General features: G+C 48.7%; 52 protein-coding genes (1 of these 52 running past the window's edge). 23 read left to right on the top strand and 29 right to left on the bottom strand.

Annotated features, from left to right (window positions below):
- The 5 genes from hypB to mtnK form a co-directional block, all read right to left on the bottom strand.
- On the bottom strand, positions 1-100 hold the 5' end (the start) of the coding sequence (hypB, locus tag BLW33_RS08710; protein WP_090307710.1) for a hydrogenase nickel incorporation protein HypB. The gene continues 575 nt to the left of window position 1, outside the view; 100 of the gene's 675 nt are visible here — the first part of the coding sequence; it begins with the start codon at positions 98-100; its stop codon lies off the left edge, out of view.
- Positions 101-270: 170 nt separating this feature from the next.
- Positions 271-825 carry a TetR/AcrR family transcriptional regulator gene (locus BLW33_RS08705; RefSeq protein ID WP_090307708.1) on the bottom strand — a complete coding sequence of 185 codons (555 nt, stop codon included), beginning with the start codon at positions 823-825 and terminating at the stop codon, positions 271-273.
- Between the two features lie 96 nt (positions 826-921).
- A complete protein-coding gene (locus BLW33_RS08700) occupies positions 922-1,716 on the bottom strand; it encodes an ABC transporter permease (protein ID WP_090307705.1) in 795 nt (264 codons plus the stop codon).
- Positions 1,706-2,344, bottom strand: coding sequence for an ABC transporter ATP-binding protein (locus BLW33_RS08695; protein ID WP_090307704.1), 639 nt, complete (start codon positions 2,342-2,344; stop codon positions 1,706-1,708). Before BLW33_RS08695 ends, BLW33_RS08700 begins: the two co-directional genes overlap by 11 nt.
- Before the next feature lie 102 nt (positions 2,345-2,446).
- Positions 2,447-3,721: an S-methyl-5-thioribose kinase gene (gene mtnK / locus BLW33_RS08690; protein WP_090307701.1), complete on the bottom strand. Its 1,275-nt coding sequence runs from the start codon at positions 3,719-3,721 to the stop codon at positions 2,447-2,449.
- A gap of 182 nt (positions 3,722-3,903) precedes the next feature.
- Here mtnK and BLW33_RS08685 point away from each other — a divergent pair, with 182 nt between their 5' ends.
- Positions 3,904-5,364, top strand: coding sequence for a DUF6056 family protein (locus BLW33_RS08685; protein ID WP_090307698.1), 1,461 nt, complete (start codon positions 3,904-3,906; stop codon positions 5,362-5,364).
- A 63-nt stretch (positions 5,365-5,427) separates the two neighbouring features.
- Here BLW33_RS08685 and BLW33_RS08680 read toward each other — a convergent pair whose 3' ends face one another.
- Entirely contained in the window at positions 5,428-5,811 is a 384-nt protein-coding gene (locus tag BLW33_RS08680; protein ID WP_090307695.1) for a hypothetical protein, read from the bottom strand.
- 161 nt (positions 5,812-5,972) lie between these two features.
- Here BLW33_RS08680 and BLW33_RS08675 point away from each other — a divergent pair, with 161 nt between their 5' ends.
- Complete coding sequence (locus BLW33_RS08675) at positions 5,973-6,773, top strand: HAD-IIA family hydrolase (RefSeq protein WP_090307693.1); 801 nt, start codon at positions 5,973-5,975, stop codon at positions 6,771-6,773.
- Between the two features lie 68 nt (positions 6,774-6,841).
- Here the strand turns inward: BLW33_RS08675 and BLW33_RS08670 are convergent, their stop codons facing one another.
- On the bottom strand, positions 6,842-8,920 hold the full coding sequence (locus BLW33_RS08670) for a hypothetical protein (RefSeq protein WP_090307690.1): 2,079 nt from the start codon (positions 8,918-8,920) through the stop codon (positions 6,842-6,844).
- Positions 8,921-9,261: 341 nt separating this feature from the next.
- On the opposite strand from BLW33_RS08670, the gene BLW33_RS08665 reads away from it, so the two are divergent.
- Positions 9,262-10,023 (top strand): tRNA1(Val) (adenine(37)-N6)-methyltransferase, encoded by a 762-nt coding sequence (locus BLW33_RS08665; protein ID WP_090307689.1) that lies wholly within the window; start codon positions 9,262-9,264, stop codon positions 10,021-10,023.
- 124 nt (positions 10,024-10,147) lie between these two features.
- On the opposite strand, the gene BLW33_RS08660 is transcribed toward BLW33_RS08665, so the two are convergent.
- The 6 genes from BLW33_RS08660 to BLW33_RS08635 form a co-directional block, all read right to left on the bottom strand.
- Complete coding sequence (locus tag BLW33_RS08660; RefSeq protein WP_090307686.1) at positions 10,148-10,396, bottom strand: TIGR03905 family TSCPD domain-containing protein; 249 nt, start codon at positions 10,394-10,396, stop codon at positions 10,148-10,150.
- 18 nt (positions 10,397-10,414) lie between these two features.
- A complete protein-coding gene (locus BLW33_RS08655; RefSeq protein ID WP_090307681.1) occupies positions 10,415-12,577 on the bottom strand; it encodes a YhgE/Pip domain-containing protein in 2,163 nt (720 codons plus the stop codon).
- Between the two features lie 89 nt (positions 12,578-12,666).
- Positions 12,667-13,812 (bottom strand): PSP1 domain-containing protein, encoded by a 1,146-nt coding sequence (locus BLW33_RS08650; protein WP_090307678.1) that lies wholly within the window; start codon positions 13,810-13,812, stop codon positions 12,667-12,669.
- The gene (gene holB, locus BLW33_RS08645) at positions 13,809-14,801 is read right to left on the bottom strand and encodes a DNA polymerase III subunit delta' (protein ID WP_176966681.1); all 993 of its coding nucleotides are present in this window, start codon (positions 14,799-14,801) and stop codon (positions 13,809-13,811) included. Before holB ends, BLW33_RS08650 begins: the two co-directional genes overlap by 4 nt.
- Complete coding sequence (locus BLW33_RS08640; protein ID WP_090307672.1) at positions 14,794-15,492, bottom strand: dTMP kinase; 699 nt, start codon at positions 15,490-15,492, stop codon at positions 14,794-14,796. Before BLW33_RS08640 ends, holB begins: the two co-directional genes overlap by 8 nt.
- Before the next feature lie 3 nt (positions 15,493-15,495).
- Positions 15,496-16,923: an aminotransferase class I/II-fold pyridoxal phosphate-dependent enzyme gene (locus tag BLW33_RS08635; protein ID WP_090307670.1), complete on the bottom strand. Its 1,428-nt coding sequence runs from the start codon at positions 16,921-16,923 to the stop codon at positions 15,496-15,498.
- A gap of 158 nt (positions 16,924-17,081) precedes the next feature.
- Between BLW33_RS08635 and trxA the strand changes: the two genes are divergently transcribed.
- A complete protein-coding gene (gene trxA, locus BLW33_RS08630; protein WP_090307667.1) occupies positions 17,082-17,408 on the top strand; it encodes a thioredoxin in 327 nt (108 codons plus the stop codon).
- Between the two features lie 109 nt (positions 17,409-17,517).
- Here trxA and BLW33_RS08625 read toward each other — a convergent pair whose 3' ends face one another.
- The 3 genes from BLW33_RS08625 to BLW33_RS08615 are packed head-to-tail and all read right to left on the bottom strand — an operon-like array spanning position 17,518 to position 21,150.
- Positions 17,518-18,486, bottom strand: coding sequence for a uroporphyrinogen decarboxylase family protein (locus BLW33_RS08625; protein WP_176966680.1), 969 nt, complete (start codon positions 18,484-18,486; stop codon positions 17,518-17,520).
- 13 nt (positions 18,487-18,499) lie between these two features.
- On the bottom strand, positions 18,500-19,696 hold the full coding sequence (locus tag BLW33_RS08620) for an MFS transporter (RefSeq protein ID WP_090307662.1): 1,197 nt from the start codon (positions 19,694-19,696) through the stop codon (positions 18,500-18,502).
- Between the two features lie 20 nt (positions 19,697-19,716).
- Entirely contained in the window at positions 19,717-21,150 is a 1,434-nt protein-coding gene (locus BLW33_RS08615; RefSeq protein WP_090307659.1) for an SLC13 family permease, read from the bottom strand.
- A gap of 209 nt (positions 21,151-21,359) precedes the next feature.
- Between BLW33_RS08615 and BLW33_RS08610 the strand changes: the two genes are divergently transcribed.
- Positions 21,360-22,874, top strand: coding sequence for a PucR family transcriptional regulator (locus BLW33_RS08610; RefSeq protein ID WP_090307657.1), 1,515 nt, complete (start codon positions 21,360-21,362; stop codon positions 22,872-22,874).
- Positions 22,875-22,968: 94 nt separating this feature from the next.
- On the opposite strand, the gene BLW33_RS08605 is transcribed toward BLW33_RS08610, so the two are convergent.
- Positions 22,969-23,283: a YbjQ family protein gene (locus BLW33_RS08605; RefSeq protein WP_090307655.1), complete on the bottom strand. Its 315-nt coding sequence runs from the start codon at positions 23,281-23,283 to the stop codon at positions 22,969-22,971.
- 125 nt (positions 23,284-23,408) lie between these two features.
- Here BLW33_RS08605 and ybaK point away from each other — a divergent pair, with 125 nt between their 5' ends.
- The 13 genes from ybaK (at position 23,409) to BLW33_RS08545 (ending at position 36,308) form a co-directional block, all read left to right on the top strand.
- Positions 23,409-23,900: a Cys-tRNA(Pro) deacylase gene (gene ybaK / locus BLW33_RS08600; protein ID WP_090307653.1), complete on the top strand. Its 492-nt coding sequence runs from the start codon at positions 23,409-23,411 to the stop codon at positions 23,898-23,900.
- A gap of 142 nt (positions 23,901-24,042) precedes the next feature.
- Complete coding sequence (locus tag BLW33_RS08595) at positions 24,043-25,200, top strand: ligand-gated ion channel (RefSeq protein WP_090307651.1); 1,158 nt, start codon at positions 24,043-24,045, stop codon at positions 25,198-25,200.
- A gap of 1 nt (position 25,201) precedes the next feature.
- Positions 25,202-25,444, top strand: coding sequence for a hypothetical protein (locus BLW33_RS14330; protein ID WP_242911633.1), 243 nt, complete (start codon positions 25,202-25,204; stop codon positions 25,442-25,444).
- Complete coding sequence (locus BLW33_RS08590) at positions 25,402-25,944, top strand: potassium channel family protein (protein WP_242911632.1); 543 nt, start codon at positions 25,402-25,404, stop codon at positions 25,942-25,944. The genes BLW33_RS14330 and BLW33_RS08590 overlap by 43 nt, the downstream gene beginning before the upstream one ends.
- On the top strand, positions 25,937-26,530 hold the full coding sequence (locus tag BLW33_RS08585) for a hypothetical protein (protein ID WP_090307648.1): 594 nt from the start codon (positions 25,937-25,939) through the stop codon (positions 26,528-26,530). Before BLW33_RS08590 ends, BLW33_RS08585 begins: the two co-directional genes overlap by 8 nt.
- A 343-nt stretch (positions 26,531-26,873) precedes the next feature.
- Positions 26,874-28,361 (top strand): glycerol kinase GlpK, encoded by a 1,488-nt coding sequence (gene glpK / locus BLW33_RS08580; RefSeq protein WP_090307646.1) that lies wholly within the window; start codon positions 26,874-26,876, stop codon positions 28,359-28,361.
- A gap of 252 nt (positions 28,362-28,613) precedes the next feature.
- Positions 28,614-29,180, top strand: coding sequence for a glycerol-3-phosphate responsive antiterminator (locus tag BLW33_RS08575; protein WP_090307644.1), 567 nt, complete (start codon positions 28,614-28,616; stop codon positions 29,178-29,180).
- Positions 29,181-29,568: 388 nt separating this feature from the next.
- A complete protein-coding gene (locus tag BLW33_RS08570; protein ID WP_090307642.1) occupies positions 29,569-31,074 on the top strand; it encodes an FGGY-family carbohydrate kinase in 1,506 nt (501 codons plus the stop codon).
- Positions 31,075-31,373: 299 nt separating this feature from the next.
- Complete coding sequence (locus BLW33_RS08565; protein WP_090307640.1) at positions 31,374-32,129, top strand: SDR family NAD(P)-dependent oxidoreductase; 756 nt, start codon at positions 31,374-31,376, stop codon at positions 32,127-32,129.
- Between the two features lie 192 nt (positions 32,130-32,321).
- Entirely contained in the window at positions 32,322-33,773 is a 1,452-nt protein-coding gene (locus BLW33_RS08560) for an NAD(P)/FAD-dependent oxidoreductase (protein WP_090307637.1), read from the top strand.
- A 22-nt stretch (positions 33,774-33,795) separates the two neighbouring features.
- A complete protein-coding gene (locus BLW33_RS08555) occupies positions 33,796-35,049 on the top strand; it encodes an NAD(P)/FAD-dependent oxidoreductase (protein WP_090307635.1) in 1,254 nt (417 codons plus the stop codon).
- An 18-nt stretch (positions 35,050-35,067) separates the two neighbouring features.
- The gene (locus BLW33_RS08550; RefSeq protein ID WP_090307632.1) at positions 35,068-35,430 is read left to right on the top strand and encodes a DUF1667 domain-containing protein; all 363 of its coding nucleotides are present in this window, start codon (positions 35,068-35,070) and stop codon (positions 35,428-35,430) included.
- 8 nt (positions 35,431-35,438) lie between these two features.
- Positions 35,439-36,308, top strand: a complete 870-nt coding sequence (locus BLW33_RS08545) for a class II fructose-bisphosphate aldolase (RefSeq protein ID WP_090307629.1) — start codon at positions 35,439-35,441, stop codon at positions 36,306-36,308.
- Positions 36,309-36,351: 43 nt separating this feature from the next.
- Here BLW33_RS08545 and BLW33_RS08540 read toward each other — a convergent pair whose 3' ends face one another.
- Positions 36,352-37,350 (bottom strand): YdcF family protein, encoded by a 999-nt coding sequence (locus BLW33_RS08540; protein ID WP_090307627.1) that lies wholly within the window; start codon positions 37,348-37,350, stop codon positions 36,352-36,354.
- A gap of 130 nt (positions 37,351-37,480) precedes the next feature.
- On the opposite strand from BLW33_RS08540, the gene BLW33_RS14125 reads away from it, so the two are divergent.
- From BLW33_RS14125 to BLW33_RS08530, 3 genes are all read left to right on the top strand, one after another.
- Complete coding sequence (locus tag BLW33_RS14125) at positions 37,481-37,642, top strand: hypothetical protein (RefSeq protein ID WP_176966677.1); 162 nt, start codon at positions 37,481-37,483, stop codon at positions 37,640-37,642.
- Positions 37,643-37,756: 114 nt separating this feature from the next.
- Positions 37,757-38,560, top strand: a complete 804-nt coding sequence (locus BLW33_RS08535; protein WP_090307624.1) for a DUF4405 domain-containing protein — start codon at positions 37,757-37,759, stop codon at positions 38,558-38,560.
- A gap of 78 nt (positions 38,561-38,638) precedes the next feature.
- Positions 38,639-39,547, top strand: a complete 909-nt coding sequence (locus BLW33_RS08530) for an ROK family protein (RefSeq protein WP_090307622.1) — start codon at positions 38,639-38,641, stop codon at positions 39,545-39,547.
- A gap of 37 nt (positions 39,548-39,584) precedes the next feature.
- On the opposite strand, the gene BLW33_RS08525 is transcribed toward BLW33_RS08530, so the two are convergent.
- Both BLW33_RS08525 and BLW33_RS08520 read right to left on the bottom strand, forming a co-directional pair.
- Positions 39,585-40,904 carry a M18 family aminopeptidase gene (locus tag BLW33_RS08525; RefSeq protein ID WP_090307619.1) on the bottom strand — a complete coding sequence of 440 codons (1,320 nt, stop codon included), beginning with the start codon at positions 40,902-40,904 and terminating at the stop codon, positions 39,585-39,587.
- Complete coding sequence (locus BLW33_RS08520; RefSeq protein WP_090307618.1) at positions 40,905-42,332, bottom strand: APC family permease; 1,428 nt, start codon at positions 42,330-42,332, stop codon at positions 40,905-40,907. It lies immediately after the preceding gene.
- A gap of 263 nt (positions 42,333-42,595) precedes the next feature.
- On the opposite strand from BLW33_RS08520, the gene BLW33_RS08515 reads away from it, so the two are divergent.
- Positions 42,596-43,297: a metallophosphoesterase gene (locus BLW33_RS08515; RefSeq protein ID WP_423230243.1), complete on the top strand. Its 702-nt coding sequence runs from the start codon at positions 42,596-42,598 to the stop codon at positions 43,295-43,297.
- On the opposite strand, the gene BLW33_RS08510 is transcribed toward BLW33_RS08515, so the two are convergent.
- The 9 genes from BLW33_RS08510 to BLW33_RS08470 form a co-directional block, all read right to left on the bottom strand.
- Entirely contained in the window at positions 43,249-43,809 is a 561-nt protein-coding gene (locus BLW33_RS08510; RefSeq protein ID WP_242911631.1) for an N-acetyltransferase, read from the bottom strand. The genes BLW33_RS08515 and BLW33_RS08510 overlap by 49 nt on opposite strands.
- A 95-nt stretch (positions 43,810-43,904) precedes the next feature.
- Positions 43,905-46,310 (bottom strand): LuxR C-terminal-related transcriptional regulator, encoded by a 2,406-nt coding sequence (locus BLW33_RS08505; RefSeq protein WP_090307613.1) that lies wholly within the window; start codon positions 46,308-46,310, stop codon positions 43,905-43,907.
- A 141-nt stretch (positions 46,311-46,451) separates the two neighbouring features.
- Positions 46,452-46,754, bottom strand: coding sequence for a hypothetical protein (locus BLW33_RS08500; protein WP_090307610.1), 303 nt, complete (start codon positions 46,752-46,754; stop codon positions 46,452-46,454).
- On the bottom strand, positions 46,744-47,337 hold the full coding sequence (locus BLW33_RS08495; RefSeq protein ID WP_090307607.1) for a hypothetical protein: 594 nt from the start codon (positions 47,335-47,337) through the stop codon (positions 46,744-46,746). Before BLW33_RS08495 ends, BLW33_RS08500 begins: the two co-directional genes overlap by 11 nt.
- 23 nt (positions 47,338-47,360) lie before the next feature.
- Positions 47,361-47,852, bottom strand: a complete 492-nt coding sequence (locus tag BLW33_RS08490) for a hypothetical protein (RefSeq protein WP_090307605.1) — start codon at positions 47,850-47,852, stop codon at positions 47,361-47,363.
- Positions 47,833-48,654 carry a hypothetical protein gene (locus BLW33_RS08485; RefSeq protein ID WP_143032613.1) on the bottom strand — a complete coding sequence of 274 codons (822 nt, stop codon included), beginning with the start codon at positions 48,652-48,654 and terminating at the stop codon, positions 47,833-47,835. Before BLW33_RS08485 ends, BLW33_RS08490 begins: the two co-directional genes overlap by 20 nt.
- On the bottom strand, positions 48,615-51,245 hold the full coding sequence (locus BLW33_RS08480; protein ID WP_090307601.1) for an InlB B-repeat-containing protein: 2,631 nt from the start codon (positions 51,243-51,245) through the stop codon (positions 48,615-48,617). Before BLW33_RS08480 ends, BLW33_RS08485 begins: the two co-directional genes overlap by 40 nt.
- The gene (locus BLW33_RS08475; RefSeq protein WP_341456153.1) at positions 51,214-51,549 is read right to left on the bottom strand and encodes a helicase-related protein; all 336 of its coding nucleotides are present in this window, start codon (positions 51,547-51,549) and stop codon (positions 51,214-51,216) included. Before BLW33_RS08475 ends, BLW33_RS08480 begins: the two co-directional genes overlap by 32 nt.
- Positions 51,550-51,729: 180 nt before the next feature.
- Positions 51,730-56,973, bottom strand: coding sequence for a Spy0128 family protein (locus BLW33_RS08470; RefSeq protein WP_176966675.1), 5,244 nt, complete (start codon positions 56,971-56,973; stop codon positions 51,730-51,732).
- A gap of 439 nt (positions 56,974-57,412) precedes the next feature.
- Between BLW33_RS08470 and BLW33_RS08465 the strand changes: the two genes are divergently transcribed.
- The coding region (locus tag BLW33_RS08465; protein ID WP_143032612.1) for a transposase at positions 57,413-57,671 on the top strand (259 nt) is incomplete at its 3' end.

Below are 57,671 nucleotides of genomic sequence, written 5' to 3'. Positions count from 1 at the left end.
AGATCCCCCGATCCTTTAAATCCTGTCGCAGTGCCTCTGCCTGCTTGTCATTGTTATCAAAGACGCTGCGTTTGACTTCGATCACGCGAAATGCATCCATATCCCTCACCTCGATATTGTTTATTCTTTAACGAAATAATACACCCCCCAGGCCGGTTCTGCCACGGTCAAAGGTTTCCAACTGTAACGTTTTACCCCATATGCGTTAAACTGGGTAAATGTATACAAAAAAACGACAGCATCTCAATGCTATCGTTTAATACTTGGGTGTCACCCCTCAAAACCATCTAAGGCCCGGGCGATATTTCCATGGATGGTAATCCACAGCTTATCAATGATTTTTTCCGGGTCAGCCTGCATACCGGTTTTTATCCAGTCCAGAATCAAGCCGACAAAGGCAAACTTGTAAAAATCCGCAACGAATTCCTGGTCCTCCCGGGGAATATTTCGCCCGGCAGATTGCTCCTCAACCACCCCCATAACCAGCTTATAATTCAGCTTATACAAATAATCAATAAGCTGATCGCGATTGATGGAATGGTAGGCGTTAATCACCAGCTGTCGATTTTCCGCTGCGTATTTTAACACCTGAAGGGCCCCCTGGCGCCAGGTTTCATAGGAACGCTTGCCATCTAAGGCTTCCTGAACTTCCCCCAGAAAGATCCAATCGATGAGATCGTAAATATCTTTAAAATGGTAGTAGAAGGTTTTCCGGTTGACCCCGCAGCACTCTGCCAAATCCACCACTGTGATTTTATCCAGGGGTTTCTCTGATAAAAGCTCCTTTAGAGCGGTGGCCATGGCTTTCTTTGTAATCTGGGACATCGCTTCACCCGGGGCTGCACCCCTTTCCTTCCATGTGAAATCTTGTCTTTATTATAGCATATTTTGGTGTGAAGCTCTAGGGATGCCCTGAATGCTTCAGCAATCCTTAGACTTTACCGAGATGCACCCCTTATCATCCCACAACGTCCGACTCCCCCAATACAATGCCCCAAATACCGACAAACATACCACGGTACAAATGGCAATGATCACCGCAATCTGATAGAGGATGGCCGTGGTGGGTAAAGTTCCGGAAAGAATTTGGCCCGTCATCATTCCAGGCAGAGAGATAATCCCCATCCCCACCATATTATTCAGGGTTGGCAGCAGGGCCGTTTCCAAGGCATTATTCACAAAGGGCATCAATATTTTTTTCGGGGCAACCCCTAGATTGGTTAAGACACGGATTCTCAGCGCATTATCCTCCAGGCCATCAAAAAAGGCCTTGAGCCCTAAATTCATCCCCGTCATGGCATTGCCAAAAATCATGCCTGAGATGGGAATGGCATATTGGGGATTAAAGAAATTCTCTCCAATCACTCCACAGAGAAAAAAGGCCAGAACCGAAATTCCCGATACCGCCATGGACAATAGAATAATCCCCTTAAACGCCCGGTTGAGAACGGGGCATTTTTTATAAACCCGTAGGGTTGCAAAAAGAATCATGGCCAGAATATAAGCCACGGTAAACAGTGGATGGGGATTTTTAAGCACATAGGTTAGAATCAGCCCCGCCAGCACCAGCTGGACCGTCATTCGCATACTCCCAATTAAAAGCAGCTTCGTCTGGTCGATGTGACTGCCCTTCATAACCGCCAGGACAACAAGGAGCAGCAGGTAAATCAGCAAAAATTGGAGGATATTAATCTGAACGATGCCACTATTTGCCATGGTGTCCCTCCGACTTGTCCCCCAGGGTAATGCACCCATCAGCGTAGGCCTCCGCCACTTTACGGTTATGGCTGACCACCAAAAGGGTCGTCCCCCGTTTCCGGCAATCGGTGGTAATGGCATCCATCAAAGCCATGGCGGTCTCTTCATCCAAGGCCGCAGTGGGTTCATCCAGCATCAAAACCTCCGGCTCAAAGGACAGAAAAATGGCCAGGAACACCCGATGCCGTTCGCCCCCGGACAGAGGCTCCGTATTCCAATCCAGGGTGTAGGGTGCCTGACACAGGGCCAAGTACCTCACCATAGCCTCCGGCGATGGTGGCTGCAAGCCACGATAACTGTAATACGTTGCCACATTTTCTGCAATGCTTCCCCCAAAGAGATAGGGCGTCTGATCCACCAGCAGTACCCGGCGACGCAGCGCCACCCCATCCATCTGGGCGATGTCCGCCCCCTCCAGGCGGATGACCCCCTTGGTTGGCTGGGCCGTTCCATTGATGAGACGCAGCAGCGTACTCTTCCCGCTGCCGCTTTTCCCCAGGATAAAGGTTGCCCTTCCCTTTGGAATTTGAATCAGGGGGTACTCAACGATTCCTCTAAATCCCACACCCTCCATTTCGATCATCATCCGTTCCTCCTCCCGCAACCGCGATGCCTCCCAGTCTGCTTCAAATGCCTATCTTCTTGCACAAAAAAGGGAATCCACCGATTCCCATCCTCTGTACTCCAATTAAGGTCGTGCAGCCTGGAAGACTGCCCGGGACTGCTTGGTCATTTTAACGATACGCGCCATAAAATCATCGATATCGGCCACTTCTTCCCGATTCATAATAAAATAATTGGCCAAAATCAGGGCAATGCGACAGGCTTCATACTGATCCTGTTTGTCCGCAATGGTATCAAAATCAGGCAAGGGCACCAGTCCTCCCACACGGCTGATAACCTGACAGCCCGTAAAGCCAACCATTTCGTGGAACCAATTAGCCAGGACAAATTCCCGATAATCATCGTAGCCTTTGTAGGTCACCCGGGCATCGGCATCCCAGCAGGCCCTATACACCTCAATATAGCTATTGAGAATTCCCCGCATCAGATCAAGGACATATTCCCGCATGGCCTCGCACTGGGCTGCGGGCCGATCCGGCATATAGAACCAGCGGATATATTCATACAATACACTCCCCATGAGATAGCCCATATCCGCAGATAATGGCCCCATATAGGTGTATTCCATATCGATAACCTTCATCTCATCTCCGCCTACCATAATATTGGAGGTATGGAGATCGCCGTGGACCAGACACTCACTTTTCTTCATATGGATATGGCGGAGTTTCAGCATCTCCGTACGAAAGGCCATGCTTTCCCAGGGTGCATCTCCCATGGCCAGGCGAATGGGGTCAGCATCGGGATTGTGATGAGGGTCCCGGTTCTCAAAGGCACTTTCGTCCTTTAAAAATAAGCCTGTTTCAAAAATCTTGCGCATATGGGGATTGATGAATTTGGCCTCCAACTCCTTATGGGTCTGGGGGTCCAGATAAACCTCTGATGTATAGAAATTATTCCGGGCGATGAAAGCCCCAATGTGCTCTGCCAATCCCGGAAAGGATTTCCCCTTCATCAGTTCAAAGCGCAGAATATTCAGATGTCCACAATCCTCACAAATATAGATATGGTTCACCAGATCGATATGATAAATCTGGGGGATGTACTCTGGTGTAATGGCATATTTTAGCCGCAGAATATCTGCCTCCAGGGCATTGCGGTCCGGCACAAAGGGACCTTCCCCCTCACCAAAAGCTTTATAGTAGGTCTTTGCCTGCTTAACGATGACCGAACGTCCCCCGGTTTGCCACACCCGATATAAAAAATTAATGAAGCCGTCGCCGTCCTCTTCCCCCTCACCAATTTCATACACCTTTAATTCCGCCTGTTCCGGAAAGAGGGTGGTTTGGGTTTTGATATAGTCGATGACGCTTTCTTTATTTAAGTCCTTAAACATCATTCACCTCTCGGTGGACATAGTTGTCCTCATTTAGTATAGCACCCTCATGTAACGGGTTAAAGGGAATTATTTTTACTTTATAGGGGATTTTTCGTGGTTATCCCTTTGATTTAAGCTATTTTTTTCCTTATTATGCTAAAGTAACGCATTACCATTAATCCAACCATAAGAGGAGATTCCCATTGAATACTAAAAAATTCTGGAAAATCATCATCGGCACTCTAATCCTGATGATGATTCCACTACTGGTTATTGCAAAATACGACCAGCCCTCAGCAGATGATTATATGTATGGCGCCGCCACCAACCAAGTCTGGCAATCCAGCCACTCTTTGCTGATGGTCCTAGCCACTGCCTGGAACACTATGGTGGATAAATGGTGGTCCTGGGATGGTAATTTTACCTCGACCTTTTTAGGGGCCCTTCAACCCCATATTTTCGGGCTTTATGGTATGGTAGCCGCCATGATTATCCTCAGCCTCGTCCTTTGCCTTATCATCCTGTCTTGGGAAATTATCGTCCATTATTTAGGGGGACCCCGCCATGTTGCCATCGTCGTTGCACTTCTTCTTTCCCTTCTTATGACACAATTCATGCCTTCTCCGGTTCAGGGCATGTACTGGTTTGATGGTGCCATTTCTTACACCTTTATCTACAGCCTTTGTCTGCTGGATTTAGCCCTGATCCTGAAGGCCTACCGCAGCCATGGCCTGGAAAAGGGAATTCTTACCTTTTCCGCCTTGCTTTTAAGCTTTTTCTGTGGCGGTGCCAATTTCGCCCTGGCCGTTACCTTCCTCCTACTTTTAGCCACAGCAACCTTTGTGCTATGGCGCTGGCCGGCCAGTCATTTCCAAGAAGTGCTTTTGGTTTTTCTGAGCAGTTTGGGCGGCTTTCTATTGGCTGCCGTTGCTCCTGGAAATAGTGTTCGACAGGCCGATGTTGCAAAGACACTCATCCAACAGGATACGGTCTTTTCTGCCATCGCCAAGTCTTTGGGCGCCGGTGGTTCCTATCTTATTGGCTTTTGGTCACTCCCTGTCCTCATCTGCTCTGGACTGATTGCCCTGGCCTTAGTGCCCCTTATCCGTCAAAAAAACTGGGCCTGCCCCCATCCCCTATGCCTGACTGGCCTTGGATTTTCCCTTTATTGTGCGGGTTATTCACCGGTTATTTACGGCTTAGGTCTCTCATCCCTCCACTGGGAGGGGCGTGTGCTGGACATTCAGTTTTTTAATGCGGTTTTCCTCGCTGCCGGTTTGCTGACCTACTGGGGTGGTTATGCCGTCCATCGTCTCGCCCGTTCAAAAAAGCCACGTTCTTTCAGCCTGGCTCTCCCCCATAAAAAAAAGGCCGCAGTGCTTTTAGGCGGTTTCGCCATAATCGTCACACTAATGGCCCACCCCAATGCGGCCAGTCTTTCTGCTGCCCAGTCCCTACTGGATGGTTCCGCCCGAGCCTACGCCTGGGAATCGGAAGACCGAATGGCCCTCTACACAAACAAAACATTGAGCGAGGTCTCTGTTTCAAAATTAACGGTAAAGCCTCACCTTCTTTACTATGACGATATTAAGGAGAATCAATGGGATTGGCGTAATATCGCCACAGCCCAATACTATGGTAAACGGTCCGTACGTCTTCAATAAAATACCCACTAAAAAACCAGCAGAAGATCTTCTCCTCCGCTGGTTTTTTAGTGGATTTCTCAGTTAATTCGTGCTTTCGGCCTGGCGGGTATACGTCTGTACCTCCCCAGTCACGCCATTGGTCAATGTCAGTTTAGCCTCTGTCACTGCGTAGGTCATGGTTGTTTCCTGACCGCCATAGGCTTGGGCATATTTTAGGGTAATGGTACTGTTTTCCTTATCCAGGGTGTAGGTTGCTGCATCTCCCTCCATAATCTTAAAAACACCATCAGACGTAAAGGTGACGGCAACACCGGTAGAGTCTTCCGTCCACTGACCGACAATACTGACTGCAGATCCGGAATCTCCCCCCTTTAGGCTATTCCCCAGCGCTGTAAAGCCAAATGCCCCACCGATGCAGACCACAATTAGGATCATGGCGGCAATGATTAGTTCCTTTTTCTTCACGCTTTTGTTACTCCTCTTAAATTTTATGATTTTTTTCCATTATAGCATACTCCTGTGACGGACGTGTGTTTTTTAACAGAAACTTGATGGGTTTTCCCTTGTTCTTTAAAGGGGTTGTGAGTATAATGGACTTATATTCCTTAATGGAGGTAAAATCAAACATGAATGAAAATCTAAAAGAGACCCTGCATGAAATTGAGGGCTTCATCTGTGATATGGACGGTGTCATCTACCATGGTAACCGACTGCTGCCAGGGGTCCCGGAATTTGTGGATTGGCTGTATCGGGAAGATAAGAATTTCCTCTTTCTGACCAATTCCAGTGACCGTTCCCCTGTTGAATTAAAGGAAAAATTGGCACGTTTGGGGCTGGATATTGATGAGAGCCATTTTTATACCAGTGCCCTGGCTACTGCCAAATTTTTAGCCAGCCAAGCCCCGGGATGTTCTGCTTATGTCATTGGACAACCTGGCCTCATTAATGCTCTATACGACGTGGGCATTACCATGAATGATGTTAACCCGGATTACGTAGTGGTTGGTGAAGGCCATAATTACAATTACGAAACGATTTTAAAGGCGGTAAACCTGGTGATGAAGGGAGCCAAACTCATCGGGACGAATCCCGATCTCACCGGTCCCATTGAGGATGGTATCGCACCGGCCTGTAAAGCCTTTACCGCCCCCATCGAGATTGCCACTGGGGTAGAGGCTTATTTCGTCGGTAAACCCAATCCTCTGATGGTGCGCACGGGAATTCGCCTTCTGGGCACCCACTCCGAAAAAGCGGCCATCATCGGAGACCGCATGGACACCGATATTATTTCTGGAATCGAATCCGGGATGCATACAATCTTAGTCCTTTCCGGAGTGACCAATATGGATAATATCAATCTCTATCCCTACCGACCTCAATTTATTTTAGAGGGTGTGGGAGATATCCCCCTTACACATAACAATTAGTGCCAATAAAAAAACTCCCTGGGGAGTTTTTTTATTGCATCTTCATCTTTCTCCGGAATGGCCCTTTGCTATTCCCGACGATTTTTGGGGCAATAGGCCGCCATCAGCATCTGCACAAAGAAGGAGCTGGAGACTAACAGCACAGGAATAAAAATGACCATAAAAATATTGCTGGTGCTAAAGGCCAGACCCTGAGTTCCTGCCCAATAAATTTCCATAACAAAATAGGCTGCCATAATCGCCACGGTAGTGGCCATGGTGGCAATGGTGGACATATCAAAGGTCAGGATCATAAAGATGGCGACAATCCCGATGGTCAGGTAGTCCACCCGATTAAACAGTGAGTAGCAAAAGAAACAAAAGATGATAAACCCAAGGATCGCAATTCCGGCAATGGCACCTGCCAGGATTATCCGACCCCGGGGTATTGTCGATTCTTTCTCCGCCTCAGGCATTACCCCCATCATGGTTCCAATGGCGCCATTCTGTCCATTGATGGGTTGGGACTCCCCCAAGCCGGTACCCGCATTTTTTTCTTCTTCCAGGATTTCTTCACTTTCAAAGAGGCTATCTTCGGATTTCTCAGACTCCGCCGATATATCCTCCGTTTCAAAAAGATCTTCCTCTGTGTCTGCCATCACTTCCTCTTCAAAGAGAGAATCGACAGACTCTATCGCTTCAATTGGGGAATCCACCGCATCAAAGAAGGGCTCTTCTTCGAACAGCACATCTTCTTCAAATTGATCATCCTCAAAAAGAATTTCTTCCTCAAATTTGACATCCTCTTCAAAAAGGGCCTCTTCTTCGAAAAGGGGTTCATCCTCCAGGGTTTCTGGCTCTTCTTCAAATAAAGAAGCCTCGGTAGTGGGAAGTACAACCGCTTCCTCAGTTTCGACAACCCCCAAACTTTCCATCTGTGCCCCAACCACTGGCTCTTCAACCGAATCTACCAGGGCTTCGGTGGCGGAGAGGTCTTCTTCCTCCCACAAGGCGGGGGCATCTTCCTCCGGTGCCGCCATCTCAATACTTTCCTGGGCAAGGGTTACCGAAGGCATCTTTTTATCCAAAATAGATGGAATATCCTCCTCTTCCTGGGAAATCCGGAAGAATTCATCCATGGCCGCAGCAGGGTCCATGGGAACGGGGATTTCAGCCGGGACCGTTTCCTGAACCGAAAGGACAGCTTCCTCTGGAATGTCCACCGCTGCAGGAGCTATTTCCAGAGGCGCCGATTCTGGCACCTCGGTCAGGGTTTCAATGCCCCAATCGATTGCCTCAGAAGGCGCACTTCCCTCAGCCGCTTCTTCAATGGCCGCTTCTTCCTCAATAACCGCTTCTTCTTCCCAGAGGAAATCAGGCTCTGGCTCGGTCTGTTCTTCCAGTACTTCTTCCTCTAGATCAGGCAGTGCCTCTTCTTCAAAAAGAGGGGCTGCCTGCAACGGCTCTTCCACAGAGGTTTCGGTCAGGGTTTCTTCCTCCCAGAAAAGCGCCTGGGGGACCTCGGGTTCCAACTCTTGGAGTGGTTTTTCCTCAAGAAATGCTTCGCTTTCTATTTCCGGTTCAACTTCGGTTTCCACCGCTTCCATTACGGTTTGCGCCTGAATTTCCGATGGATGCTTTAAATCCGTGATGGGAAAGTCTTCTGCGGGAGACGCTGAAGGCGTTATGGGAGCTTCCTCAATAAAGGAAGGCATTTCTGCTTCAGCAGATTCTGCTTCCTCAACCTGAATTTCGGTTTGGCTCTCTGGTTCTGTGGAGACATCGGCGGATTCCTCCCCGGGCACCTCGGACTGCGTTGTGATGCCCAAGCGTTCCTTCGCCGCTTCCAAAACACTTAAATCCAAGACTTCGGCTTTCGCATCAAGCTCTTCCGCTGATGGCACCACGATCCCCTTGCTCCGGCCCACAGCCTGTTCAAACAGAGCATCAATACGATCCATCTGGTTTTTATCCACCATACGGTGCTTGGGTGGCAGATGGCTTTTACGCCGGGATTTCTCCAGCCGTTCTTCCAAAGCGCCGACCCGCTGTTCTAACTTCGTTTCGTTGTTTTTGAGCAACGCCATCAGGTCCTCTTTTTTTTGGAGGATTTCTTCGACCTCATGATGGTTGTTCAGATTGTTTTCGTTGTCCATGGTCTCACCCATCTTTCTTTGAACATGATAATCCCCGTAATCGTTGCATAATTATTTGTATTATAGCAAAGAAAGCTTTAATAGAAAAGAAAAAAACCAAAATGTACTCATATTGTGGATAACTTATGGTATATTAAATACTCCAACTTGGCTTTTTCGCGACAATCTTTAAATTTATCCACATTTTTTGTTGAAATGTGGATAACTCGGTGGATATTATGCACAATCCCTTAAAGGCCCCTCCCATCGGGGTTGCGTCTTTTTGATCCCACATCTATCCCCTGAATAAGCCATTTTTACTTATCCACAGATTGTGGATAAATCTTTGATAACACGAGCTTGAAAGGAAAACCATGGAACATCTTATCAAAATTGGAGAACGGCTGGAGGATTTAGATCTCAATGGGCTCAAAATCATACAAAATCCTGATTTTTTTTGCTTTGGAATTGATGCGGTCCTTTTGGCCTGGTTTGCCTCTAGTGCCATTACCCGTAAAACCAAAACCATTGATTTGGGAACCGGAACAGGCATTCTCCCCCTACTCCTCTACGGACGAACTGGAACGAAGCAGATCGATGCCCTGGAAATCCAGGAAAACATGGTGGACCTGGCCAGACGTAATGTCGAACTCAATGGCCTTTCGGACATCATCCATATCCACCACGGGGACCTTCGAAATCCTGGTCCAGCCTTCCATTCTTCAAACACCGATGTGGTGGTTTGTAATCCACCCTATATGCGCATGGATCGGGGGATGAAGAACCCCAGTGAGACCATGGCTATTTCCCGCCACGAGCTGTGCTGTACCATTAGCGATGTCACCCATTTTGCCCGGGTGATGCTCAAGGATCGGGGAAAGCTCTTCCTGGTCCAGCGGGCAGACCGACTGGGGGATGTGCTCTGCGCCCTCCGGGCCGATGGACTTGAGGCCAAACGCCTTGTGACCGTCCATCCCTATGCCCACCGGCCGGCAAATCTGATTCTGGTGGAGGCTATGAAAAAAGGGAAGCCCAACCTTAAGGTAGAGCCTCCCCTTGTCGTCTACAATGCCGATGGTTCCTACAGCGATGCCATTAATGCCATTTATGGGACGGATGGTCCGACACCGCGGTAAGTGAAGTGGTGCTGTCCGTCCGCTGAATTTGCTGGGACGAAGCGGGAATACGCATTATTGCCGCAGCGGTATCCACAACCAAAGGGCAGGTGGACATATCCTTTGCGGAAGTCCACCTGCCTACTTACGCTTCCTGGGCCTTTCGCAAAGCCCTGGCCAGCTGATCCCCACAGCTGGTTGCCCGGGAGCCACAGGTGATTCCCTGGCATTTCCCAATGATTTCCTCGGCACTGCAGCCATCCACCAGGCTGGCAATAACCTGGAGGTTCCCGCTACATCCCCCGGTAAATTCAATATTGTGGACGATGTCGTCCTCCATTTCAAAGGTGATGGTCTTCGAACACGTTCCCGTGGTTTGATAGGTATGTTTCATTAATATTCTCCTCACTTTTTATCCAAATAATCCAGTATCTTCTAATTTACGTTTAAAAAAGGCATTTAACCTCAGAAGTGGCTTGTGGAGCACCAGCCCAATAAGGAGCGATACCCCCACATAACCTAAAAGTGCCAGCATATCGTGGAGGAAGTAGTGGTCGTACAAGCCCGCCACAGCCTCCCGCATGGCCCCGATGCTGTAGGTAAAGGCCATGTAGGGATTGAGGGCCTGGAAAAATCCTGGCAGCACCTGGATGGGGAAGGTCCCGCCGGACCCCGCCACCTGGATGACCATAATCAGCACCGCGATGGCCTTTCCCACTTCATCGAAGGCCGCCGTCAGGGTGTAAATGAAGAAGCTGTACACCACCGAGGTCCAAAGGCCAATGACGATAAACAGAGCTGGACTGACCATCTCCACCCTTAGGATGAAGATATCCCCCAGGCAGGCCACCAGCCCCTGGAGCAGGGCTGCCGCCAGGAAAATCAGATAGCGCCCAAAGAAAATCTGCCAGGGCTGAAGGTTCTCAAAGTCCTCGGGATGCTTCACATCCGTCTTAATAAGCGCCACCAACACCAGCCCCCCAACCCAGAGGCAAAGGGTGGTATAAAAGGGTGTCATCGCGGCGCCATAATTAGCCACGGGGTAAAAGCTGGTGGTTTTCAGATCCACCGGCGAAGCGATGAAGCTGGCCCCGGTTTCCGGATCGATGCGCATGATATTCATGAGCTGGCCCCAGCGGGAATCGCTTTTCACACTTTTTAGGTTGTTGACAATATCGGTGATCTTACCCTGGGTGCGGTCCAGGATGACGATGACATTATCCATGGCCAAATTACCGGAATCCAGGGCACTGCCCATGCTTCCCAGGGCATCATTGATCCCGGAGATGCTTCCCGATGCGGCGCTTAAAAAGCTGGATAAATCCCCCAGACTATTGTACACATCGCCGGCTGCGGTGTCCAGAGCTGGGGCAATTTGGGTTTGATAGGTGGTGGTCAGCTCCGAAAGCTTCGTATCCACTGCTGCGTTTTCATCTGCCAGCCCACCCAGGGTCTCCTGGGAGATCTGTCCGCTTTGACGGATCTGTCCCGCTGCGGTGTTCAGATTCGTGGCCAGCTTTTGTTGGTCCGCAATGATTTCCCGGAGGGTGGCAATGGCACTCTCGATGGTATCCTTCTGACTGGGCATGACGTTTTCCAGGCTGGTTAAGACCCCAATGGTTTTATTGCAAATTTCAATCATATTGCCGCTGTTGTCCGCCAGGGCCTCCAGCTGTGTGGCCACAGTCTGGCTATCCGCCCCTGTCTGGGAGGCCAGATTTCGCAGGGCCTTGGTGGTGGCCGTGCTGGTTTGATGAAGGATTTCCAAAATCGATGCCATGGAAGCATTCATCCGGGCTGACAGTGTCCGGCCACTATCGATCAGGCCTCGGCTATCGCTGCTAAGGACCTGTCCATCGGCGAGAAGCTGCTGGGCCCCGGGAAATAAATTTTGGGCTGCCCCCAACATACTCCGGGCCGATGCACTGGCATTTTTAATGGCGGCGATGGTGACCTTGAAATCCGAAATGGAGGTGCTGACTTCCTCCATATTTTTAACCAGGGTATCAATGGGGTCCGACTGGTTGATGGCGTTGGCTGAAACATTCATCAGCTGACCGGCCACCAGAGTGACGGTTTCCACAAAGGCCTGGTTGACCTTGGTCTGTACTGTATCCACCCCCACATTTGTCATTTTATTGGCAATAGCGTTGGTTTTCTCATTGAGGTAGTATTCCAGCACCGGCTTTTCAATGGAGCCGCTTAAGATACTGGTCATATCCTTACTAAAGGCTTTAGGGATGATGACGGCTGCGTAAAACTCACCGCTGCGCACCCCCTCCAGGGCCTCATCCCGGTCTACAAAGGTCCAGTCCATGGCGTCGTTGGCCTTAAGCTCTCCCACGACCTTTTCACCGGCATTAATGGTAGCTCCGGCAACTGTTGTCCCCGCATCCTCATTGGATACCGCAATGGCGATATTGCCCGTGTTGGAATAGGGGTCCCAGTTGGCCGCAATATTGAACCAGGCATAAAGGGACGGGATGATAATGAGTCCGACCATGATGATCATGGCCACGGGACTGGCCAGGAGCCGTCGCAAATCCCGCTTGAAAATTGCAATGATATTCTTCATACTTCTCCTTTTCAATTCAAGTGAACCCACCTATTATAGCATGCAGAAAAGGGCCATCACAATTTTTTTCTTTGCGATGGCCCTTACAATTATTCTTTTTTGTCTGACCCTTCCGGGGTTTTCCCGCCGGGCTTTTCGCTATTATTTCGATTTTTCCGCCGCCGATTATTGTTGTTATTTTTCCCGCCGGTGTTGTTCTTGTTTTTGCCGGAATTTCCAGAATTTCCCCGTTTGTTTCCCTGGGGTCTGGGCTTTCGGTTATTGCCGCCACCGGCATTCCCATTACCACTTCCGGATTCCTTGCGGCTTCCTTCGCCCTGGTTTTTTTCCTTATCCTCACCGGGTTTTTCTTCCCGGGAACGATCCGGCTTTGATGGGCGATCCCCCTTACGGGAATTCTGATGATAGGTGGGTCTTGGGGCGTCGGATTTTGTCACATCATCCATGGCGTAGGTTCGAATTTCTGTGTCATCGTTCCCCACCTGCATCCGGACTAAGACGCTCTCCTGGAGGACCCCCAGGCGAAAGACCTGGCCGACACCATCAGGGGTCTCCACCATCTGCCCCACCTTGGGCATTTTCTTGGTGACATTCTTATAAAAATCATGCTCGTAGGTCAAACAGCATAACAACCGGCCACAGATTCCCGAAATCTTGGTAGAGTTCAGGGACATATTCTGTTCCTTGGCCATCTTAATGGATACCGGGGTAAAATCCCCCAGCCATTGGGAGCAGCAGGTGTTACGCCCACAGACTCCAAGGGTATTGAAGATCTTTGCTTCGTCCCGTACCCCGATTTGGCGCAGCTCGATGCGCACCCGGAATACCGCCGCCAAATCCTTGACCAGGCTTCTGAAATCCACCCGGCCTTCTGCGGTAAAGTAAAAAATCGCCTTCTTTTTATCAAAGGTGTACTCCACGTTAATCAGCTTCATATCCAGCTTATGGAATTTAACCTTTTCCTCAAAAACAGACCTGGCCTGTTTTTCTTTGTCCTTTAACATGGCATAATCCTCGTCATCCCGGGGAGTCGCTTTCCGAACCACGGGTTTGACTGGATTTGAGAACATGGCCTCATCAATTTCTCTGGGAGGCAGGGCCACCTCGCCATATTCCACCCCCTGGACCGTCTCCACCACCACATGGTCGTATTGGGACAATTTCAAATCCAGGGGATCGAAATAGTATATCTTTCCGGCCCTTTTAAACCGGATTCCGACAACCTTTTTCGTCATCTGTTTTTCTCCTGTAACTCATATATTTTCAGCAGGGTGCTCTCCCATTGGAGGCGAAGGTTAATATTGTACTGCAGGTTTTTGGCCAGTTCAAATAAAATCGCCAATATTCCTTGGGCTGCCCCTGGTTTTAACAAAGGGGTGGTCTGGCTAAGCCATGGTCCCCCACCGGCACTCCCCACACCGCCCATCTCTGCCCGGAGCGATGTACTAAAGGCGAGAATGAGCTCATCCAGCACGATGGCACTGTCTGACTTGCTTTTACCCAGCTTTTCGGAAAAGCCAAACAGGGGCATGGGATTTCCCTTTAGTATATCACAAATCACAGAAAACGCTTCTTTTTTTATGGCTTCTTCATCGGCATTTTCCACATGGGCCAGGGCCTTCCCTGGAATTCCCCCACACTCCGCTAATAACCGGCTCATCTCCCCATTGCCCAGGGGGTATCCCCGGGATTTAAGGAGGGTCTGAATTTCCCCATCACTGAGGGGCTCAAGGGGTAAAACCTGGCACCGGGAACGCAGGGTCGGCAGAATCCGCTCCCCGTTTTCCGCGGTGATAAGAAACACATTTCCGGGCTCCGGCTCTTCTAAAGACTTCAGCAGGGCATTCTGGGCCTCGGTGGTCATGGTTTCCGCATGGGTAATGAGGCAGATCCGAAGACTGCCATCAAAGGTCTTGGCGGAAATAGCGGCGATGAGATCCCGCACCTGCCTGATTTTAATGCTCCGCTGGCCCTCCTCCGGAGCAATGCGGATAAAATCCCCCATGTTGCCATGGGCCATCTCCCGACAAGCCAAACAGGTCCCACAGGGCCTATTTTCCAGGGGTGCCGTACATTTTAAGGCTGCGGCAAAGGCCAGGGCCAGGGTTTGCTTGCCCATACCCTTGGGTCCGGTAAAGAGGTAGGCGTGGCTGACCTGGTCCTTGCGAATGGTATTTCCCAGAATTTCTTTGATTCGCTCTTCCCCGATAATTTGATCAAACACGGTCATCCTCCGCCAACAGAGCCTTTACCTGTCCGTAGATTTCTTGATGAATATCCTCAATGCTGCGCAGCTTATCCCCTTCAATACAGTTGATCATCCGCCAGCCGTAGTCCACCGCCAGCTCCCGGGCATTGGCGTAGGACTGTCTGAGGTACTCCGGATGGGCCTCATGGATATCCTTCTTAGCCTCCCCGGTTATTTTATTGGCCCGCCCGGCCATGAGCATTGCGGAAACCTCCGGTGGAATATCCAGAAAGAAAATGGCGTCCGGCACCGGCAGTCCCAGGAGACCAAATTCATAATCCGTCAGCCACTTTAAAAAAGCCCGACGCTCTTTAGGGTCTGATAGCTTCCCCGCCTGATGGACCATGTTGGAGGTGGTGTAGCGATCCGCCAGTACAATTCCCCCGGCCCCGAGGAAATCTTCCAGATCCTCTTTATAAGAGGCATAGCGGTCTGCCGCGTAAAAGGTGGAGGCTACATAGGGGCTAACATCCCCGGGATCCGTCCCGAATTCACCCGCCAGATACTTTCGCACCATAGCTGAGGAATCCCTGTGATACCGTGGATAGGAAACCTGCATGGGCCGCCTTCCATCGGACCACAGATGGGCATACAATTCCCCGGTCTGGGTCTCCTTCCCGCTGCCATCCACACCTTCAATTACAATAAGTTTTCCTTTTGTATCCATGGTCTAATCCGTTTCCTTTTCACATAATACTGCGACCCGGTCTTTCAGGCCAATCCCCATCATCTCTTCCCCCTGGTCTAGGGCTTTCTGAATTTTCCCCACCATTTCCGGGGTCATTCTTTCCCCGGGCAAAACCACTGGAATTCCCGGTGGATAGGGGGTAATAAAATCCCCGGATATCCGGTGTGCTCCCTGTTCTAAAGGGACCCACTCCGTCTGTCCCAGCATGGCCTGCCATAAGGGCACCACCAGGGGGTGATCCACCGCCCACAGCCCCGACGCTTCGGATGAGGGCCTTGCACTATGGTCCTGAGGGTCCTGGGATACTTTCCGATTCATCGCCCCAATGGCTTCTAAGAGGGCGCCTAAATCCTCCCGAGTGGTCCCCATCCCCGTGTAGGCCAACAGGGTATGGGCCGTGGCAAATTCCAGCCAGATGCCATATTTCTCCCGAAGGTCTTTTTCCAGGGCATGGCCACTGCCGTCGACAACCGTAAAGAGCCACTTGCTCTTGTCGTAAGGATACCCATTATCGGGGGTGTACAGCCGAATATTATCCTCGGCATCAAAGGTAAGGACCGCCCGATCCCAGGCCGCGGCAATGTCTTCCATCATCCTTCCGCCGGATATCTGGGCCTGACCCAGCGCCCCTTCAATGCTTAACATCAAGGGGTAGCTGGGGCTTGAGGTCTCTAGTATCCCCAAAATCCGCTGTACCCGCTCTGGGTCCACACGATCCGTTCCCAGATGGAGCATTCCCGTTTGGGTATAGGCGGCCAGGGTTTTATGGGCACTTTGCACCACCATATCCGCACCGGCAGACAGGGCATCCTCGGGTAAGGTACGGCAATACGCCAGATGGGCACCGTGGGCCTCATCCACCAGCAGCCACTTCCCCTTCTGATGAAGGCGTTCGGCAATGGCCGCCACATCACTGGTGGTTCCGTAGTAAGTGGGATTGGTCAGAACCATGCCCACCGCTTCAGGATGCCGTGCCAGGGCCTGATCCAGAATCTCAAGGGACACATGGGTGGCCAAACCCCAGGAGCGATCCATCGCCGGCGGCAGATAAATGCCCTCCGCCCGGGCTAGGGCCAGCCCACCGTAGACGGACCGATGGGCATTGGTGGGGACCAGAATCTTATCGCCTTCCTGGGCCAGGGCCAAGAGCGCGGCCTGAATCCCCAGGGTCGATCCCCCCACCAGAGGCCAGGATGCCCGGGTTTTGTAGTCCGCCACCATTCTTTCCTGAAGGGCCGCAATCACTCCCTGGGGGTGATGGAGGTTATCCGCTCCCTCTACCTCTGTGATATCCATCTTCGGAAGTACAATTTCAGACAACCCCCGACCTTTGTGCCCGGGCATATAAAAACGCCGGATTGACGGTCCGGTCATGGTGTCAATCTGGTTTAAAAATGTCAATTTATCCATTTTTTAATTATAGCATACTTCTTTTTCTTCCTAAAGAGCATGATTCCTTTTCCTAAAGTCCTAAAGCCTTCTCAATTAGAATTTGGCCTGACCCTCTCTTTTTTTATTTCTGAAATCATGGTATACTATGGGATATCCAAATCGAAAGGAAGTTTGAAATGACAAATATCATAACACTCAATCAGAACAATTTTGAAACAGAGGCCATGGGCTACACAGACGGTCCGGTCATGATCGACTTTTGGGCAGAATGGTGTGGTCCCTGTAAGGCGCTGCTCCCCATTATCGATGAAATTGCCACAGAAGTGGATGCTTCTGTACGGATTTGTAAATTAAATGTGGATGAAAATACCCAGCTGGCCCAGCAGTTCCGGGTAATGAGTATTCCGACCTGCATTTTCTTAAAGAATGGCGAAGAGGTCCAGCGTTTCGTGGGGACCCGGGATAAACAGGCCTATCTGGATCAGCTGAACGAGCTGGCATAAAGCCCTTGTTTTTAATTCACACACATTTAAAAAGGACGTCTTCCCTTTTGAGGAGACGTCCTTTTTCTTTTATTTTAAAACATTAATATCAGGCGAATACTCTGCTTACCTAAAATATGGTATCCTTACATTTTTCATACTCATCTAAGATGATTGGCTGCCATTCTGGTCGAACCAAAAGCATTGACGGAATATAACCGCCCCCCTGACCAAGGGTTTTAAACTCTTCACGAATATTTTCCCTGAGCAATTCTTCCGTCAATTTTCCACTGGCATCTAAAACATCTAAAGTCGGCGTATCGATAAAGACATTATAAACAACTCGATTGCCTGTTATCTTCTTTAAGTTTGGAATATTATTGAGTTTCATAATATTCAGGCTGTCCACACCAAGGTCTTCAACAATTTCAGGAATCAGCGTGTGTATATCGCCATCACTGTGTAATTCAAATAATATCCCCTTACTATGCACATGATCGATAATGCGCTTTGTCGGCTCTTTAATTAAATCCCGCCATGTATCAGGGGAAAAGAAAAGACCCCTTTGTGTTCCCCAGTCATCATGGTAGCAAATGATATCCGGCCTATAATACTCGGCTATTTTATCAATGAGGGCACATTTATATTCAACCATCGCATCAGCGTAAGCCCTGACCTCATCAGGATCAGTCAAAAGAGAACATAGCGCATCTTCAAAGCCCATGAGTGTGTGTAGCCTTTCAAAAATACCATTGTGAATCATCTGATATAGCAGATTATTACGATAATCAAATTCAGAAATACGATCTATTTCTGCTGCCCTAACCCAGTTCCATTGGTCCAAATCCGGAAATTCTACAATTTCTCTCCAATCCGAAATATCAGAAAGAATAAAATCGGGACCAGGCATAGGTGCCGGTTCACCTTCCGCCCATGACCAGTGAACACCAAACCAGTCCAGGCCGCTTTTCCCTGTCTCTGGTCGTTCCCTGAAGCCATTGATAGGGGTATTATTAATAATCCCTTGCCCCATAATGGGGAGATAGTCTGAAATACCCTGTTGATATAATTTCAATATATTTTCTTTTTTACTTAACATTTTATTTTTCCTCCTAATCATGATTAAGTGGTGATTCTGCAGATTCTTTCATCTTAAACAGGAAAATTAGACCGATAACCGGCATCGCTGCCAAGGTGAACCAACAGGTTCTGAACGTTCCGGTGAGATCGACACTCCACCCCACGATCATGGGGGATAAAATCGACGCCAACTGGAAAACACAATTTTGTACACCCATCACAGAGCCGGACAAATGCTCCGGTGCAAATTTCAAGGTAAGGGCATTGAGATGGGCGTTTGGCAAATAGCTGGCAAAACCGTAGACAAATCCAGCGACTTTTAAGACCATTAGTTGTGTTTGGAAGCCAAAAATAAGGGTTACCGCTGCAATCAACAGATAAACACCGATTAAGTAGTATTTCACACTAATATTGGTTTTTTTGACGATTACCCCCGTCAGTAAGGATCCTAAGATACCCCCAATACTGTAAATACTCATAATCCCCGCCGCCTGGGCCGTATCGTAGCCGATGCTTCCGAGATAGGCGTTAGCCCAGGTTGATACCCCGAGATTTAAAAACATATAGAGGAATCCCGCCAGACAGAGGAAAATTAGATTCCTTGTCGACAGTACATATTTTATGCCCGTTAGCAGCGTTACCTTTTCACCAGGGGTCTCTGCCTTGGTATTTTTGATGAATATGAAAAGAATCACAGCGACAGCGATAGCGATATAGCCCACAACCCGGAAAGCGGTCTGCCAACCGTAAGCCGTTAAGACGGCCGCCCCAATTTGATTCGCCAGGGTCAATCCCACCGTCGGCCCGATAAGGAGTATTCCAAAGGCAATCCCTCTGTCCTTCTGTTCAAAATTTTCGCTGATTACCTTACTGCAGCAGGCCATGACCACACCCGCTCCCAACCCTGTGATGATCCGAAAAATCATGCCCTGGGCATAGCCCGCCATAAAGGACATTCCGATGGACGCAAGACCCGTCAGCAGCACCCCCACAGAAATAACATATTTAACACCAAACTTATCCGCCAGCATCCCCCCGGGAATCTGGGTGATGACATACCCAATAAAAAAGGCCGACATAAAGGACCCCGATGCTATCTTAGACAGTCCCAAAGCTTCGGATACCGTTGAATTAAGGGGTGACCAGACAAACCGCGTCATAAAAGTCACCGAAAAAGCAGCCAATAACAGAATAAGCAATAACCATTTCCTAGAATTCTTTTGTTCCATTAATCCGTCCTCCAATTTTTTTATATTACAATCCGCTGAAATAACGGCCAAAGAATGAATAACGAAGCACCCAGATTTAAGAAGATAAATACCAGATTATAGATAGCGGTGTCCTTAACCGTAATATATCCTGGACCAAAAAACAACGGTGAAGGCACCGAAGCCGATGGGGTCAAAACACCAAAGCACGAAACCACACCAATCAACAGAGAAAATGCCACCAGATTAACACCGGTATTGCCCAACAGGGACAGAGCGATATTGAAGAACAAAAGCATCGCCACCGTATTGGAAAGAAAATTGGTAAAGACCAGTACTCCAAAGAGCAGAATGCCAATCAATAAAAAAGGACTCATCCCTGATGCAAGGGGCATCAGCACACTATTGAGCCAACGACTGATGCCAGTAGATTCCAAGTTAATCACATTTCCAAATACTGTTACCGTCCCGGTGAAAATCAATATCCCAATGGGGATATTCCGGGTTATCTCTTTAAACCTTGCAATCGGTCTATCCTTTACCCGAATCAGGCATAAAGCCGATACCACTACAATTGCCGGAACGCAGGTTCCAATGGCTTTCATATAAGCGCAAAGTGCCGGAGCCAAGGAGCTGCCCATTTCCGGAAACACCCATGCAATAATCAGTAGAATGAAGAGGCTCCCTGCAATTTTGCCGTTGGCATCCAGGGGTTTTGCCTTCCCCTTAACCGCATCTAGATCATAGTTTAAGAATTTTTTGGCATCAGGCTTCCAGACGTACTTTAAAATAAACATCGCAACAAAGTACATCATAATCAAATAGGGAATGCCGATACTCAACCATTTTCCATAGGATATGGCAATACCCATAGTGTTTTCCATTTGTGCCATAAGTATCATCGGAAGAGCATGACTGATCGGAGATGCCGCCGTTGCCACCGCATTTCCCCACAGAATGCTTAACATCATCGCAGTGTAGAAAGAATCGCCTTTCTTAAACCCCAGGGATGAAAGTATGGCTGTTGCAATGGAAATATAAATCACTGTCAGAGACAGCGTTTCCATGAAAATCCCCAGAATCAAATAGGATGCCAGAAACATACCCCAAAATGCATAGGGACGTCCCCGAATAAAACTTCGGGTTATAAACCAAAAAGCAATTTTATGGATAACACCGGTCTCCATGAGACAAGCATTAAGAGCCATACAGACGATGATCGTCATAATAATCGGATGACCTATGGATTGTTGGAACACCTCAGTCGGTGTTAAGCATTGCGTCATGATGAGGCCACCCAGGGCCAACAGGCTCGGCCAATCTGTACTGTTAAACAACCAAAGCACAAGGGTTGGAATCAGAACTGCCAATACTTGAACCCCTGTCTGGGTCAAGCCATTCTTTGCCGGCAAAAATAAATTAACCAAGAAAAACAAGAACAATGCCACGATATAAATCCAATACTTTTTCCACATCTCCACGGGATCACCTCACATGCCCTATATTACAAAAATAATCTGTTCTTGCTAATGACAAATATACACACTTTCAAAAAATTAATATGTACAATTTTGTACATTTAAAGACCGAATCATTTTTCGCTTGAACTCCATCCCCTATTCGTATTATCATTAACGGGTAAACCTTAATGGACTTTAAACGACGGATTTAAGGGAGTATTCTAATGCGACTATCTTTAAAAACCATTTGGGAAGAGCTCTTAGGGCATTATCCTGGTGTAACCTTTCGGGACAGCAATGTCCAATCTTTAGAAGCTGTGGATCTTTATCGGCGGACCAATAAAAAACTGCTGGAAAATGTGCTCTATGTCGATGTTAATGGGGACTATCCTAACCAGCAGCAGGATCACGCCGCCCTTGTATTATTTGACACCAAAAGGGACGTACTGTCCCAGAATGTCATTTTTGTCCCCACTATTTATAATCTAATCGAGGTATTTAGTACAATTTCTGCCTTATTCCGACGCTTCCAAAAATGGGAGATGTCCATACTGGATTCCATTGCGAAAAAGCATACCCTGACCGATATCCTTAACCTCTGTCGGCTAGTGACACCGGACACCGTTTATCTGACCGATCCCAGCCTGAAAATGCTAGGCTATACAACTCCGACTCTCATGGAAAGTATCAGCTCCATCTGGCGATATCAGATTAACCATGGCTATATGCCCATGTATATTATTGACCAACTCACCGAAAGTGGCGAACTCGAAATCCTCAATAGACAAACCCGGGCCTTTACCACTCCAGATACCTGCTTTAACTTACCCTATACCTGCAAAAATATCTTCTCCCATAAAATACTTCAGGCACATATCTTCATTATCAGCATCTATTCAAAGCCCAAACAGCGCCATATGGATATTGTGGAAGCCTTGGGACAGATGCTTCCGGCCTATCTTGATTCCCACCCGGATACTCTTTCATCACTCGGAACCTTCCATGAGTGCTTTTTTCGGGATATCCTAAAAGGAGAACTAAAGGACTCAAATTCGATTTCGGAGCAACTCCGATATTTCAACTGGAAGATCAACGATGATTTTATTTTAATTATTATTAAACAAAAAAACGGCTCTCCCATCGAGAGACGTTTCTTATCAAGTCATCTGGAATCCGACCCACAACTCGCTTGCAAGGTCTTTGATTATGAAGAATATCTTATTGCGATTTGCCACTCTGTCAATAAATATAAACTCCGGGAAAATGTCCGCCACTATGCAGCGCGCTATGGTTTCCATGCTGCGATCAGCAAGGAATTCCATCCATTAAATACGATGGCGGCATATTATGAACAAACAAAGCTTATCCTCTCTATTGGTCAAGATATGAAAACTAATACCAAAGTATACTTGAATGATGACTATGGTTTGTATAGCCTGATTGCGATTTTACTCGAAAAACGATCAATGCCGGAAATCTGTCATGATGGTGTTCTCCGCTTATATGAATCTGGCCAGAAAAACGGAACGGATTATATCCATACTCTTTTTGTCTATCTATGCAACGACAGGAATGCGCTTCAAACATCCAAAGCGTTGTTTATCCATCGAAACACCTTGCTCAATCGATTGGAAAAAATTTTCAAAATAGTCGATATTAACCAATACAGTACCCATATAAGGCACTATATTCTCTTCTCTCTTTATATTATCAATTGCTGCGATTTATTGATTGGATGACGATGTGCAATAATCCCGATAAATACACAGATTGTATAAAAAAAGTACTGGTACTCAATAAAAGAGCGCCAGTACTTTTCATAAATTGCTTTTACTATTCTACAAACTTCACCGCTGTCCCATAGGCCAAAATTTCCGCGGCATTTTCCATGACGGCATCGGAGGAGTACCGTACCCCCACAATGGCATCTGCCCCCAGAGCCTCAGCTTCTTTAATCATCCGCTGGGTAGCCAGCTCCCGGGCATTGGTCATCATTTCATTGTAGCCCTTTACCTCACCCCCAACCAAGGTTTTCAGGCCAGCCATAAAGTCCTTCCCTAAATGCACGGTTTGAACCGTATTTCCAAGGACCAGGCCGATTTCCTGACATTTTTTACCTGTAATTTCATTTTTTGTTACCATTAACATTACCATCTTCCTCCTTACTGATATTTTAGACCGTATAGCATATTCTTCGTATCCCTACCATTCATTCCTTGCATCAAGTCTCAAAAACGTGCTATCCTATTTTAAGATTACCAAGGAGGTCTCCCATGTCAAAGAAAAAAACACACCACGATAAAACCAATGTCATGCGCCTATTGGACCAGGCCCACGTTGCCTATGAAAGTAATTTTTACACAGTGGACGACGGTGCCCTGGATGGTCTGTCCGTGGCAAAGAAAATCGGTCAAGACCCCGCCACCGTTTATAAAACCCTAGTCTGTCAAGGGCATTCCGGCAATTTCTGCGTCTTTGTCATTCCTGTTGGCACCGAGCTTGCCTTAAAGCAAGGGGCCAAAGCCGCCGGGGAGAAATCCATCGCCATGATTCCCCAAAAAATTTTATTGTCCACCACGGGTTACATCCACGGTGGTTGCTCCCCCATCGGGATGAAGAAGGCCTTCCCCACCTTTATCGATGCCACCGCCCAAAATCTATCCATGATATATGTATCTGCCGGGAAAGTTGGCACCCAGGTCGGACTTTCACCCCAGGATTTAGCCCATTTGTCCGGAGCTTCTTTTATCGCATTAACCCAATAATTCCGTCCTGCTATTTTTGCATTTTTTTGCGAAAAACTGGTCCATTCTCGTAATCACACCCCGATTGACCCCCTCTCTGGATTAAGGTATCATTAAGGTCAATCCTTCCAGGGATGACAAAATGGAGCAGGAGGAATAGCCAGTGGAAGTCAGGAAATTTCACTTTAGTAACCGGGAAAAAAGATCTCCCATTAAAATTCATTACAAAGATTTAGAACCTTATCAGAAAAAGCGCCTGTGGGTTTCTCTGGGTTTAATTATCACCATTTTCACCCTGTATCTTATTGTAACATGTACCTTTTTGAATCAAAATCGTTCTAACCAAACCACTACCTGGGAAAAGCATCTTTCAAGTGATCCTGTCCTAATGGCCGAGGTCGAAAAACGGGCCACCGCTTCCAATGCTACCCCGGTTTCCGTTGGGACCTTTGTCGGTAATATTCCGTCACTTTCTATTAAAGACAGCAGCTTCAAAATGTATTTGTGGATCTGGTTCCGCTGGAATGGTGATGATGCGCTCGATCCAATGAATCATTTTCGAATTTATAAAGGCAGCTACGATAAGTTGGATGTCGTTAAAGACGAGGTTGTTGGCGAAGAGCATTACCAGCTGGTTCGCACCACCGTCACCGTCAACCGCACCTTTGATACGACACGATTTCCTCTTTCATCCCACCAGATGTACACTTACATTGAAAGCAGCTATCCGGTGACTCGGATGGTTTATGTGGCCGATACCTCCAAAGGCGGCGAGAGCACGATCTCCGATAATATTGATATTTCGGGTTATAATGTCATGAACCACGATACGGCTGTTACGGCCTACCAATACGAAAGCGACCATGGGGACCCTTCCAAGGATGGTGATATCATTAACTCTGAGTTTTTAACTGCCGTCATGGTGAACCGAGCCAGTTTTGGTACCTATATCCGGTGTTTCATTGCGCTGGTGGGAACCATTACCTGGGTTTTGATTACCCTATTTATTTGTACTTACCACCGCGTCGATCCCTTGGCCATGATTCCAGCAGCTCTTTTTGGGACAGTTACCAATATCATGGTTGGCGCTAATCTACTGCCCGAAGCCATTGATACGGGCCTTTTAGAGTTCGTCAATTTCTTTGGTATTGCGATCCTTTTAGCCGGAGCCATCGCCATTATTAATATTAACCGGGTTCGCAATAAATATGAGACCTATGAATTTGCCGGGTATTATGGCCGGGCTATGCTCATTACGTTAACCGCCTTTACCATCATTGGTAATTTCCTGCTTCCCTTCTTCGCTTATATTTGGTGGTAGCATGGAAACACAATCCTTTATGCGCAGACGCATCTTTACCATCATCCACCGGGGAGCCGGAGATGACTATCTCAGCCGACTTTATGACATCTTCATCATGATCGTGGCCTTTTTAAGCATTGTCCCCATGATGTTCAAGGCCATGACCCCGGTTTTATCCCTCATCGATACAGTGACGGTCTATATTTTATTTGCGATTATGTGTTCCGATGGATTACTGCTGATTATACCACTGGAAAACTAGGATGGCGTGCCTTTGTCCGCTATCCCTTCACCATCTTTGCGATTCTGGATATTATCTCGATTTTGCCTTCTCTGAGCCTGCTTCCCCAAAGCCTCATGATTCTAAGGCTCTTTCGAATTTTTAAGGTTCTTCGGTATTCCAAAACCTTCCAGTATATTGCCCGTGTCTTTAAAGCCGAAAAAGAGACCCTGGGCTACGTTCTCATCATCGCACTGGCCTACATTTTTTTATCGGCGCTGGTGATGTTTAATTATGAGCCGGATACGTTCAACCACTTCTTTGACGCCTTGTATTGGGCCACCACCGCCCTGACAACCGTTGGCTATGGCGATATATACCCTGTAAGCATTGTTGGTAAATTCATCAGCATGGTTTCATCTCTGTTCGGTATTGCCGTCATTGCCATGCCCGCTGGTATTGTAACTGCGGGGTTTATGAACGTGTTTAATGAGGATCGGGAAAAAGCCGAACAGAAGGAAAAGGAGTCGAAAGATGATTAACACTAAATGTCGTTATCTCATTGTAATGGCCCTGGGTGTTGTCATGAATGAAGCACTCTATGCCTTCTGTCATTATTTCCAGCTTCCCCTCTGGCTGGATACCTCCGGCACCGTTTTTGCTGCAGTGGTTCTGGAGCCCACGGCTGGACTGATTGTCGGTCTCATCAATAATTTTTATTTAGCCATTACAAGCGGCAATAACCAGGATATGCTTTTTTATGCTGTTAGTGCGGCTGTTGCCGTTATTGCCGGCATTGGTCTCAGGCGCAACGGTCGTATTGATTGGACACGCCTCCCCATGGTAATCGGCCTGATGATTCTGAGTAACTGTATCATTGTCAACATCCTAATGCTCTGGGTTAACAAAGGGGTGGTCGGTAGCCATTGGGCCATGATTTTTTATAATCAGGCCATCGAATGGGGGTGGCCGGACATTCTCAGCAGTATCTTTGGAACATGCATTGTCAAGATCATGGACAGCATTGCCACCGGCCTTCTTCTCCCGGTATTTTTCTATTGTTTGCCAAAGGGACTAAAATCCCCCATTGATATTTCTGATAACCCCCTTTCATCGGAAAAATTATAAAATCTCAAAAAACGCCGGGTCAATCGATCTGGCGTTTCTCGTCCGTATAAAGCGGACAATTTCACATCTGATTTCCCATTTTGTTTATATTGACAGCGACGCATTTCAATGCGGTTTTTTGAGTTTCCCCACTCAAACATGATGTCACCCCCATCAATAAACCAGGATGACAAAGGATTGTGTTCTCATTTTTTTAAAAAAATTTAATGTGCCCAAAAGACCCGTAAAATCAACGGTTTAAGGTTTTTTTAAAAATACCTCGAAAAAATAATTGTTTACAATTCCACAAAAAGCATATAAAATTTGCCTCAAATCATCAATTTCTTTTGAGGAGGATCATATTATGGCAAAGTATATTTTAGTTATGGACCAGGGAACCACCGGTTCCAGGGGGATTGTCTATAACGAACAAGGAAAGTCCATTGCAATTGATTATGAGGAATACGAACAATTTTTCCCACAATCTGGGTGGTGGGAACAAAACGGCATGACCGTATGGGATGTGACGCTGCGCACCGCCCGTAACGCCATCCGCAAAGCTGGTCTTGAGGGGAAAGACATTACAGCCATTGGGATTACCAACCAACGTGAAACGACAACGCTTTGGGATAAAAACACCGGTATCCCTGTCCATAACTCCATCGTTTGGGGTTGTCGCCGAACTACAGACATTGTCAATCGACTCCGCTCTGAAGGCTGTGCGGATATCTTCAACGAACGCACCGGTCTGGTTTTAGATCCAACCTACTCTGGTACAAAAATTCGCTGGGTCCTGGAAAATGTTCCAGCCGCTATGGAAAAAGCCAGCAATGGCGACTTACTCTTCGGCACCATCGACACCTGGCTGCTGTGGAATCTCACCAAAGGGAAGGTCCACGCCACCGATTATTCCAACGCTGCCCGGACCCTGGTCTTTAATCCCTACACCCTGGAATGGGATGATGTGCTCTTAGATCTTTTAGATCTTCCCCACACCCTCTTCCCCAAGGTGCAAAATTCTGTGGGAACCTTCGGGGTTACCGATCCGGAATGGTTCGGAGCTGAAATCCCAATTACCGGGATTGCCGGGGATCAATCCGCCGCTCTCTTTGGTCAGGTCTGCTTCGAAGAAGGAACCGCCAAGAATACCTACGGAACCAGCGCTGTACCGCTGATGTTCACTGGGGACAAAGCCCCACGGACCAAAACGGGCCTCATGACAGTCGCCTGGGGGATCGATGGCGATGTCAAATACTCCATGGGTGCGTCCATCCTTATTGCCGGACAGGTCGTCCAATGGCTGCGGGACAAAATGAACATCGTCGAAAACGCTGCCGACACCGAAGCCATGGCCGCCAGCCTGGATGACAACGGCGGACTCTTCTTCGTCCCGGCCTTTACTGGCTTAGGGGCCCCCCATTACAACATGGATGCCCGGGGAATGATCATTGGCGTCACCGCTGCTACCACCAAAGAACAGATGGCCCGGGCCGCATTGGAATCCATGGCTTATCAAACCCGGGATCTCCTGGAAGACATGGCCGCCAACTCCGGCGTCGAGCTCAAAGAACTGAAAGTTGACGGCGGGGCCTCTCAAAATGACTGGCTCATGCAATTCCAGGCTGATATTCTCAACTGTAACGTCATTCGTCCCAAAGATATCGAGACCACCGCTTTAGGCGCCTGCTACCTCGCCGGTCTGGGCTGTGGTATTTGGAAAAGCCAAGAAGAACTGAAAGGGCTCTGGGAAGCCGATCGCGTCTTCACCCCACAAATGGACGCCGAAACCCGGGAAGCACTATACAGTCAATGGCTCAAAGCCGTTGAAAAATCCAAGGACTGGCTCTCGTGAAAACTAACAGCCATGCATAATTTTTTATAAAAAGGCGCCTGCATCAAGCTTGCTTGAATGCAGGTGTTTTTTTGTAAAAATTTATATAGGGCGCAGCCCACGGCGAGTGAAGAGAGCGCAGCGAACGGAACAAGCCAGCATGGCGTCCCCCCCTCTCAGCCATGCAACGCGTGCCCATTACTCCCCACACGCTCCCTCTCTTTGACACCACCTCGCTCCCATGATATCATGACACCAAAAGGGAGGGACATCATGAACGATTTCGACACATTCCAGATCATACCATCCATACGGCGTTTAGGGGATTTAGCCGATGCCCTGGACAGCGACCGACGTATCATCCTTCTCACCGATGCTGACATCGCCAATCTGCCAGCCCTTGTCCACAAAGTTCATCAAGCTGGCAAAAAAGCCTGGATCAACATGGAGCTGTTAGGCGGCTTTGGCCGGGATCAGGCTGGCATTAAGCTTCTCAAAAATTATTTCAAGGTCGACGGCGTCATGTCCACCGATAGTGCCAAGCTTGGTATTGCCAAACGGGTCGGCTTAACCACCATCCAGCGTTTTCTCATCGGCGATTCCAGAGCTTATGACACTAGTCTGCGCCTTCTGCGCTCTGTCAAAACCGATGCCGCCGAAATTCTACCCGCCGCCGTCGCCCAGGAAATCCTGCCTGATCTGCGCAAGGTCACCGATATGCCCCTGTTAGCTGGCGGCTTTATCCACAGCACCAAAGAAATTGATGCCCTCCGAAAAGCCGGTTTTGAAGGCCTGACCATCAGCAAAAAAAAATACTGGAGCCATCGCAGTTGCCTTTGAACAAGCCGAAGGCGCAGTTCAAAGGCATAGCAGGCTGTCTATGAGCGTAAGCGAATAGCCTGCGGTACCCGATGGTTCGCAAGTGAAACGGGTTTTTTCCTCAGACAAAATCAGAAACCCCGTCGAACTTGTGCTCCTCTATCGCGGTTGATTTTATCCCCAATTTTTCATCCATTTTCAAAATCCTGTCGTGTTTTCATTCTTGACAGGGCAGTGGTTCCCGTGCTAGGATAAAAGCAAGAAAAACAAAATACACACCCGAAGTGTGACGGGTGAAACACGGATGGTTTTTGGTGAGTCCTGTTTAATAAGCGCAAGTCTGCAATGCAGCTTGGGTTTGTTAAACAGGACTTTTAGCTTTTTGTAAAATAAAAACGGGGGTAAGATTATGGCACAATATCTGATTGGTTTAGACAATGGCGGCACCATGAGCAAAGCAGCATTGTACGATTTATCCGGTAAGGAAATTGCCGTGTGCAGCCGAAAAACAGCACTGCTTCAGCCTGAACCTGGCTTCACCGAACGCAATTGCGAAGAAATGTGGGCGGCTAATGTCGGCGCCATCCGAGCTGTACTGGAGCAATCCGGTATTTCCGGCGAAGAGGTCATCGGCATTGCCGCCACTGGCCATGGCAACGGGATTTACCTGGTTAAGGAAGATGGCACCCAGGCCTACAACGGCATCATTTCGACGGATTCCCGGGGGAAAGAATTCGCCATCGCCTGGAATACTGACGGCACCTTCGAGCGCATCCTGCCCCGGACCATGCAGTCCTGCTGGGAAGGGCAGCCCACCACCATCCTCCGCTGGTTCATGAAATACAAACCCGAAATCATTGAGGATACCCGGTGGATTTTCATGTGCAAGGACTACATTCGTTTTAAGCTCACCGGAGAGGCCTATGGAGAAATCACCGACTACTCCGGTTCCAGCCTGATGAACGTCCGGGATGTGTGCTACGACAAGGATCTGCTGGCGGAGATGGGGCTGGACTCCATTTACGACAAGCTGCCACCCCTGAAATACTCCGGTGAAATCTGCGGACACATCACCGAAGAGGTGGCCGCCCTCACCGGGTTAAAGGCTGGCACCCCAGTGGCTGGGGGCAGCATGGACATCCATGCCTCGGCTATGGCGGTGGGGATCACCGACGAAGATGCCATGTGTGTGGTCGCCGGAACCTGGAGCATTAACGAGTATATCAGCAAAACCCCTGTGGTGGACAAGGACCTGTTTATGACCTCCATCTACACCATGCCGGGCTACTGGATGATTCTCGAAGGCAGCCCAACCTCCGCCAGCAATCTCGAATGGTTCCTCACGGAAATCCTCAAGGATGTCAATTTAGGGGACCGGGATATTTACGATTTCTCCAACAGCTCTGTGGAAAAAATTGGGGACAAGGATTGTGGCTTGGTGTTCCTCCCCTTCCTTTTCGGCAGCAACGTCAACATCAATGCCAAAGGCAGTTTCATCGGCCTTCAATCCTGGCATACCCGGGGCAATATGCTCCGTGCCGTGTATGAAGGCATCGTCTTTTGCCACAAATACCACATCGAAAAGCTGCTGAAATATCGCAAGGCCCCCAGCGTCATCCGCATGGCAGGCGGGGTAGCCAAATCGGAAATCTGGGTTCAGATGTTCGCCGACATCCTCCAGGTGCCCATCGAAGTCGCCAGAAGTCAGGAGCTGGGTGCCTTAGGCTCCGCTATCAGTGCCGGTATCGCCACCGGTGTTTTCGACTCCTTCGAAGCCGCCTCGGAATCCATGGTCGATATCATGTACACCGCCAAACCCAACCCTGACAAATTCGCCATCTACGACAAAAAATACGCCCGCTACAAAAAAGTCATCGAAGCATTAGACCAATGCTGGGATCAGTGGGACCAGTAGGACTGGTTTTGACAGAGCGCAAGCGATAGTCAAAACCATAGGGGTCTGTCATACGAGCGTTAGCGAGTAGGCCCCGCGTCCTACGGTTCGCAGATTCAGCGGATTTTTTCCAAAGGAAATTCAGAAAATCCGATGGATCTGTGTTCCTTTAGGGACAGAGCGTAAGCGATAGTCAAAGTCATAGGGGCCTGTCCTATAAGCGTTAGCGAGCAGGCCTAGCGCCGGAGGGATGGACATATGCTTTTGCTCCGTCTGCTTGCGGATTCGGACAGGGTATGTTACCACAGAAAGGACACCTTATGGATTTACAACTCAAAGGCAAAAAAGCCATTATCACTGGAGCTTCCCGGGGGGTGGGCCGGGCCATCGCCCTGGGCCTGGCCGCCGAGGGAGCCGATGTGGCCCTGGGGGCCACCCGGCCAGAGGGCATTGAGGCGGTTGCCAAAGAAGCCCGGGCAATGGGGGTTGCTGCTTATCCCATTCCCGTAAATTTAGGTAACGCCGAGGATACCCTGGCTTTCATGGAGAAGGCCGAAGCCGCCCTAGGGGGCATGGATATCCTCATCAACAACGCGGGAATCTTCCCCCAAGGCTGGTGTCAGGATATTACCCTCGCCGATTGGCAGCATACCCTGGATGTCAACCTCACCGGGGCCTTCCTGACCTCCCAATTTTTCGCCAGGGCCAATCTGGCGGCAGAGCGACCGGGAAAGATTATCAACATCAACTCCCAGGCCGCCTTCCACGGCTCCACCACCGGTCATGCTCACTACGCTGCCAGTAAGGCAGCCATGACGGCTATGACCATTTCCATGGCCAGGGAGCTTTCACCTAAAGGCATCACCGTCAACGGCGTCGCTCTGGGTGTGGTGGAAACGGACATGATTCGGGAGGGCATTAAAAAACGCCCCGGCTATTATGAAAGCCGCATCCCCATCGGCCATGTCGCCAAACCCGAAGAAGTCGCCAACATCGTCGTCTTCATGGCCTCGGGCCCCGCATCCTACCTCACTGGTACCACTATTGATGCTACTGGCGGCATGCTAATGCGGTGACGCTGAGTCCAATTCTGTGAAACAGAATTGGTAGTGTCCAGATCAATGAGCGTAAGCGAATTGGGCACGGTAACGAAGCTAATGCAAATCCGGTGAAAATCCTCCTTCGGAGGATTCAAGATTTTCACCGGATTTGTATACCTTACACACCTTATAGCACACACACACTAACCACTTCACAAGGAGAACAGTATGAATCAAAAAATCTATGATGTCATCGTCATTGGTGGCGGGATCACCGGAACCGGGATCATCCACGAATTGGCGAAATACGATTTGGATGTCGCACTGCTGGAACGCAGCGTCGACATCGGTGTCGGTGCCACAAAGGGCAACGGCGGCGTGGTCCACCCGGGCTACGACCCCCATCCCGGAACCTTAAAGGCTAAGCTAAACCCTGTTGGGGCGCGGATGTACCCCCAGCTGGCCAAGGATCTGGATTTTGGTCTTCGCCACACCGGTACCCTGGTCGTTGCCTATTCCGATGCCGATCTTAAAAAGGTGGACGAGCTTCTGGAAAATGGCCGAGCCAATGGTGTCCACGAGATTGAAAAAATCAATGCCGCCCAGCTGCAGAACCGGGAACCCTACATCAACAAAGCCGCCCTGGGTGCCTTACTGGCCCACACCACGACCATGATCGATCCCTTCGAAGTGGCCATTGCCTTTGCTGAAAACGCCGTCGACAACGGGGTGGAAATCTTCACCAGCCAGCAGGTCACCGGAATTACCAAAGAGGAAGATGGCAGCTTTACCATCACCACTCCCACAGACACCTTCAGAACACGTTACATTGTGGATGCCGCTGGGGTCCATGCCGATGATGTGGCTGCCCTCGTCGGTATCCAGGAATATAGGGTCCAGGGCCGCCATGGCAACATCTGTGTTTTAGATAAAGAGCTGCCCACACCCATTAACACCGTCATGTTTCCCTGTCCCGGTCCTGATACCAAGGGAATCGCCTTGATCCCAACCGTCAGTGGCAATACCCTCATCGGCTCCACTGCCACCATGCGGGAGGACAAAGAAGACACCACCAATGATGCCCATGGGATTGCCGAACTGATCGAAGGGGCCCACCATCTCCTCCCAGATTTTGTAGACAGCACCGTCATCCGGACCTTTGCGGGCCAGCGCCCTGTCGCTCTGGATAACGGCAATGACTTCTGGATCTGTGAATCTGAAACGGTCCCTGGCTTTATCCATGCCGCGGGAATCCAATCCCCAGGTGCTGCCACCTCACCGGCCATCGCTGAATACGTCCGGGATTTGCTGGCTAACGCAGGTCTGGATATTAAAAACCGCCCCGGTTATAACAAATACCGCAAAGCACCCGTGGATTTCAGCGAACTCAACGCCGAGGAACGGGATCAGGTTATTGCCCAGAACCCTGCCTACGGCCGAATTGTCTGCCGCTGCGAAACTGTCACCGAGGGCGAAATCATCGCCGCCATCCATCAAACCGTTGGCGCAAAGACCGTGGAAGGGGTTAAACGCCGGACCCGAGCGGGTATGGGACGCTGTCAAAGCGGATTCTGCCAGTACAAGGTCATGCAGATTCTGGCCCGGGAGTTGGGTATCCCAGAAGAAGCCGTCCTTTTTGAAGATCAGGGATCACCTGTTCTTTTTGGCAAAATCAAGTAGATTAGAGCAGTAGGAGGAAAAAATGCAAACTTACGAATATGACGTCATCGTCGTCGGTGGTGGCCCCGCCGGCCTCGGCGCTGCCCTATCCGCCGTGGAAAAAGGTGCATCCGTCGCCATCATCGAACGAAATGATGAGCTGGGCGGAATCTTAAACCAGTGTATCCACAGTGGTTTTGGCCTGCAATATTTCAAGGAAGAGCTGACCGGTCCGGAATATGCCGAACGCTTTATCGATAAGGTCAAAGCCGCGGATATCGACTGCTTTATGAACACCATGGTACTGGACATTAGCCCGGACCACCAGGTTATGGCCATTAATGAATCCGGCGCCATGATTTTTAAGGGTGGTGCGGTCATCCTGGCCATGGGCTGTCGGGAACGGACCCGAGGTGCCATCAAAATTCCGGGGACCCGCCCTGCTGGTGTCTTTACCGCTGGAATCGCCCAACGCTATGTTAATATGGAGAACTTAAAACCCGGTAATCGGGTGGTTATCCTCGGTTCCGGAGATATCGGCCTCATTATGGCCCGCCGCCTGACCCTTGAGGGCATCAAAGTTGAAGGGGTTTACGAACTCATGCCCTACCCCAATGGCCTGTATCGGAATATCATCAACTGTCTGGATGACTTCGGGATTCCCCTCCATCTCTCCACCACGGTCACCAAGATCAATGGAAAGAATCGGGTGGAATCTGTAGAGGTTGCCCAGGTGGACAATAAGATGCGCATTATCCCTGGCTCCGAACGAACCATTCCCTGCGATACCCTGCTCCTCTCCATCGGGCTCATCCCCGAAAATGAATTGAGCAAACGTGCGGGTGTTTCCCTGAATCCTGTAACCAATGGTCCCCTGGTGGACGACACCCTCTCCACCAATCTCCCCGGTATCTTTGCCTGCGGCAATGTTCTTCACGTCCATGACTTGGTAGACAATGTCACCGCCGAAGCCCTGGAAGCCGGTGCCAATGCGGCGGCCTATGCCAAAACCAAAGCGACCCATAGTGGCGCTTCCCTGGCGGTTACCGCTGAAAAGCCCGTTCGCTACACAGTGCCTTCTACCCTATATCCCGAGGATTGCTCCGAAGTCGTCGTGAAGTTCCGGGTGGGTGCTCCGGTGGAATCTGGCCATATACGGATTACCAGTGGTGACACTGTCGTCTTTGAGGAACGGCGTAACCGGAATATCATCCCCAGTATTATGGAAGAAGTGAAGCTAAAGCAGGAACAATTATCTGGGTTGTGTGATCCTTTGGTGGTCACCGTTGTCTCATAGTCAGAGAGGAGTGTTGTCATGAAGGAAATAAAAATGTGTTGTACCACCTGTCCCAATAGCTGTGCCCTAACGGTCACCGTAGAAGGGGAGCAAGTTTTAAAGATTGAGGGCAATACCTGTAAACGGGGAATTCCCTTTGCCGAAAAAGAACTGGTAGCCCCGGAACGGATGCTCACCAGTACGGTGATTGTTACAGTAGACGGCGTCCCAAAACAGGTTCCCGTTAAATCGGCAACCCCCATGCTCCGCAGCAAAATGATGGATGCCATGTCCATCATCCGCGGCACCCGTATTGATCATGGGGTTAACCTGGGTGACGTTATCCTGGAAAACGTTGCTGATTGTGGTGTAGATATCGTCGCAGCCAAGACGGTTCGATAGGTCTCTTTATGCTGGTTACTTTAAAAGAAATTTCCCAAAAAGCCATGGCGGAAAAATACGCTGTCGGTGCCTTCAATACCGTCAATCTGGACAGTATTCGGGCAGTACTTGACGCCGCAGAAGGCCTCGGTCAACCGGTTATCCTCCAACATGCCCAACTCCATGAGAGCATTGCTCCCCTGGATATCATTGGACCGATTATGGTTGAAATGGCAAAGAAAGCAACGGTTCCCGTTTGTGTTCACCTGGATCACGGTTCAGATATTGGTTATCTTCTAAGGGCCATGCAATTGGGCTTTACCTCTGTCATGTTCGATGGTTCTGCCCTCCCCTATGACGAAAATGTGTCCTTGAGTAAAGCAACGGCAGAAACAGCGGCCACCTATGGGGTCTCCGTGGAAGCTGAACTGGGGCGGGTCCTCCGTCCTGAAGGAGGTGGGGAGCCCGATCCCACTGAAGCCACGCTCACCCCAGAGGATTGCTATACGAAGCCCGATGAAGCCGCCGCCTTTGTCGCTGAAACAGGCATCGATGCCCTGGCCATCGCCTTTGGCACCGCCCACGGCGTGTACGATGTGAAGCCCGTTCTGGATGTCGACCGTGTCGCATTAATTCGGGATGCCATTGGTATTCCCCTGGTCATGCACGGTGGTTCTGGAGTGACGGATGAAGAATTCCATAAGGCCATTGCCGGCGGGATCACCAAGGTGAATTACTTTACTTACATGGGCCTTGCCGGTGGAAAGGCAGTGCGCCGATATCTGGCTGAAAATGCCGATCGGGAAAATATTCGCTACGATGAAATGAGCGAGGTTGCCCGACTGGCCATGGAGGCCGACGCAGCCCATGCCATTGGTATTTTTGCCGGATTAGAATAATAAAATGAAAAAAAGGTCCTCCAATGGGGGACCTTTTTTCATTTTAAAAGGGCAGCAGCGTAATAATAGCGAAAACCAGCCACAGCAAAACAATGGCGATGGTCACCCACTTAAACTTAACCATAATGGCAATGTACTCCCGGATAAAGGCACTGGGCCAATAGTAAGCGGCAGTGACACACCCCACCCCCTGGGCATCCATTCCCAGAGACTTCGCCAACAGGCCGGTGCGAAACACATGGTAATTATTGGTCACAAAAATGTATTTATGGGGTGTTCCCTCCCCGTCCAGCATTTCCTGGACATTCTTTAAATTCTCGTAAGTCGTTGCCGAGGCCTCCTCGATAATGATATCCTCCTCTGGCACCCCCTGGGTCAAGAGATAAGTCTTAATAGCCTGAGCCTCAGAAACCTGCTCATCATTTCCCTTCCCCCCTGAGGGCACCAGCTTGGCCCGGCCGCCTGCGGCCCGGTATACCTTCAGGGCCTTATCCGCCCGCCCACGAAGCAAAGGGGAGATCCGTTCTCCATCAATGAGTCCACAGCCGTGGATAATGATATAATCACAATCCAGCCCCTTGGGCAAACACATGTATAAGCTAGAATACATTAAATAAGCCATAAACACCGTTGTAAAATACACCATCAGGATAGCCCCAAGCCACAACAGATTCAAAAGATAAATATTATGGGAAAGGGATTCCAGGGCCCAAAAGCTGACACCCAACCCAATAAGCAACGCAATCCCCATTAATAGAGAAAGAAGGTTTGGCAGACTCCTGCCCTCGCGCCTCAGCATTACCACCCCATTGAAGATAAGCAACAGGGCTATCAGCCCCAAAATAATGGGCGTGATGATAAAGACAATAACCATGAGCACAAATTGAATGGTGCCATTATTTTCCGTCAAGGTGACGATTCCCAGAAAAACAAGAATCGCCCCCACCAAAAGCAGTATCACATTGAGGAAGCGCCGCGGTTCTCGAATCACTGACAATCCCATGATGATAAAATCAAAAATTCCCAACACTAAAAAAATCATTTACTTTCCTCCTATTTCATTTCCCGTTTATTTTAACATAAATACGCATTGACTGTTATTTTCGAAAAACTCCTTTTCATTTCCAGGGTGACATGGTACCATAAGTCCACATACTATTAAGGAGGCCTTTATGAACACACCAAACGACGCCTACTACAGTACCATGGATAGCATCATCACCACCATTCACCGTAAGCTTCCCAAGGCAGATCAAACACCAGAATACCTGGAGCGCCTGTTGGATGATATCTTGCTTCATTTTAAATATGAGGCCATGCAAAAGGAAAAATAAAATCAACTATTTCTGCAATTCATGGTTTTTTCAAATTCAAGCCACACTTTAGACACATTTTTATTTTAGAATGACAGCATTCTAAAACAATACGAAAAAGTGAGGTTATTCTCCATGAAACGTCAAATAGTCATCAAAATTATTATCGACATTCTCATGTTAATTCTCTTTGTTTCCATGGTTTTCGCCCAGGCCACAGGGCTGGTTTACCACGAGATCTTTGGCCTTATCCTTGGGGGACTTGTACTGCTTCATGTCCTACTGAACCGAAAGTGGATTGCCGGAGTTCTGCGCCACTTGACTCAGAAACCCACGGCTACAAAGTTCAAGTTTTTTCTCAATGCTGCCCTGGTTTTCCTAACCTTTGTCATTATCATCACTGGAATCTTTATTTCCATTATCCTCTTTAATGGCTCTGGTCTGGGCAATCGTCCCCTTCTGGTTGCCATTCATAAATTCTCAACCTACGGTATTCTGGGAATTATCGGCATTCACTTACTTCTTCATGCTAAATACCTGGTGGGCGTTTTCTCCAAGCTTGGCCAAAACTGGAAGACCAAGGGTGTTCGCCAGGTGGTTACCGCCGCCTTTGCCCTGATCCTTTTAGGATTCTTTGCTTATAACCAGATCAGCCCCATCCTTGCCGGAGCCAGCACCACCACCGAAGTGGCGACAGTCCCAAATCCAAGCGTTATTTTACCCGAAAACACCACGTCCCAAAAGGAGGAAATCACCGAGCCGCCTACGCCCACCGTCGAGCAAGCAACCCCGGCAGTGACCTTAAATGATTACCTCAGCGGCTTATTCTGCACCGGATGCAGTAAGCACTGCCCCCTTATCAGTCCCCAATGCGGAAAGGGCGATGCCCAGGCCCAGGAGGCGACAGTGGAATACCAAAGTCTCTACGGTGATTCATAATTCCAATAAAATTAAGCGAAAGCATTGCACCGCCCCAAGCAAATTGTTATGCTAAAGGAAACACTCTGGAGGAAAGCAATGAACTATGCAATCGGAATCGATATTGGCGGCACCAATACCCGGGTCGCCCTGGTGAATCATGGGATGGAGATGGTAAAACGGGTTCAATTTCCAACGGTAGTCTCTGATCCCCATGCTACCATCAAAAAAATCGAAGGGGTTCTGGCTGAAATGGCCCCCTTCGATATTTGTGGCATTGGAATGTCCTGTCCCGGGCCCCTGGATCTTGGGGCTGGGACCATCATCGTCACTCCGAATCTAGACAAAAGTTGGTTTGGCTTCCCCTTAGTGGAGACGCTGTCCCAGGCCACAGGATTGCCCGTCACCCTGGAAAACGACGCTAATTTAGCTGGTCTGGCAGAAGCAGTGGTGGGTGAAGGAAAGGCTTTTCGCTATGTCCAGTTTCTCACCATCTCCACAGGTATCGGCTCCGGCTTCGTCATTGATAAGCAAATATATCAGGGTGCCCATGGCTTCGGCGGTGAAGTGGCGGCTGCCTGCCTCTGGCAGGATGGACCCGCTGCCGGCATTCTCCCACCAGGTGCCATTGAAGCCATTGCCAGCGGCACAGCCATTACCCACCGGGCGCGGGCCTGTGGCCTGACCGTGGCCCACGCCGGTGAGGTAGCCGCCCTGGACGCCCAGGGCAATACCGTCGCCCACGGCATCATGGAGGATGCTAAAAATTATCTGGCCAATTTTATTGGCATCATCTATGCCCTGATGGATCCTGAGATCGTCATTTTAGGGGGCAGCGTTGCCATGAAAACCCCTGGCTTTGTATCCGATGTTGAAAAACGGGTGGCGGCCAAAGTCCTCCCGGTGCTGCGCCCGACCATCAAGATCGTGCCTTCTACCTTAAATGAAGACAGTGGCCTTTTAGGGGCCGCTTATCTTGCCTTTTCCAAGGCTGGATTATCGGCATAAAAAAAACCGGCGCACTGCCGGTTTTTTTATCTTTTATCTATACAAAGGTGTACTCCCCTGCCCCGGTTTCCACTAGGCTGCTGTCAAAAAGCTGACGGGCCAGGGCAACCATACAGGCGGTATCGCTGACGGCGCCGGTTTCATAGGGGGAATGCATGGCCAGCTGGGCCAGTCCCACATCCACTGTATTAATGGCTACCTGGTTCCCCGAGAGATTCCCGAGCGTGGAACCGCCCAAAATATCCGAACGGTTAACGAAAACCTGGTGGGGGATATTCCCCCCTTCGCACAGGGTTTTACACAGGGCCGCCGACACCCCATCGGTGGTGTACTTCTGGTTGGCGCTGTATTTAATAATGACCCCGCCTCCCAGTACCGGCTGATTCACCGGGTCTGTCTTATCCGCGTAATTGGGATGGAGGGCGTGTCCATTATCCGCTGAAAGCATAAAGCTTTGGGCCAGGGAGCAAAGATAATCCGTCTCGCTGCGGCCTAAGCCCGCGTTAATGCGCATCAGAGTATCCTTTAAAAAGGTCGATGCCGCCCCCTGCTTGGTGGAGGACCCCACCTCTTCATTATCAAAGACGGCATGGACCGCCACACTGTTCGTCGGTGTGGACTCCAGGAAGCCCCGGAGGGAAGAATAGGCGCACTGGGTATCATCTAACCGGGGACTGGACATGAATTCCTCTCCCTCTCCCCAGATGCTGGGTGCGGTGCGGTTGTACAGGTACAAATCGCTTCCGATGATAGCCTCTGGCGAGACGCCAGCGGCTTCCGCCATGACCCTTTGAATGCTGCGGGCATCCCCACCACCGTAGAGTGGCAGCAGATCCCGCTGAACGTTATATTTGTACCCAGCGTTGACTTCCCGGTTCATGTGGATGGCCAAATTAGGAATAAGGACCAGGTCCCGATCAATTTTTACGAGCTGGGTGCGTATGGTCTCACCATCCCGTACCAGCAGACGCCCGGCAATGGATAATGGCCGGTCAAACCAAGGGGATAAGATGGCCCCGCCGTAAAGCTCCACGTTCAGCGTCGTATAGGCTCCAGCCGTTTTAATCTCTGGATTTTCCTTGAGCTTAAAGGTCGGGGCATCACTGTGGCTGGCCATAATCATAAAGCCGTTATAATCCGTCCGGGGAATTTGGAAGGCCATAAGCGCCGATCCGTTCCGGGTGACATAGTACTTGCCCCCGGCTTTAAGACTCCACTGGGTGCTTTCGAGGAGACGGGTATACCCCGCCGCCTCCAGTATTTCTCCCATCCCCGCTACCACATGGAAGCTGGTGGGGTGGTTTTGAATAAAGGTCATCATTTCCTGGGAAATGGTTTGTGACCCTTCTTGTGTCATTTAAAGGTCCTCCTTCGCTTTACTCCGCTTGGCCAAATATGGCATAATCAGTCCCAGGGCTACCAGGACGATGGGTGTGACGATATTCATAATCAATTGGAAAGTATCCTCAGAATACATCCCCATGACGCAGGCCACAGCGGTGACAGCAAAGCACCAGCCCCCGACAATAATGCCAAAGGTCTTGCTTTTAATAAAGGTGTAATCCCCTTTGCCATATTTGTCCATGGCTTTCTTCAGGGCGATATAGGCGACAAACACCCAGAGGTAGCGCAGAGGCATACACACCGAGTTCACCTTAATCAGCCATTTGACCAGCTCGTCCACACTGCCGATCCCAAAGGCCGGAATGATAATAAGGACGCCAACAATAACAGAAATCATTTTGAGACCATTGGTGTAAACACCCTTCTCATTGCGTTTAAATAATGCCTTGGGAATAAAGTTATCATCCGCATTATCTAAGAGCATCCGCAGGGGGGCATCAATAGAGATAATAATAACGGCCACGTTCTGAATAAAATTCGCCACTGCATAAATCACCATCAGGCTATTCCCCAGGTTATAGTATCCACCCAGCTTCTGGAAAGCATAGTAAGCACCATTGGTCATCAAGTCCTTGGGGATATTATTAGAATCAAACATCATCCCCATGGCGATGGTCCCCAGAATGGCACAGCCCGCCACCATAATGGCCAGGGCAATCATCCCCCGGGGAAAGTCCTTGGATGGACTCTTCATCTGATTAACATAAGGCGAAATCTTTTCGCATCCTCCAACGGCGAACACTAAAATCGAAAAGCTTGTAAAAAATTGCAGGTTGAATTCCGGCATAAAATTGCTAAAGGACCAATCGATTTTATTCACCGTGGCTCCGGTAATGGCGGGCGCCGTCCACATCATCAGGATATACAGAAGGGACATGATGAACACGGCCATCCCTGCTACCGTAGAGATTTTTTTCAAAAAAGACATTCCCCGGCTGGCCAGATAAACGGCAATGGCAAAGATGACCAGACCAAGACCTTGAATCAGCAGGGTACTCATCTGACTGATACGGGCATCCTGGTAGAAAATCCAACTGGCCGCGATGAGAATACTATTGGGCTTCTGTGAGATATAAGGCATATGGACGATCCAGTAGGTCCACCCTGCGTAGAAGGCTGCCGTTGGCCCAATGGTCTTTAGAATCCAAGAGCTGACGCCGCCTCCGGCCTCTGGGAATACGGATCCCATTTCCCCGACCATCAGAGAATAGGGCACAAAATATAGGATAAAGATGATAAGCCACGGAACCACAGCCCGTACTCCACCGTAAGTGGCAAAGCCATTGATGACATTCCCAAAGCCCCACACTGCCGTAAAGGCCATGAAGGCGAGGTTGTACCACAACAGCCGTTTGCCGTTACCGTTGTCTAATCCATTCATAAAAAGTTCTCCTCACTATTTCATAAAATATATCTATATTTTACCATTTAAAAATTAAATTATCACCATTCTTAAAGATATTCTTATCTTCAAATGTTAGGATGAACCCAAAGCGAGGTAAAAGAGTGTTCCGATTTTTAAAAAAACTGATGATTATATTACTGATTCTTATTGGCATTCCCTGTGCGCTATGGGCGTACAGCCGTTATATCGAGCCCAGCCTGCTCACCGTCCATCGGGAATCCATCACTGCACCGGATTCTGTGGCCGCCACCCGAGTGGTTTATTTTTCAGATACCCACTTCGGCACCCTGTATTCCCAGGAAAATCTTGCCCGGATTGTGGATCAAATCAACGCCCAAAGCCCCGATGTGGTAGTCTTTGGCGGAGACTTCATCGATAACTACACCCGGGATAGCTACGCCCTGGATAGCGATGCCCTCTCGGCTGAGCTGGCCCGTATCCAAGCCACCGACGGCAAGTACGCCGTGTGGGGAAATCACGATTACGGCGGCGGGGCGGAGTGGATCTACCCCGATATCATGGCCGCCGGAGGATTCACCCTCCTCGAAAACACCAGCGAATTCTTATCCCAGCGGGGCCTGCGTATTGTGGGTTATGACGATGCCCTCCTTGGTCATACAGACTCCGGGGATTATAGCTTAGACAATGGCGACTACAACCTCATCCTGATCCACGAGCCCGATATGGCCGACGCCATCACCGCCACCGGTGGTGGCTTGATACTCTCTGGCCATTCCCACGGCGGCCAGGTACGCCTGCCCTTCCTCACCCGGCTGATGTACCCCGAGGAAGGCAAAAAGTACACCAAGGGCCTCTACACCAGCTCCGATTTAGGCCGCTCCGATGCCGTCCAGCTCTACGTCAGCCAGGGCATCGGCGTTACCATGGTCCCCTATCGTTTTCTTAATGTACCGGAAATTGTGGTGGTGGATATTAACTGATACGCCAGCCGCTCATCCCCATTTTCAAGATAAATAATACCGCAATACACAAAGCCATGCTTTTTCAAAAAATTCTGCATGGGCACATTGTTCCGATGGGTATCGATGCGGATATGAGCATCCAGGGATTTGCAATATTCCAGGCAAAAGCTGGCTACCCCGGTGGTTCCCCCTTTGGTAGCAATACGATGAATGACATGGTAGGGTGCATCGTTTAGCCAGGCCCCACCATCAATGCGGATGTAGGTGGGGTCTGGCCCGGGTGGAAAATAGAAGGTCCCCAGGATTTCTCCCTGGGCCTCACAGACGTAGCTGTAACCCCTTTCCATATCTTCCTCAATTTGGGCCCTGCTGGGATAACCATCCACCCACTGGGTGGCATTGCCCATCTCTGCCATAAAAGCCCGGGCCTCTGCAAAGAGGTCCATGAGCTCCGGCAGATCTGTCCGGGTGGTTTTTCGAATCTTCATCATCACTTCTGCGCCTTTCTTCTCTAGATTACAATCTTTCATTGTTTCTCCGTCTTACAGAATATGCATTATTTTAACACAAATATCCTCCCAAACCACAGCAATCTGGGTACAAAAAAGAACCCCGGAGGGTCCTTTTATCCATTTTCAATAATCCCCAGACGTTCCGCCTTAATGAGGGCCTGGGTTCTGTTTTTAACCCCCAGCTTATGGTAAATTCGGTTGATATGGGTTTTTACGGTGGCCAGAGAAACGGAAAGGAGTTCGGCAATTTCTACATTGCTTCGCCCAGTGGCGATCTGGCCAAGAACCACCTGCTCTGCATTGGTTAACAGGCCCTTATCCAGCTTACCCTGAACCCCGTAGTATTTGGGGTATTGCTCCTGAAAAACCCGGGTGGCCTCAGTCACTTTTTTGACAAAGTCTTCCTCCCGGGTGCCCTTGGGCAAGGCCTCCAGCACAGGCAGGATTCCCCCGCCTTCATCAGCAAAGACCCGGATAAAGCCATAATCCCTGGCCATAGTGATGGCCGTCTCCAAGGCTGCCAGAGCATCGGTCATCCGCCCCATCTTATGGAGACAGATGGCCTTTAGCACCAGGGTCTCCATAACATTATAGGTCCGTTTATAATCCAGGGCATAGGCATGGATCAGCTCGATCAGGGGCAGAGCCCGCTCCACACCACCGCTGCACAAAAGAGCCCGAATTTTAATGAGGTAGCCATAACGGTCCGTGGTGTGAAAGGCCATGCTTTCATCAATCCCTTCATCCTCCAACCATTCAATAGCACCTGGATTTGGGCCCTCCAGCAGAGATTGGCCAATGCGAAAAACCATCACGTTGCGCAAAAGGCCTTCTCCCCCCTCTTCCACCAGCCGATCCCGAAAGCCCAGCATGGTGCTTTTTGCCTCCACCAGCTTCCCCCGGGCCACCAGTCCCTGGGCTAGGAGGGCCTTGGCCACAAAAAGGGTATCCAAGGTCCCTCCACCCTCACAATCGGCCAAGGCCTTTGCGGCATGGATCAGGCAAGTATCCAAATCATCCTCTTGGTAGCTTTTCTCCCCAAAGCCGATATCCACAATTCCCACCGCTTTTTTCCCGAGAAGGTGCTGGAGTGGACGTTTTAAAAATTTTTCCAAAAGCCGTGCATGATGACACCAATTACAAAAATCCCGGCTTCCAGCCATGATTCGGGGTTGGTTCCCCGTTACCGTAAATCCGTTAAAGAGGTTCACCCCACTGCGTATTAAAGCGGCCCCTTCCAACAGGGGACGGATGACTTTCCGGTCCCCTAACACACAAGGAATGGCAATCTTTCCATAGATGACGGCGATACGAATGGCTTTAAGATCCTCGGCGCTCCAGCCCCCTTCTGCCTCTAAGGCAAGGAGCCGATCATACCAATTCTTACACTCTGCCACCCGATAGTTCAGGCTATGGATCATAGCCATACTGTAGCACAACAGTGGGTCTCGTTCTACGCATAGGGCCGGTGTTTTCTCTAAAAAAGGCTCCATCTCGTAATAGACATCAGAATCTGGGGGGCGAGACAGCACCATTTTAAGGACCCGGATACCCTCTTCATACAATCCGTAGGCATAGAAAGCCTCCAAGGCAGAAACATACTCACCCTTCGCCTCAAAGTAGCACCCCAGACGACGGTTTGCCTCAATATAGATTTGCTGTTGATCACAACGTTCCCGGCGATCCATAAAAAAGTAATACATAAAGGGCGTGAAATGGTATTTCCCAGGCTCAAACTCTGTCAGAAAGCTTCCAATCTGCAAGATGTCCTGGAGGATGGGCCGGGGATTCTCCACGTCCATCAGAACGGCTGCCATTTCTTCATCAAAGGTTTCATACATCCCAAGGAGCATTAGGTTTCGGCGCAAATCCCCTCCCAGGGGCAAATAGATTTCCTCAGCAATCAAATCATACAAATAACGTCGGGAATGGACATAATGGCATCCCCTAATGGGACTGCCGCCATTTTCCTTAATTTCTAAAATAATAACATTGAGGGCCATGGGCCATCCACCGGAAATCGCCCGAATTTCTGCGGCCTCCTCATCGGTCGTCTGGATATTGTCCTGAGCCAGATAGGCCTTCACGGCTGCCCTATCCATTGAAAGCTCCGATTCCCCCATGACCTTCAGCTCCCGTCTGATCATCATCGGGCGCAGTGGCGACGGAACCATGGTCCGGCTCATAATAATGAAGCGACAGGCCCTTGGTGATGCCTTGATTTCCGCCATGAGCTCTGTCAACCGCTCGGCATTTCGGATATTCTGAAAGCTATCCAATATGACCAAGCAGCAATTTTCCGGAGACTCGAGGGCGAGCCACTGCCTTAGGCTTCCCCATGTGGTCCTTTGGGTACAGTCAATCCAGTAGTGGGGATGCTTTTCCTCCTCCAGCCACTGTCTGACGATTTCCGTTTTCCCCCAGCCCATCTTCGCAAAAAGATACACCACCTTTTGGGTGGATTCGGATAATATATGAAGGGGCTGCTTCCAATAAATATTTTCCATTTGGTCTGCCATTATTTCCCCCTTTTCTTCTGATTTACCTTTATTATCCAATGGAGGGTCTTTGTTTTCAAGGGAAATGGTGTGAACGACTAATTTATGCCGTGAAATACACTTTTAAAAGAAAATTTGTTGCAAAATAAAAAGAGGCAGTCCTCAGGGTAACTGCCCCTTATTCCTTTGAAAAACACCCATTATCACTAGATAAAAGCCTATGGTGATGATTGGAGCCCACCCCACACTCCCCCAAATACCAGTATTCACTCCGCTTTCTAAAAAAGACTCGTCATCCTCTACGGCCGGGGTTGCCGATGGTTCCAGGCTTGGGGTTGGTTCAGCCAGGATCACACCCTCCACCGTAGTGCTGCCCTCCCAATGTTGGGCAGCCTGGACAATGCCTAGGGGTACTGCCAGCAAAATGAGAATCACTCCCCCTAGGACTATCTTTTTAATTGACATCACCCATGGTGACCACCGCACTGTAAAAATTGATGGACCCGGAGTAGTTCCCAGCCCACTGGGTCAGGTCCTGCATATACAGCTGATTCTGAGCCAGACTGAGGGTTCCTGTGACTTTATTTCCGGCTGTTTTAAAGGTTGAGAGCAGATACCCATTGGTGTAGAGATTTCCCTTTTGAATATCGGAACCATTCGCATCAAGAACGCTATACACCAGACTTTTACCGGTATTTGCAGCATCCTTTCCGTGAATGCGGAAGGCGTTATTATCGTCCCCGGTGCCATCCTTCATTAATACCGCAATCTGGCCCTGGGTCAGGTTATTAATCTCTGTGGCCGATACGTCAAAGGTGATGCTTTTATTGTAGGCATCTTTATTATCCCCGGGCTGCTGGAGGGTGCCGAAATCCACCTTATCCGGAATCGCGATGACATAACTGACACCACCGGGGTTCTGGTTTGAGACGACCCCGGTAACCTCGGTGCTGCCACTGGGGGTGGTATCGCTGATGCTTTGGGCTAGGGCCGGGGTGGCACATAGGGCACAGATCAGGGCCGTTGTAATCATTGATTTCACTTTCATAATTAACCTCTTTTTTTAAATTCTTATTGAACGATCAGGGTAAATGCTGAATCCGCTGTGTTTAAGGGCCTCTGCTGATCGTCCCGGGTATACCCCTGGTAATGGACCAGAGCACGATATTCCCCTGGAACGATGGCCTGGCTGATGGGAATGGACTCATAGCCCATCCCTGGCTCCAGCAGACCGGTTTCGTATAGCACGGTGCCATCCTCCAGCTGGAGGGTCGCTTTCAGATAACAGGTGTTTCCCGCAGGATTCCCCACCCGCAAATTAAGCTGGGTGTCGCCACTGTTCATCACCGCGCTGGTGTATCCAGGGATCTGGATGCTTCCTTCCACGGCACTGGGAGCTGCTATCTGATCATCCCAGGCCGATGCCTTGGGGTCGATGTAAGAACCGCCTTCATTTTGAGGCTGTCCAAAGTAAAACCACCAGGCCCACACCCCACCGACCAGGATGAGAAGCAGCCCCAGGCCGATGATGATTTTTTTATTCTTATTTTTTGGATTGTCCATGTTTTCTCCTTTTAAAGGCCAGTGTCCCGATGATAATGCCCAGGGCCGAAAGACTGGCGATAAGTCCCCAAGGGGTGGATGGGTTGATGCCGGTGGCGGTATTGGTGCTTCCCATTGGGGTGACTCCCTGGCTTAATGGACTTCCGTCCATACTGCCATCCTGGGGATAATCGCCCCCGGGCACAATTGGATCTACCGGCTTAATGGCCTGCTGAACCAGGACGCTTTCCAGAATCACCGATTTTTCAATCCGGGGAAAGCCTCTGTTTTCTGAATCCTTTTGGACCCACCCCCGGTAATCCTGTCCGCTGATATCTGTATTGAGAATTTCCTGAAAGGTTGCCGTGCGCATGGCGTTTTCTGCCATGGCTGTGGCCCCTGTTTGGTCATTGGTCAAATTCCCACAGGCCCTTTCCAGGGCATGACTATAATAGAATTTGCCAATTCCCGTGTCGGTGCTGGTCCCAGCGATGGCTCCCAGGCTTCCGGTGCCGGTAATGGCCCCAGCGTTGTAGCCGTAGGCCAAGCTGCCGCTGTTGGAGCCGGCAATGCCCCCAGCGACAGCAGTACCCGCCGTGGCTCCGATGTTATACACATTGTTAATCACACCGGTGTTTTCTCCGGCAATGCCCCCAGCAACATCGCCGCTTACCACTGCATTGTTCCGGCTGTCCGTGATGGTCCCCCGATTAATACCTACCAGTCCCCCGGCAATGACGGTTTCCCCATTAGTATAATCCAAGTTGATGACGGAAAGATTGCTCACCCGTCCAGTCTCTCCAATGGTACCAAAGAGTCCCATCGGTTCCGTGCTGCTGCCCATGACAGGCCCAGGATATAGTGGTCCTGACCGTCAAAGGTCCCCGTAAAGGGATGGGCTTCGTTTCCCATGGCCAAGGTCCAAGTGCCGCCCCCGCCATCGATATTGCCGGTGAGATAATAGTTGGCCCCGGTGTAAGTGTCGGGATCCGTGGCCATGGCCTGGGCTACCGCCACCAGGTCCGCGTCGTTTGAAATCGGGAAGCGGCCAGACTCATCCGGCGCTACCGGCGGAGGGACCACTTCTTTCCACTTGGCGTAAAACACCTGATCCCCGGTGGTCCCCGTGGGGATTCCCGTGGTAACCTGACTTAATTCCGAGTCAGTGTACCAGCCCTCGAAGGTGTAGCCCTCTCGGGTGGCTGCCCCCAGGGTGATGTGGTCGTCGATGGTGTAGCTTTCGGGATTATCCACTGCGTTGATCCCGCCGTCTAATTCGTAGCGGATGGTATAGATGATGTTCTCCCATCCGGCATACAGCGTAATATCCCCGGCTTCTTTAGCCGTGTCGATTTCCTCGACCTTCTGGGTAAGCTGGGCATCCCGATACCATCCCGTGAAGGTGGCTCCGGTTTTTTCTGCATCCGCTAAGGTAATGATACCCGTATCTAAGGTAAAGGTGGCTGGATTGTTATAGGCATTGGTTCCCCCGTTTAATTTATAGGTGATGCTGTGGGGGGTGTTGGCATCCAGCACGGTCAAGCTGATGGCCTGGGACCAGGTGGTTTTGGTGTCCCCATCGGTAAGATAGGTGGCCACCAGGGTATAGCTGCCGGCAGCAAGTGCATCGAGCTCAGCAGTGTAGCCGCCCTGGGCATCGATGGTGGCGGATTTTTGGGCGCTCTGGGTATCCGTACCCTCATCGATGAGGTGGATTTTTACCTCCGATCCAGCGGTACTGGTCAGGGACATGTCCCCGTTTCCCTCTGGGGCACTTTCTGCCACGGTGGCTTTGGTCAGGCTTCCGGTGAGGCCCAGTGCCTTCCCGGAAATGGCGGTGACCGCTAAGCCATCGTCAGCAGCATCGACCACGGCATCCTGCTCCATGGGTACATTCAGAGCCAGGCTGGCATCGCTTCCCCCTCCGATATGGAGAGTGGCACTGCGGCTAATAGCCCGGGCATTTTGATTCCCTGCAGCTGAGGTTTCCGTAACGACACAACGGTAGATGGTGCCCTCTAAATCATTGGTATTGGCAGTTGTAATCTGTCCATTCTCATCATAATAAGCCGCATTAAACGTGGCGGCGGTTTGGCCGGGAAGATCAGTCCAGGTAGCCGTGTAATTGCCCTGGATAAGCTGCTGCCACTGGTAGCTTAAGGTATCTCCTTCTTTTTGGGCATGGGCTACTATTTCAAAATTTGCGGCATCCCCAATGTTAGCATATTTATCTGTGGGTGGCGTGTCAATGATGGGCATAAAACTGTCCGTGCTGCCCTTGGTGCGCCCCTGGGCGTAGGGGCCCTTAATGCTCTTTGTTCCCTGGGCATTCACCGCACTGTAAGCCTCCAGTCTGAAATAATAATCCGAGTTGCTGCTCAGTCCAGTGACCAGGCAGCCAGCGGCATTCCCGTTGACGATAAGGTCGCTGCCGCCGCGTTTAACGGGCTGGTAGTTGGCGTCGCTGCCCTTGGCATAGTACACCTTGTAGGAGCCGGGCTTCCGACCATTTGCTGAAGGTACTGTCCAAGCCAGAAGGGCGCTGTCCTCGGTGGTGGCGGCTACATGGAGGTTTTCAGGAAGGGCGCTTGGGGCCCCGTCGATACCATCTACCAGGTAGCCGACCACCTGAGTCCGCCCAGTAATGGTACTGCCGTCATCCATTTTGATGGCTTCCCCATTGTTTAAATCGGCCCGCCACTGAGCTAAAGTGGTGTTAAAGGCGTAGTCCGAGGTGGGATTCCCGCTGGTATCTGTCCCCGTTTGGGCCGATTTCGGCAGGGAGGGGAAGGTTCCGCTCACCGTGGTACCCGTGGAGTTGGTGGTGGTCCAAGTCTGGGACCAGCCCCCGCTTAAGCTCTGGGAGAGCTTGGTTTCTGCTCCCAGGTTGACAATGACTAGATTCAGCCCTGCTTTAATGGTCTCTGACAGAGAGGCTTTTATGGAGACACTGTAGCCGTCCGAGGTGGTGGTTGCGGTAGTATCGGACATGGAAAGCCCTGTACTGCTCCCCTCATTCATGCCGATGGCGGCACTGGACTTAGCCACCCGGGTATTTTCATCCGTAGTATCTGCCCCGGTCTTAGCGATATCCGAAGCGTAAGTGCTGGGATCCCCAGTGACGATACCGGGATAGATTGTCCCGCCGATGTCCACGGTGTCGATTTTCTCACCATCGGCTACCGTTAGATTGTAGGCCTCAACCGTGCAGTTATAGGTATCCACAGGTACCGTGGACTCCACGGGATTGAGCTGGACGGACACCGCCATCTCACTGAATTTCCCTGGGACCAGATCCCCCACAGCCGGGGGATTTGCAAGGCCCAGGGTGGTGTACTCATCCACCTCCTCCTGGGTGGCGGTGTGCTCTGGGACCCAGACATTATAATTGTACCGGATTCCAATGTATATCATAATTTATCAGATAGTCGCAATCCTGCAAGTTCTGACCTTCTGAAATACAATCGGTAGCAATAAGGAAATCAATTTCTGTATTATCATTCGGCATTAACAATTTTTTGTCCTTTGAGATTGGCGAAAAGCAAGTCAATACCGTATTCAGGTCATTTTTTAATTTTGGACAAGTTGTGCGTCCCTCAACTGAACCGGATACCATAGCTGTATTCAATCCATATTTTTCTTTCACATAAGTACTTACTGAAAAGCTGCATTTCTTCAAAACACCTGTCATCGGTAAGCTGCTTAAAAAGGCACTCATAGGAGATAATATGAAATTGTTAAACTTCAGTGCTGATTTGTGGGACACGTATCTGGATGAGTTGACCCGTTCCTCCAGGTATTCTGTTTTTCCCTGAACAAAAGCCCCCTTGCAACTTTCCCGATACTGATTGGGAATTGTCCAAGGGGGCTTTTCTTCACTTATCTACCAATATATCTATTATCTTCTTTTCCTCTTAATTCTGAGTGCCTCTACTATAGCAACTGCACTGCCCAAGAGGATTACCCCATACATAAGCGGTGTGCTTGTATCTCCTGTCTTTGGTGAAGTTGATGGTTTATCTGTTTTTCCAGAAGTTCCGGGTTTCGGTGATTCTGGTTTATAAATGTTTGTAAAGGTCTGGCCTCCTTCGTATTCTGTTGATGCCACAAGCTGCCCGTCATTATCTTCCACAGTTACTTTTACATTAATTACATGGCTGTCATAGGTGACTCCCGCAAGATTTCCTTTCACTTCTTCGATCGTATATTTATAGATTCCAGCTTTTGTATAATCAACCGGGTCAAAGTAAACCTTGCCCTGAGCATCATTTGACTGCGTCTGAAGAACATTTCCTTCCTCGTCTTTCAGCTCAAATTTAAAATCTCCAGCTTTCAGTTCCTTGCCTTTCAGCACTTTCTGCGCTTCTAAAACCACACTTCCGGCTGCTGGTTTATAACTATTCGTAAAGGTCTGGGCTCCTTCATATACCGGCTCTGCTACAAGTTGTGCCTCTTTGTCTTCTACAGTTACTGTGACATTGATTACGTGGCTGTCATAGGTGACTCCTGCAAGATTTCCTTTCACCTCTTCGATTGTATACTTATGAATTCCTGTTTCGTTGTACTCAATTGGATCAAAATAAACTTTGCCCTGAGCATCGTTGGCCTTTGTCTGGAGAATATTTCCACTCTCATCTTTCAAATCGAAGCTAAAGTCTCCGGCCTTCAGGTCTTTTCCCTCCAGTATTTTCTGTGTCTCTAATACAATACTTCCAGGTGCTGCCTGATAAGTATTTGTAAAGGTCTGGCTTCCTTCATATACTGGCTCTGCCACTAACTGCGCATCTTTGTCTTCTACAGTTACCGTAACGTCAATTACATGGCTGTCATAGGTGACTCCCGCAAGATTTCCTTTCACCTCTTCGATCGTATACTGATAAAGTCCCGCTTCTGTATACTCAATCGAATCAAAGTAAACTTTTCCCTGAGCGTCATTAGTCTTTGTCTGGAGAACATTTCCGCTCTCATCTTTCAGATTGAAGCTAAAGTCTCCGGCTTTCAGCTCTTTTCCTTCCAACACCTTCTGTGCTTCCAACAAAACACTTCCCGGTGCTGCCTGATAGGTATTTGTAAAAGTCTGGCTGCCTCCAACATATTCCGGAGTAGCAGTGAGTCTTCCGTATCCCTCTTTGTCTTCAACATGAACCGCTACACGGATTATATTTTTATCATATATAATACCGGCTTCGTCCCCTGAAACTTCTTGAATCGTATAATGATACTCTCCCGGCTGATTGTATTCTATTTCGTCGAATACAACATTACCTTCAAGATCATTTTTCTTTGTCTGGATTGTTTCTCCATCTTCATTTTTTAATTCGAAAGTGAACAAGCCCTCTTCCAGATTTTTTCCTTCCAGAATTTTATGTGCTTGCAGTACTACAGATGTCGGTGCATATTCACCTTCTTTATAATTCTCAAGTGAAATAAAATTGGCATCATCTCCTGTTTTTCCATCAACAGATACAACCGTTGTATCGTCCGTCTTCTCAACGAAAAGGGTGTGATCGCTCTTATCAAGGTTATATCCTTCCGGAGCATATGTTTCTCTAATTATAAAACTTCCGGCAGGCAGACCTCTGAGTATCAGTTTCCCTTCCGTACCCGTGGTTCCTTTTCTGACCACAGTTGAGCCATCTGTCGCGAAGATTGTGAATTCAACACCTGCAAGAGGAGCTTTCGTAGTTCCATCAATCTTGAAAATATCAACCCAGCCACTCTTTCTCATAGTAGCATTGCCATCCTGGTTACTGATTTGATATGAACTATTGGTGTTTTCGCCTTCTTCATCACCACCATAAAGTTTTACATGATTGGTTACTATTCCTGGCTCACCTGTCACATCGGTCAAATAGCTGAAACGATAAGCTTTAGTGTTTTCTGGAATGTTGAATGTCAGTACTCTTGTTTCATTATCGTAAGAAACATCCTTTCCAATAACAGGTGTAACTACATCTCCTTCTGTATAGCTGCTATCTGCATTCAGCTTCAATTCCGTAATCTTTATGTTTCCATCCAGAAGCAGATTTCCATTCGCATCTGTACGCAGATCAAGCCCCATTGGTAATGTGTCCTCGATTTTACTGAATATATTATCAAGTTCATAAGGTTTATAGTCTACAGTCCAGTTCACAATACCTGCTTCGACTAATGCAGCTTCTTTAGATAATAATGAACTTTTAACTGTAACATTACGCTTAGATTCAATTCCCGTATTCCAATTCTCCGAGGTCATTTTTACGGTATTTGTTACCGTATTATTACTATTTTTTCCAAAATATTTTTCCAGAGTTTCAGCATTTGGTTTCGCCTTAATAAGAACAACATAAGGCTTATCCAATGTTTCAAATGTTAAAGAAATACTGTTCGCTGTCTTTGTATGGGTCAGACCATCAACCGTAACAGGTGTTGTATCTTTAGCAATTACACTGCTTTCCCAGTCATTTTTCGCAGTGCCTTCAAATATTAAGTAATCATTTCCAGAAGTGATTTCTGACAGTTCCCAGCCATCCGGCAATGTATCCGTAAGCGTTACAGCTCCCAGCGGATTCCCATTTGCATTTGTCAGATTTAAACCATCGGCATTTATACTGATACGGAATATCGCTGATTTATCCTGATAATCAAAACCATCATTATTCCCGTCATCCAGAACATCATTTACTCCAGAAGCCGGATTATCTGTATAACCACGTTTAATCATTTCCTTTTTCAGCATAAAACTTGGATAGGAAACTTTTGCATCAGCTTTGTTTAATTTCGTATCTTTACTATAAAGGGAAGCTGTATTCTTAACATCTTTCCATGTATTTGATACAAAAATATCCGGATTTGTAACAATAGATTCAAAATTAAAAGCAGCTTTCTCGCTGGTAAACCCGGTAATGACTAACAGGTCACCCACACGTTCTCCGTCTTTTATAACAGGAAGTACTTCTAAATTAAGCCCTTCTCCTGAGAAAGAACTATCTTTATACTTCTGATTGAATTGAGGCGTCAAACCTTTGATGACATCAGCACTAATGTTCTCAGCAGACAGATCCGTTACTTTAGAACTGCCTTCCTTTCCATATAGCAATAAATCATAGACAGTAGTATCCGGTATGGTCTGGCCTTTTGGATCAACATTAACTGTCCATTGAATGGTCTGATTATCTTTGTCCGAAATTTGACCGCTCTTGCTGATTGCATTGTATCCAATTCCTACATTGACATTACCAGTACCTATTTCTCCATGATTGTCCCATGCAATAGAAGCTTTATTTTTATAGTTTGTCACACCTGCTGTGTAATCTTCATCTGGAACTTTCGTTACAATCGTCAGCAGGACCTTTGTATTCAGAACCCGGTCGCTTCCAGATGTTGTGTTTCCGATTTCATACACACCATTCTCGTCTGGTTGAATGTCTGTCGCCTCACCCCAGGCACTCCCATTCCAATACTGTACTGTTGCCTGTTTCAGTGTCAACCCATCTGGCAGCACATCCGTCAGCACTGGATTTTTTAATGTAGCTTCCATATCGTTAGCCGTGATTGTCCATGTAATCGTGCGATCCTTTGGATTATAGACTCCACTGCTGCCGTCCTGATCACTCTTTCCTTTTTTCTCAATCCATTTTGGTGTGAATGAAATGGATCCATTGCCCTCAGTAACAAAGTTATCTTCATTATACAGCTCAGCTTTGTTTCCAATCCATTGTGAACCACTTGCATAATATTTCTCATCCGATATGGTTGTCTTGAATTTAACAATCTGCTCGCCTTTTGAATTCTCTGGAAACGTATAGCTTAAATTATTATCTGTTACATCAGGATCATCAACCCCTGTATCATTGATAATAAATGAACCTGGTACATATCCGCCGACATCCTTTAAGTTATCTTTCAGCTCATATCCTGCAAGATCTACAAAATTTTCTCCTTGTTTCCCGGAAACCTTTACTGTCCATTCCACAGTTTGATCAGCAAGGTTTACTTCACCGGATTTACTCATGAAATATTCTGTTTCAACTACTGGCTTTTCAAGATTGAATTCACGGTCGAAAATTTCAATAATCTTGTCTCCCGAACCAGAGGACCCTCCCTCTTCTTTCAAATCAAAGGTGGCTTTAAAGGAAGCGTTTACCTCCGCTTTCTCGCCGTTAAATACCTCATCGTTTCCGTCGAAGTCAATTCTTGCTGTCACCACTCCATCAACATCTATAAAGGTTACATGTCCAACAATAACCCCACCCGCTGTCTTCAGAGCAATCGCTTCTGATGAATCAGGAGCCTTAATCGAATTACTTAAAGGTATTAAAGCGTAATCCCCTTTTTCAATATAGGTTCCGTCATCTCCTCCATCTCCCAGAACAGGAACATCAAAGGAAGCAGAAAGCTCTATTGGCTGGTCATCCAGGATTACCCCATCATCTTCTATTTCTTTTCCATCCTGCTTTACAGATGTTAACAGAGATGCCAGCAGATTTGTTACATCTTTTCCCGCTGCAAGCACACTGCGTTTTATTGTCTGTTTTTCATCCGTATCTACTGTAGACTCAGAATTCTGTGCTTTGCTTTCGTCAGGTTCTTGTGCAGACATACTTACAATGTAATTCTTATTAAGAATTGATACATTGTGATCCCCGGAGGTCCCATTTTCACCATCCGTATTATATGCCAGATTCAGATGAAACTCGGCAGCTATGTCCTTGCTTGAAGGATCAAATGCCTTATCGTCCCAGTTAAATATTACACTTGCGGTAATTTCACCCGATTTATCATTTTTAGTAAGCCGAATATTTCCAACTGTTTTTCCTTCTTTTGTAAGCAGGTTCGTACTCTTTTCTCCTGCAAGATTAAATCCCTTAGCCACCCCAAAAGAGGCAGTATCCCCATTTTTCACCTGGATATTCGGGGAAGCTTCGTCGTTTCCTGTAGGTATTTTAAATGATACCACTACTGAAACATTGTCTTTGCCGGATATTGAACCATTATCGGCAATTTCCGTCCCATTCTGGCTGACAACGGCCTTGACACTCGTTAGCACAGATGTTTTATCTGTTCCCGTATTTTCAGCAGAGACAATGCTTGCAGGCATGCTGCTGAAAATCATCAGTACCGTCATTACCCAACTAATAAATGAACGTATTTTTCCTTTCATTTTTATAATCTCCCTTCTCAAAATTATCATTTTTATAGAAAATCTCTATTCCCTAAATTCCACGTGCATTTTTTATTAGCTTAAAAGAACACTATTTCACGAAGAATTTAAACTGATACTCCCACATTGTAACATTATTTACCACCACCTTTCAATCTTTTTCAATAAATTATTGATTGCAACTTTGGAGTAAAGATACTTATTAAACCCTGCAAGTTATCCACAGAGCAACACTCGATTTTCAAGATGATATCTTTATTATACCAGACATTTTTCATACACTTCCTTGTACGGATAGTTTTCTGACAAATTCATAATTACAGTTCTTGCGGTTTTAATGATTTTGGCTGCAAGAAATACTGGAGTGTTATCATAAAAGTACAGTCAAAACTACAAGGAAATGATAAAATAAAGAAAACAGAGAGGACTGTACACCCAAATGGCAAAAAAATACACACCCGAATTCAGAGCAGAGGCTGTCAAGCTATCTCAAGAAATTGGCGCACGGCCAGCATCTGAACGCCTCAACATCAATCTTGATACAATGTATACCTGGATTAGCAAGGCGAAGCATCATCAAAGCGAAGTTGATGCCTTAATCCAGAAAAAAGGTGGTACGGTCGCCCTGGCCGATGAAAACAATCAACTAAGGCGTAGACTTCGGGAACGTGAAGAAGAAATCGAAATCCTTCAGGATG

It is taken from the genome of Eubacterium aggregans (assembly GCF_900107815.1).
Lineage (GTDB): Bacteria > Bacillota > Clostridia > Eubacteriales > Eubacteriaceae > Eubacterium_O > Eubacterium_O aggregans.
This window is presented reverse-complemented; position numbering and strand designations above follow the sequence as displayed.

What these genes read in the sequence shown, in the direction of transcription:
- BLW33_RS08570 (WP_090307642.1), top strand. Translation starts at nt 29,569, where the DNA reads ATGGCACAATATCTGATTGGTTTAGACAATGGCGGCACCATGAGCAAA.
- BLW33_RS14330 (WP_242911633.1), top strand. Translation starts at nt 25,202, where the DNA reads ATGGAAACACAATCCTTTATGCGCAGACGCATCTTTACCATCATCCAC.
- BLW33_RS08625 (WP_176966680.1), bottom strand. Translation starts at nt 18,486, where the DNA reads ATGTTAAGTAAAAAAGAAAATATATTGAAATTATATCAACAGGGTATT.
- BLW33_RS14125 (WP_176966677.1), top strand. Translation starts at nt 37,481, where the DNA reads ATGAACACACCAAACGACGCCTACTACAGTACCATGGATAGCATCATC.
- BLW33_RS08650 (WP_090307678.1), bottom strand. Translation starts at nt 13,812, where the DNA reads ATGACGAAAAAGGTTGTCGGAATCCGGTTTAAAAGGGCCGGAAAGATA.
- BLW33_RS08490 (WP_090307605.1), bottom strand. Translation starts at nt 47,852, where the DNA reads ATGGACAATCCAAAAAATAAGAATAAAAAAATCATCATCGGCCTGGGG.
- BLW33_RS08520 (WP_090307618.1), bottom strand. Translation starts at nt 42,332, where the DNA reads ATGAATGGATTAGACAACGGTAACGGCAAACGGCTGTTGTGGTACAAC.
- BLW33_RS08495 (WP_090307607.1), bottom strand. Translation starts at nt 47,337, where the DNA reads ATGAAAGTGAAATCAATGATTACAACGGCCCTGATCTGTGCCCTATGT.
- glpK (WP_090307646.1), top strand. Translation starts at nt 26,874, where the DNA reads ATGGCAAAGTATATTTTAGTTATGGACCAGGGAACCACCGGTTCCAGG.
- BLW33_RS08700 (WP_090307705.1), bottom strand. Translation starts at nt 1,716, where the DNA reads ATGGCAAATAGTGGCATCGTTCAGATTAATATCCTCCAATTTTTGCTG.
- BLW33_RS08670 (WP_090307690.1), bottom strand. Translation starts at nt 8,920, where the DNA reads ATGGGTGAGACCATGGACAACGAAAACAATCTGAACAACCATCATGAG.
- BLW33_RS08540 (WP_090307627.1), bottom strand. Translation starts at nt 37,350, where the DNA reads ATGATTTTTTTAGTGTTGGGAATTTTTGATTTTATCATCATGGGATTG.
- BLW33_RS08500 (WP_090307610.1), bottom strand. Translation starts at nt 46,754, where the DNA reads ATGTCAATTAAAAAGATAGTCCTAGGGGGAGTGATTCTCATTTTGCTG.
- BLW33_RS08620 (WP_090307662.1), bottom strand. Translation starts at nt 19,696, where the DNA reads ATGGAACAAAAGAATTCTAGGAAATGGTTATTGCTTATTCTGTTATTG.
- BLW33_RS08480 (WP_090307601.1), bottom strand. Translation starts at nt 51,245, where the DNA reads ATGATATACATTGGAATCCGGTACAATTATAATGTCTGGGTCCCAGAG.
- BLW33_RS08705 (WP_090307708.1), bottom strand. Translation starts at nt 825, where the DNA reads ATGTCCCAGATTACAAAGAAAGCCATGGCCACCGCTCTAAAGGAGCTT.
- BLW33_RS08510 (WP_242911631.1), bottom strand. Translation starts at nt 43,809, where the DNA reads ATGAAAGATTGTAATCTAGAGAAGAAAGGCGCAGAAGTGATGATGAAG.
- BLW33_RS08525 (WP_090307619.1), bottom strand. Translation starts at nt 40,904, where the DNA reads ATGACACAAGAAGGGTCACAAACCATTTCCCAGGAAATGATGACCTTT.
- BLW33_RS08640 (WP_090307672.1), bottom strand. Translation starts at nt 15,492, where the DNA reads ATGGATACAAAAGGAAAACTTATTGTAATTGAAGGTGTGGATGGCAGC.
- BLW33_RS08610 (WP_090307657.1), top strand. Translation starts at nt 21,360, where the DNA reads ATGCGACTATCTTTAAAAACCATTTGGGAAGAGCTCTTAGGGCATTAT.
- BLW33_RS08475 (WP_341456153.1), bottom strand. Translation starts at nt 51,549, where the DNA reads ATGAGTGCCTTTTTAAGCAGCTTACCGATGACAGGTGTTTTGAAGAAA.
- BLW33_RS08660 (WP_090307686.1), bottom strand. Translation starts at nt 10,396, where the DNA reads ATGAAACATACCTATCAAACCACGGGAACGTGTTCGAAGACCATCACC.
- BLW33_RS08555 (WP_090307635.1), top strand. Translation starts at nt 33,796, where the DNA reads ATGCAAACTTACGAATATGACGTCATCGTCGTCGGTGGTGGCCCCGCC.
- trxA (WP_090307667.1), top strand. Translation starts at nt 17,082, where the DNA reads ATGACAAATATCATAACACTCAATCAGAACAATTTTGAAACAGAGGCC.
- BLW33_RS08505 (WP_090307613.1), bottom strand. Translation starts at nt 46,310, where the DNA reads ATGGCAGACCAAATGGAAAATATTTATTGGAAGCAGCCCCTTCATATA.
- BLW33_RS08605 (WP_090307655.1), bottom strand. Translation starts at nt 23,283, where the DNA reads ATGTTAATGGTAACAAAAAATGAAATTACAGGTAAAAAATGTCAGGAA.
- BLW33_RS08470 (WP_176966675.1), bottom strand. Translation starts at nt 56,973, where the DNA reads ATGAAAGGAAAAATACGTTCATTTATTAGTTGGGTAATGACGGTACTG.
- BLW33_RS08675 (WP_090307693.1), top strand. Translation starts at nt 5,973, where the DNA reads ATGAATGAAAATCTAAAAGAGACCCTGCATGAAATTGAGGGCTTCATC.
- BLW33_RS08585 (WP_090307648.1), top strand. Translation starts at nt 25,937, where the DNA reads ATGATTAACACTAAATGTCGTTATCTCATTGTAATGGCCCTGGGTGTT.
- BLW33_RS08635 (WP_090307670.1), bottom strand. Translation starts at nt 16,923, where the DNA reads ATGGATAAATTGACATTTTTAAACCAGATTGACACCATGACCGGACCG.
- BLW33_RS08575 (WP_090307644.1), top strand. Translation starts at nt 28,614, where the DNA reads ATGAACGATTTCGACACATTCCAGATCATACCATCCATACGGCGTTTA.
- BLW33_RS08545 (WP_090307629.1), top strand. Translation starts at nt 35,439, where the DNA reads ATGCTGGTTACTTTAAAAGAAATTTCCCAAAAAGCCATGGCGGAAAAA.
- BLW33_RS08535 (WP_090307624.1), top strand. Translation starts at nt 37,757, where the DNA reads ATGAAACGTCAAATAGTCATCAAAATTATTATCGACATTCTCATGTTA.
- BLW33_RS08615 (WP_090307659.1), bottom strand. Translation starts at nt 21,150, where the DNA reads ATGTGGAAAAAGTATTGGATTTATATCGTGGCATTGTTCTTGTTTTTC.
- mtnK (WP_090307701.1), bottom strand. Translation starts at nt 3,721, where the DNA reads ATGATGTTTAAGGACTTAAATAAAGAAAGCGTCATCGACTATATCAAA.
- BLW33_RS08530 (WP_090307622.1), top strand. Translation starts at nt 38,639, where the DNA reads ATGAACTATGCAATCGGAATCGATATTGGCGGCACCAATACCCGGGTC.
- BLW33_RS08550 (WP_090307632.1), top strand. Translation starts at nt 35,068, where the DNA reads ATGAAGGAAATAAAAATGTGTTGTACCACCTGTCCCAATAGCTGTGCC.
- ybaK (WP_090307653.1), top strand. Translation starts at nt 23,409, where the DNA reads ATGTCAAAGAAAAAAACACACCACGATAAAACCAATGTCATGCGCCTA.
- BLW33_RS08565 (WP_090307640.1), top strand. Translation starts at nt 31,374, where the DNA reads ATGGATTTACAACTCAAAGGCAAAAAAGCCATTATCACTGGAGCTTCC.
- BLW33_RS08560 (WP_090307637.1), top strand. Translation starts at nt 32,322, where the DNA reads ATGAATCAAAAAATCTATGATGTCATCGTCATTGGTGGCGGGATCACC.
- BLW33_RS08665 (WP_090307689.1), top strand. Translation starts at nt 9,262, where the DNA reads ATGGAACATCTTATCAAAATTGGAGAACGGCTGGAGGATTTAGATCTC.
- BLW33_RS08695 (WP_090307704.1), bottom strand. Translation starts at nt 2,344, where the DNA reads ATGATGATCGAAATGGAGGGTGTGGGATTTAGAGGAATCGTTGAGTAC.
- BLW33_RS08485 (WP_143032613.1), bottom strand. Translation starts at nt 48,654, where the DNA reads ATGGGACTCTTTGGTACCATTGGAGAGACTGGACGGGTGAGCAATCTT.
- BLW33_RS08655 (WP_090307681.1), bottom strand. Translation starts at nt 12,577, where the DNA reads ATGAAGAATATCATTGCAATTTTCAAGCGGGATTTGCGACGGCTCCTG.